The 55701-nt window shown below is 62.2% G+C and carries 55 protein-coding genes, 1 tRNA gene and 2 pseudogenes (1 of these 58 only partly in view); 39 read left to right on the top strand and 19 right to left on the bottom strand.

Annotated elements, in window-relative coordinates:
• Positions 1–41: 41 nt before the first annotated feature.
• A complete protein-coding gene (locus tag ACZXDY_RS20635) occupies positions 42–866 on the bottom strand; it encodes a TrmH family RNA methyltransferase (protein ID WP_464346752.1) in 825 nt (274 codons plus the stop codon).
• Positions 867–1072: 206 nt separating this feature from the next.
• Here ACZXDY_RS20635 and ACZXDY_RS20640 point away from each other — a divergent pair.
• The 5 genes from ACZXDY_RS20640 to ACZXDY_RS20660 all read left to right on the top strand — a co-directional run bounded on the left by ACZXDY_RS20640 (position 1073) and on the right by ACZXDY_RS20660 (position 5255).
• Positions 1073–1158: transfer RNA gene (locus ACZXDY_RS20640), tRNA-Tyr, on the top strand.
• 326 nt (positions 1159–1484) lie between these two features.
• Positions 1485–2396 (top strand): glycosyltransferase family 9 protein, encoded by a 912-nt coding sequence (locus ACZXDY_RS20645; protein WP_464346753.1) that lies wholly within the window; start codon positions 1485–1487, stop codon positions 2394–2396.
• Positions 2397–2552: 156 nt separating this feature from the next.
• A complete protein-coding gene (locus ACZXDY_RS20650; protein ID WP_464346754.1) occupies positions 2553–3350 on the top strand; it encodes an enoyl-CoA hydratase/isomerase family protein in 798 nt (265 codons plus the stop codon).
• A 1-nt stretch (position 3351) separates the two neighbouring features.
• The gene (locus ACZXDY_RS20655) at positions 3352–4617 is read left to right on the top strand and encodes a CaiB/BaiF CoA transferase family protein (protein ID WP_464346755.1); all 1266 of its coding nucleotides are present in this window, start codon (positions 3352–3354) and stop codon (positions 4615–4617) included.
• A 134-nt stretch (positions 4618–4751) separates the two neighbouring features.
• A complete protein-coding gene (locus tag ACZXDY_RS20660; protein WP_464346756.1) occupies positions 4752–5255 on the top strand; it encodes a winged helix-turn-helix transcriptional regulator in 504 nt (167 codons plus the stop codon).
• Here ACZXDY_RS20660 and ACZXDY_RS20665 read toward each other — a convergent pair.
• Genes ACZXDY_RS20665 through ACZXDY_RS20680 form a run of 4 tightly spaced genes read right to left on the bottom strand, consistent with a single transcriptional unit; the run spans position 5235 to position 9697 of the window.
• Entirely contained in the window at positions 5235–6089 is an 855-nt protein-coding gene (locus ACZXDY_RS20665; protein ID WP_464346757.1) for an FAD binding domain-containing protein, read from the bottom strand. The two genes, ACZXDY_RS20660 and ACZXDY_RS20665, sit on opposite strands and share 21 nt — an antisense overlap.
• Positions 6086–8455, bottom strand: coding sequence for a xanthine dehydrogenase family protein molybdopterin-binding subunit (locus ACZXDY_RS20670; RefSeq protein ID WP_464346758.1), 2370 nt, complete (start codon positions 8453–8455; stop codon positions 6086–6088). Before ACZXDY_RS20670 ends, ACZXDY_RS20665 begins: the two co-directional genes overlap by 4 nt.
• A 5-nt stretch (positions 8456–8460) precedes the next feature.
• On the bottom strand, positions 8461–8943 hold the full coding sequence (locus ACZXDY_RS20675; RefSeq protein WP_464346759.1) for a (2Fe-2S)-binding protein: 483 nt from the start codon (positions 8941–8943) through the stop codon (positions 8461–8463).
• A gap of 37 nt (positions 8944–8980) precedes the next feature.
• Positions 8981–9697, bottom strand: coding sequence for a hypothetical protein (locus ACZXDY_RS20680; protein ID WP_464346760.1), 717 nt, complete (start codon positions 9695–9697; stop codon positions 8981–8983).
• A 142-nt stretch (positions 9698–9839) separates the two neighbouring features.
• Between ACZXDY_RS20680 and ACZXDY_RS20685 the strand changes: the two genes are divergently transcribed.
• Positions 9840–10352, top strand: a complete 513-nt coding sequence (locus ACZXDY_RS20685; protein ID WP_028163295.1) for a winged helix-turn-helix transcriptional regulator — start codon at positions 9840–9842, stop codon at positions 10350–10352.
• A gap of 3 nt (positions 10353–10355) precedes the next feature.
• On the opposite strand, the gene ACZXDY_RS20690 is transcribed toward ACZXDY_RS20685, so the two are convergent.
• Positions 10356–11099, bottom strand: a complete 744-nt coding sequence (locus ACZXDY_RS20690) for an IclR family transcriptional regulator (protein WP_464346761.1) — start codon at positions 11097–11099, stop codon at positions 10356–10358.
• Between the two features lie 285 nt (positions 11100–11384).
• On the opposite strand from ACZXDY_RS20690, the gene ACZXDY_RS20695 reads away from it, so the two are divergent.
• From ACZXDY_RS20695 to ACZXDY_RS20715, 5 genes are all read left to right on the top strand, one after another.
• Positions 11385–12605, top strand: a complete 1221-nt coding sequence (locus ACZXDY_RS20695) for an ABC transporter substrate-binding protein (protein ID WP_464346762.1) — start codon at positions 11385–11387, stop codon at positions 12603–12605.
• A 121-nt stretch (positions 12606–12726) separates the two neighbouring features.
• Positions 12727–14220, top strand: coding sequence for an aldehyde dehydrogenase (locus ACZXDY_RS20700; RefSeq protein ID WP_464346763.1), 1494 nt, complete (start codon positions 12727–12729; stop codon positions 14218–14220).
• Between the two features lie 49 nt (positions 14221–14269).
• A complete protein-coding gene (locus tag ACZXDY_RS20705; RefSeq protein WP_464346764.1) occupies positions 14270–15040 on the top strand; it encodes an SDR family NAD(P)-dependent oxidoreductase in 771 nt (256 codons plus the stop codon).
• 164 nt (positions 15041–15204) lie between these two features.
• Complete coding sequence (locus ACZXDY_RS20710) at positions 15205–16482, top strand: cystathionine gamma-synthase family protein (RefSeq protein ID WP_464346765.1); 1278 nt, start codon at positions 15205–15207, stop codon at positions 16480–16482.
• Positions 16483–16642: 160 nt separating this feature from the next.
• A complete protein-coding gene (locus ACZXDY_RS20715) occupies positions 16643–17593 on the top strand; it encodes a c-type cytochrome (protein WP_464346766.1) in 951 nt (316 codons plus the stop codon).
• Positions 17594–17630: 37 nt separating this feature from the next.
• Here ACZXDY_RS20715 and ACZXDY_RS20720 read toward each other — a convergent pair whose 3' ends face one another.
• Complete coding sequence (locus ACZXDY_RS20720) at positions 17631–18080, bottom strand: hypothetical protein (protein ID WP_464346767.1); 450 nt, start codon at positions 18078–18080, stop codon at positions 17631–17633.
• Between ACZXDY_RS20720 and ACZXDY_RS20725 the strand changes: the two genes are divergently transcribed.
• The 4 genes from ACZXDY_RS20725 to ACZXDY_RS20740 all read left to right on the top strand — a co-directional run bounded on the left by ACZXDY_RS20725 (position 18057) and on the right by ACZXDY_RS20740 (position 19449).
• Positions 18057–18503 (top strand): baeRF12 domain-containing protein, encoded by a 447-nt coding sequence (locus ACZXDY_RS20725; RefSeq protein WP_130225652.1) that lies wholly within the window; start codon positions 18057–18059, stop codon positions 18501–18503. The two genes, ACZXDY_RS20720 and ACZXDY_RS20725, sit on opposite strands and share 24 nt — an antisense overlap.
• A 66-nt stretch (positions 18504–18569) precedes the next feature.
• Positions 18570–18743 (top strand): hypothetical protein, encoded by a 174-nt coding sequence (locus ACZXDY_RS20730; protein ID WP_155255129.1) that lies wholly within the window; start codon positions 18570–18572, stop codon positions 18741–18743.
• A 119-nt stretch (positions 18744–18862) separates the two neighbouring features.
• The gene (locus tag ACZXDY_RS20735; RefSeq protein ID WP_464346768.1) at positions 18863–19030 is read left to right on the top strand and encodes a hypothetical protein; all 168 of its coding nucleotides are present in this window, start codon (positions 18863–18865) and stop codon (positions 19028–19030) included.
• Between the two features lie 206 nt (positions 19031–19236).
• Positions 19237–19449, top strand: coding sequence for a hypothetical protein (locus ACZXDY_RS20740; RefSeq protein WP_028163304.1), 213 nt, complete (start codon positions 19237–19239; stop codon positions 19447–19449).
• Positions 19450–19517: 68 nt separating this feature from the next.
• On the opposite strand, the gene ACZXDY_RS20745 is transcribed toward ACZXDY_RS20740, so the two are convergent.
• Positions 19518–19877 carry a BA14K family protein gene (locus tag ACZXDY_RS20745; RefSeq protein ID WP_028163305.1) on the bottom strand — a complete coding sequence of 120 codons (360 nt, stop codon included), beginning with the start codon at positions 19875–19877 and terminating at the stop codon, positions 19518–19520.
• 333 nt (positions 19878–20210) lie between these two features.
• Here ACZXDY_RS20745 and ACZXDY_RS20750 point away from each other — a divergent pair, with 333 nt between their 5' ends.
• The 5 genes from ACZXDY_RS20750 (at position 20211) to cutA (ending at position 25932) form a co-directional block, all read left to right on the top strand.
• Positions 20211–21218, top strand: coding sequence for an isopenicillin N synthase family dioxygenase (locus ACZXDY_RS20750; RefSeq protein WP_080663669.1), 1008 nt, complete (start codon positions 20211–20213; stop codon positions 21216–21218).
• Positions 21219–21230: 12 nt separating this feature from the next.
• On the top strand, positions 21231–21995 hold the full coding sequence (locus ACZXDY_RS20755) for an alpha/beta fold hydrolase (RefSeq protein WP_464346769.1): 765 nt from the start codon (positions 21231–21233) through the stop codon (positions 21993–21995).
• A gap of 138 nt (positions 21996–22133) precedes the next feature.
• A complete protein-coding gene (locus tag ACZXDY_RS20760) occupies positions 22134–23012 on the top strand; it encodes an FAD binding domain-containing protein (RefSeq protein WP_028163307.1) in 879 nt (292 codons plus the stop codon).
• Positions 23012–23539 (top strand): (2Fe-2S)-binding protein, encoded by a 528-nt coding sequence (locus ACZXDY_RS20765; protein WP_464346770.1) that lies wholly within the window; start codon positions 23012–23014, stop codon positions 23537–23539. The genes ACZXDY_RS20760 and ACZXDY_RS20765 overlap by 1 nt, the downstream gene beginning before the upstream one ends.
• Positions 23539–25932, top strand: a complete 2394-nt coding sequence (cutA, locus tag ACZXDY_RS20770; RefSeq protein ID WP_464346771.1) for an aerobic carbon-monoxide dehydrogenase large subunit — start codon at positions 23539–23541, stop codon at positions 25930–25932. Before ACZXDY_RS20765 ends, cutA begins: the two co-directional genes overlap by 1 nt.
• Positions 25933–26039: 107 nt before the next feature.
• Here cutA and ACZXDY_RS20775 read toward each other — a convergent pair whose 3' ends face one another.
• The 4 genes from ACZXDY_RS20775 to ACZXDY_RS20790 are packed head-to-tail and all read right to left on the bottom strand — an operon-like array spanning position 26040 to position 30683.
• Positions 26040–26975 carry an ABC transporter permease gene (locus ACZXDY_RS20775; RefSeq protein ID WP_464346772.1) on the bottom strand — a complete coding sequence of 312 codons (936 nt, stop codon included), beginning with the start codon at positions 26973–26975 and terminating at the stop codon, positions 26040–26042.
• A 10-nt stretch (positions 26976–26985) separates the two neighbouring features.
• A complete protein-coding gene (locus ACZXDY_RS20780; protein ID WP_464346773.1) occupies positions 26986–28062 on the bottom strand; it encodes an ABC transporter permease in 1077 nt (358 codons plus the stop codon).
• A gap of 22 nt (positions 28063–28084) precedes the next feature.
• The gene (locus ACZXDY_RS20785) at positions 28085–29587 is read right to left on the bottom strand and encodes an ABC transporter ATP-binding protein (protein WP_464346774.1); all 1503 of its coding nucleotides are present in this window, start codon (positions 29585–29587) and stop codon (positions 28085–28087) included.
• Positions 29588–29603: 16 nt separating this feature from the next.
• On the bottom strand, positions 29604–30683 hold the full coding sequence (locus tag ACZXDY_RS20790; RefSeq protein WP_464346775.1) for a BMP family ABC transporter substrate-binding protein: 1080 nt from the start codon (positions 30681–30683) through the stop codon (positions 29604–29606).
• Between the two features lie 399 nt (positions 30684–31082).
• On the opposite strand from ACZXDY_RS20790, the gene ACZXDY_RS20795 reads away from it, so the two are divergent.
• The 5 genes from ACZXDY_RS20795 to ACZXDY_RS20815 all read left to right on the top strand — a co-directional run bounded on the left by ACZXDY_RS20795 (position 31083) and on the right by ACZXDY_RS20815 (position 37845).
• A complete protein-coding gene (locus ACZXDY_RS20795; RefSeq protein WP_464346776.1) occupies positions 31083–31757 on the top strand; it encodes a cysteine hydrolase family protein in 675 nt (224 codons plus the stop codon).
• 167 nt (positions 31758–31924) lie between these two features.
• Positions 31925–32779 (top strand): FAD binding domain-containing protein, encoded by an 855-nt coding sequence (locus ACZXDY_RS20800; protein ID WP_464346777.1) that lies wholly within the window; start codon positions 31925–31927, stop codon positions 32777–32779.
• Entirely contained in the window at positions 32776–35091 is a 2316-nt protein-coding gene (locus ACZXDY_RS20805; RefSeq protein ID WP_464346778.1) for a xanthine dehydrogenase family protein molybdopterin-binding subunit, read from the top strand. The genes ACZXDY_RS20800 and ACZXDY_RS20805 overlap by 4 nt, the downstream gene beginning before the upstream one ends.
• Entirely contained in the window at positions 35084–35572 is a 489-nt protein-coding gene (locus ACZXDY_RS20810; RefSeq protein WP_464346779.1) for a (2Fe-2S)-binding protein, read from the top strand. The genes ACZXDY_RS20805 and ACZXDY_RS20810 overlap by 8 nt, the downstream gene beginning before the upstream one ends.
• Complete coding sequence (locus ACZXDY_RS20815) at positions 35569–37845, top strand: xanthine dehydrogenase family protein molybdopterin-binding subunit (protein ID WP_464346780.1); 2277 nt, start codon at positions 35569–35571, stop codon at positions 37843–37845. Before ACZXDY_RS20810 ends, ACZXDY_RS20815 begins: the two co-directional genes overlap by 4 nt.
• A gap of 9 nt (positions 37846–37854) precedes the next feature.
• On the opposite strand, the gene ACZXDY_RS20820 is transcribed toward ACZXDY_RS20815, so the two are convergent.
• Positions 37855–38475, bottom strand: a complete 621-nt coding sequence (locus ACZXDY_RS20820) for a helix-turn-helix domain-containing protein (RefSeq protein WP_028163319.1) — start codon at positions 38473–38475, stop codon at positions 37855–37857.
• A gap of 112 nt (positions 38476–38587) precedes the next feature.
• On the opposite strand from ACZXDY_RS20820, the gene ACZXDY_RS20825 reads away from it, so the two are divergent.
• Together ACZXDY_RS20825 and ACZXDY_RS20830 are read left to right on the top strand one after the other, a co-directional pair.
• A complete protein-coding gene (locus tag ACZXDY_RS20825) occupies positions 38588–38980 on the top strand; it encodes a cupin domain-containing protein (RefSeq protein WP_028163320.1) in 393 nt (130 codons plus the stop codon).
• A gap of 3 nt (positions 38981–38983) precedes the next feature.
• On the top strand, positions 38984–39388 hold the full coding sequence (locus ACZXDY_RS20830; RefSeq protein WP_208827284.1) for a cupin domain-containing protein: 405 nt from the start codon (positions 38984–38986) through the stop codon (positions 39386–39388).
• 415 nt (positions 39389–39803) lie between these two features.
• Here ACZXDY_RS20830 and ACZXDY_RS20835 read toward each other — a convergent pair whose 3' ends face one another.
• Complete coding sequence (locus ACZXDY_RS20835; RefSeq protein WP_028163322.1) at positions 39804–40172, bottom strand: BA14K family protein; 369 nt, start codon at positions 40170–40172, stop codon at positions 39804–39806.
• A gap of 157 nt (positions 40173–40329) precedes the next feature.
• Entirely contained in the window at positions 40330–40719 is a 390-nt protein-coding gene (locus ACZXDY_RS20840; protein ID WP_245287255.1) for a hypothetical protein, read from the bottom strand.
• 507 nt (positions 40720–41226) lie between these two features.
• Between ACZXDY_RS20840 and ACZXDY_RS20845 the strand changes: the two genes are divergently transcribed.
• Entirely contained in the window at positions 41227–42225 is a 999-nt protein-coding gene (locus ACZXDY_RS20845; protein ID WP_464346781.1) for a helix-turn-helix transcriptional regulator, read from the top strand.
• On the opposite strand, the gene ACZXDY_RS20850 is transcribed toward ACZXDY_RS20845, so the two are convergent.
• Positions 42222–42623: a YciI family protein gene (locus ACZXDY_RS20850; RefSeq protein ID WP_464346782.1), complete on the bottom strand. Its 402-nt coding sequence runs from the start codon at positions 42621–42623 to the stop codon at positions 42222–42224. The genes ACZXDY_RS20845 and ACZXDY_RS20850 overlap by 4 nt on opposite strands.
• A 259-nt stretch (positions 42624–42882) precedes the next feature.
• On the opposite strand from ACZXDY_RS20850, the gene ACZXDY_RS20855 reads away from it, so the two are divergent.
• The 8 genes from ACZXDY_RS20855 (at position 42883) to ACZXDY_RS20890 (ending at position 49797) form a co-directional block, all read left to right on the top strand.
• Positions 42883–43572 (top strand): hypothetical protein, encoded by a 690-nt coding sequence (locus ACZXDY_RS20855; protein WP_464346783.1) that lies wholly within the window; start codon positions 42883–42885, stop codon positions 43570–43572.
• Between the two features lie 695 nt (positions 43573–44267).
• Positions 44268–44852, top strand: coding sequence for a hypothetical protein (locus ACZXDY_RS20860; protein ID WP_463331229.1), 585 nt, complete (start codon positions 44268–44270; stop codon positions 44850–44852).
• Between the two features lie 228 nt (positions 44853–45080).
• Positions 45081–46274, top strand: coding sequence for a hypothetical protein (locus tag ACZXDY_RS20865; RefSeq protein WP_464346784.1), 1194 nt, complete (start codon positions 45081–45083; stop codon positions 46272–46274).
• 305 nt (positions 46275–46579) lie between these two features.
• Positions 46580–46846: a hypothetical protein gene (locus ACZXDY_RS20870; protein ID WP_464346785.1), complete on the top strand. Its 267-nt coding sequence runs from the start codon at positions 46580–46582 to the stop codon at positions 46844–46846.
• Between the two features lie 318 nt (positions 46847–47164).
• Positions 47165–47956 carry a DUF7946 domain-containing protein gene (locus tag ACZXDY_RS20875; protein WP_464346786.1) on the top strand — a complete coding sequence of 264 codons (792 nt, stop codon included), beginning with the start codon at positions 47165–47167 and terminating at the stop codon, positions 47954–47956.
• Positions 47953–48156, top strand: coding sequence for a DUF7947 five-stranded beta-barrel domain-containing protein (locus ACZXDY_RS20880; protein ID WP_464346787.1), 204 nt, complete (start codon positions 47953–47955; stop codon positions 48154–48156). The genes ACZXDY_RS20875 and ACZXDY_RS20880 overlap by 4 nt, the downstream gene beginning before the upstream one ends.
• A 212-nt stretch (positions 48157–48368) precedes the next feature.
• A complete protein-coding gene (locus ACZXDY_RS20885) occupies positions 48369–48923 on the top strand; it encodes a terminase small subunit (RefSeq protein WP_464346788.1) in 555 nt (184 codons plus the stop codon).
• A gap of 358 nt (positions 48924–49281) precedes the next feature.
• Positions 49282–49797, top strand: a complete 516-nt coding sequence (locus ACZXDY_RS20890; protein WP_463331222.1) for a DUF2231 domain-containing protein — start codon at positions 49282–49284, stop codon at positions 49795–49797.
• A gap of 329 nt (positions 49798–50126) precedes the next feature.
• On the opposite strand, the gene ACZXDY_RS20895 is transcribed toward ACZXDY_RS20890, so the two are convergent.
• A complete protein-coding gene (locus ACZXDY_RS20895; RefSeq protein WP_463331221.1) occupies positions 50127–50414 on the bottom strand; it encodes a hypothetical protein in 288 nt (95 codons plus the stop codon).
• An 876-nt stretch (positions 50415–51290) separates the two neighbouring features.
• Entirely contained in the window at positions 51291–52028 is a 738-nt protein-coding gene (locus ACZXDY_RS20900; RefSeq protein WP_464346789.1) for a recombinase family protein, read from the bottom strand.
• A gap of 398 nt (positions 52029–52426) precedes the next feature.
• Here ACZXDY_RS20900 and ACZXDY_RS20905 point away from each other — a divergent pair.
• The 3 genes and pseudogenes from ACZXDY_RS20905 to ACZXDY_RS20915 all read left to right on the top strand — a co-directional run.
• Positions 52427–53587, top strand: a pseudogene (locus ACZXDY_RS20905) (serine hydrolase domain-containing protein); the annotation flags it as partial.
• A 195-nt stretch (positions 53588–53782) separates the two neighbouring features.
• A pseudogene (locus tag ACZXDY_RS20910) lies at positions 53783–54028 on the top strand (serine hydrolase); the annotation flags it as partial.
• 416 nt (positions 54029–54444) lie between these two features.
• Positions 54445–55347: an NAD-dependent epimerase/dehydratase family protein gene (locus ACZXDY_RS20915; protein WP_456645155.1), complete on the top strand. Its 903-nt coding sequence runs from the start codon at positions 54445–54447 to the stop codon at positions 55345–55347.
• Positions 55348–55623: 276 nt separating this feature from the next.
• On the opposite strand, the gene ACZXDY_RS20920 is transcribed toward ACZXDY_RS20915, so the two are convergent.
• Positions 55624–55701: the 3' end of a carbohydrate ABC transporter permease gene (locus ACZXDY_RS20920; protein WP_456645154.1), read on the bottom strand. It continues 768 nt past the right edge of the window; only the last 78 of its 846 coding nucleotides appear in the window; its start codon lies beyond the right edge, outside the window; its stop codon occupies positions 55624–55626.

The following is a 55701-nucleotide window of genomic DNA, read 5'->3' on the forward strand; positions in this document are numbered from 1 at the left end:
GGCGCTTTCATTTGCCTCGAGCTACTTCGCTCGAAGACGCTCTACATCAGGCCAAGCCGGCTTGCGCCGATATAGAGCGCGAGCACCGCGGCGTTCGAGACGTTGAGGCTCTTGATCTCGCCGGGCATGTCGAGCCGCGCCACCACGCTGCAGGTCTCCCGCGTCAGCTGTCTCAATCCCTTGCCCTCGGCGCCGAGCACCAGCGCGAGCGGCTGCCGTAGCGCGACCTGGCTGAGATCCTCGCTGCCCTGGCTGTCGAGACCGACGGTCAGGAAGCTGCGCTCGTTCAATGCGGTCAGCGCGCGGGCGAGGTTCTGCACGGTAACCAGCGGCACCAGCTCCAGCGCGCCGGAGGCCGATTTCGCGAGCACGCCGGTCGCCTCGGGGCTGTGGCGGGCGGTGGTGACGATCGCCTTCACCGCGAAGGCCGCGGCCGAGCGCAGGATGGCGCCGACATTGTGCGGGTCGGTGATCTGGTCGAGCACCAGCACGATGCCCTCGGGCTCGAGCGTATCGATATCGGGCGAGGGCAGGGGATCGGCTTCCACCAGCAGCCCCTGATGGACCGCATCCGGTCCCAGCCGCTGGTCGATGGTGCTGGGGCGGACGATCTCCGGGGGCACGCGGGTGTCGATCCGTTCGTCCGCCAGCCGCTTCGCCGCATTCTCGGTTACGAACAGCTTGCGGATCCGGCGCTCCGGATTGGCCAGCGCCAGCGAAACCGTATGCCAGCCATAGAGAATCACCGGCCCGTCGGCGTCCGAATCGCGGCTGCGCCAAACCGGCCGGCCGGCCGATTTTCGCCCTTTTTCGAATGGTTTAGCCCCGCCGCGGCGGAATGGGGGCTTGCGGTCACGATCGCTCATCAGGGGCGTTGTGTCACGGGTTCCGGACAATGGCAATTTTGCCGGCAAAAGGATGCCGATTAACGGCTTGCCTTGGTTGACTTTGCTACCTCCCTTCGCACATAAACGCGCCGGCCGCGCACCCCGACGGGTCCCGCGGTCACCAGCGTCACCGATTGACCTGTCCGCCGCCACCTTGGGCGGGTGGCGTCCGACGCTGTTGGGACGGGGGAGTGTCCCGAGTGGCAAAGGGAGCTGACTGTAAATCAGCCGCCTCATGGCTTCGCAGGTTCGAGTCCTGCCTCCCCCACCAGCCTTCGCTCGCGGAGCGAGTGAAGGCTGCCGCGCCGAAGCCCACCGGGCGCAGGCGGGCCTGTATCCGCGAGCTACGGCTAGGCAACCCAGACAAACCAGGCAAACTGAGACGGTCTTCCAAGTCATCAACTGATGTCGCTCAGCCGGCGCTCTGTCTACCGGTTACAGTCGCAACCCGATTGGCTGATTCACGACACGATGGCGTAACAGCTTCGAACCACGGTCCGGAGGACGCCTGCTGGAGCGAGGCTGACGATTAGCGAGGGCCCGTAACTGGCGGAGAGTATCGGCGACAGCGCGATTCTGGGTGTTTGGGTTTGAATGATGGCATCGGCCACCGTCGGGATTCTGAACGGATTCGGACGCGCGCTTGGCGACGCGATCGTCGGCCTGCAGGCACTCCAGTTGGCGATCCGGGTCGGCGTCGTACCACCGCGGCCGCTACTGTTTCGGCTTCCTGGTCTCTCCAAGATGGTCGAAGCTGTCCACGCCGCCGCTGACTTCGCCGATATTCGAACGCTTTCCCCCGAGTTTGCGACACTCGCTCGGCCGATCGATCTTGGCGAGGCAGTTACTCGCGTCATCGACATCCGCGACTTTGCTTTCGATCCGGAGTTCCAGTGCAGGGCGATGATCGATTTCTTCCTGCAACGCCTCGGCGTGGCGGCGGAGCAGGTGCCGGCAGGCTGGCGGCGAAATAGCTGGCTGGCATCACGGGTCAGACCGGCGCGGCCTGCCTTGCCAAACGGCTATGTTTTGGTCTGCCCGAAGGCGTCAATGCGACTGCGCGAAATGCCGGACGAGGTCCACGCGCATATTCTCCGACGCGCGCTTGCGGTCGGGCCCGTCGTGACGCAAGGGACCGTCCCCGATGCACTCAGCCGCAAAGTCGTTCATTTGGAGCCCTGTGCCACGCTCGACGAACTGTGCGGCATTGTGCGTCACGCGCGATGGATTATCTCGACTGACACCGGGATGGTGCATCTGGCCGACGCCTTCGGCGTAGCGTGCCTGGCGTTCTTTCCGACCCATCGTCCCGAATGGCGCGTGCGTGACTATCCTCGCACCCTGTCGTTCGAGTTGTCGTCTCGGTTGCCGCGTGGCATCGAATTCGCCCGCGGACCGGACGACTATGCGCTGGCGAGGTCGAGCTGGTTTCCCAACGGAGATGATCTTGGATGGCTCGACCGCGCGTTAGACGAGGCGCAACGCTCATTCGGAGGCGGTGGATCATAGAACTCTATCTATGAGTTGCCTCCTGCTGGAGCGCCCGCGCGCCAAGGCCGTCATCGGACAACGACTCGTGACTTGCAAAATGCAAGTCATGATGTAGTGTTGTCCGAAACGAGAATACGGCCATTGCGAAGCAGCGCCGACACACAGGAGGCAATTTTGTCCGAGGACGTGCTCGTGACGCGCGAAGAGCGCGGCAACATCTCCGTTTTGACCATGGTTTATCGGCCGTACAACCTGCTCGGCCCAAAGCTCATCAATGCGCTTGTCGAGCAGGTGGAGGCGGCCCAGAAGGTCGGCAGCCGCGCTATCGTGATCCGCAGCGGACTGCGCCATTTCTCTGCCGGCGCGGATCTGGATATCTTCGACAAGCGAGTCGCCGAGGGTGCCGCTGATCAGGCCAGCGAAAACAGGCGGCTCAACGGCGTCGAATTCCTGCGTTTCATGGAGTTGTTGCCAATTCCGCTGATCGCCAGCGTTCACGGCGTCTGCCTTGGCGGCGGACTCGAGCTTGCGCTCTCCTGCGACTACATCATCGCCGCCTCTTCGGCAAAGATCGGATCGGTCGAGGCCACGCTTGGGCTTCATCCTCTGCTCGGCGGAATCCAGCGGCAGGTGCAGCGTATCGGAGCTCAGCGCGCCAAGGAGATGTCGATGCTAGCGCGGCGCTACGACGCGCCGACGCTGGAGAAGTGGGGGCTGATCAATCTGACGGTTCCGGAGGAGTCGCTGGAGCAGACCACGATGACGCTTGCGGAAGAATTCGCGCAAGGTCCGACCGTGGCGCATGCGGCCACCAAGCAACTCGCGTACATCGCGGTCAATGAAGGTGTCGCTGCTGCCGATGAGGCGATGGCGAGGGTGCAGGCGCCGATCTGGACCTCGGAAGACCTGAAGACCGGTCTCGCGTCATTCCGCAAGAATGGCCCGGGCCTCGCAAAATTCGCTGGGCGCTGACATGAGCGGCCCTTTAAGCGGAATCCGTATTGTCGACTTCTCCCGTGTGCTCGCCGGCCCGTTATGCGCACGGACGCTGCAGGATCTTGGTGCCGAGGTCATCAAGATCGAGCCGCCAAGTCCTGATGTCTCGCGCTTCGCGTTTCCGTCGACCGACGGCATGTCAGGCTACTACGCACAGCAGAATGCCGGCAAGCGCAATGTCAGCATCAATCTCAATGTGCCCGGTGCCTATGAGCTGGCGCTGAAGCTCTGCGACACGGCCGATGTCGTCGTCGAGAATTTCCGTGCGGGCACGCTGGGTTTCTTCGGTCTCGACTATGAGACCCTCTCAAAACGAAATCCGCGATTGATCTATGCCTCGATCACCGGCTATGGCCAGGGAGGACCGTGGCGGAGTCGGATGGCATACGCGCCGACGGTGCAGGCCGAGGCAGGTTTCACCGAGAACAGCGTTCGTCATTATGGGAGTGCGCTGAGTGAGCCACGTACCGACAGCCTGTCGCACGCGGATGTCTATGCCGGACTGCAGGCCGTGATCGCTATCCTGGCAGCGCTCAACAGCCGCCAGAAGTCCGGACGCGGCCAATACATCGATGTCGCGATGGCCGCGACGCTGCTCGCGGTCAACGAACGGGCGCATGTCGATCTTTCCGACGATGATATCGGCGCCGAACCCGCCGTGCTTGGTGCCACCGACTGCTCGTTCTTTACCGGGCCGCAAGGCGAGCACTTCACGGTGGCGACCAGCATTGTCGGCAGCCGGACCTTTCCGTCGTGGTTGCGCGCGATGCGCCGTGCGGACCTGATGGACGATCCACGATTCTCGAGTGCGGCCGCGCGCCGGCTGAACTTCGGTGCGCTCCACCAGATCATCCAGTCGTGGATACTGACCTTCCCGGATATGGCGACCCTGGACGCCCAGTTCGATGAAGCCAAGATCGCGATGGGCGAGATCCGCTCGATCAAGGAACTGACGGCATCGGAATGGAGCGACTATTGGGGAGCCGTGCAATACGTCTCCGACCGCAGCGGTGGTCAGTATCGCCTGCCAGGACGTCCCTGGCGCTTCTCGGAAGAAGAGTTGACGCCGATCGGGACGCCGGCCTTTCAGGGTGAGCATAACGTGGCGGTGTTCAGCGAACTCGGCGTCAGCGAAGCTGAATTGAAGCGCTTGAGCGAAGCCGGCGTACTGGTGACACATCGGCGCGCACTTGAGCCCGAGACCGCCGTCAAGCCGCAGACCGAGCCGGGTCAGGCGGCCTGATCCACCGAAAACAGGCAAGCTACGCTGAGGCTGGACATCCGCGAACTCGCCCCAATATGCTACGGGTCGAGCTCGGAGCTGAAGAGAGTATGTCCGGCGTCAAGCAAAGCCGTCTCGCAAACAAGGAATGTTCCATGGCGCGAGCCATGGAAATCGTCGGCGATCGCTGGACGATCCTGATCCTGCGAGAGGCCTATTATGGCGTGAAGCGGTTCGACGAATTCGAGTACTATGTCGGAGTGGCGCCCAATATCCTGAGCAGTCGGCTGAAGAAACTTGTCGAGGCAGGCGTGATGGCCCGTGTGCCGTTGCCCGAGCACGCCGGCCGATACGAATATGTTTTGACTGACAAAGGGCGCGACTTTTTCCCCGCCTATCTTGCACTCAAGAAATGGGGGGACAGCTGGCTCGCAGAGCCGGAGGGGCCGCAGGTGGTTTTTCGTGAGCGCCGCGCCGGACATCCGATCGAGTATCCGGAACTGCGGACAGCCGGCGGCAAGCCGCTGCGTCTCGAAGACATCGAGGTGGTCCCGGGAGCCGGCGCCGTGCCCTTCAACCGCAAACGGTTTGGCGGCGCGGCCTCGATGACGAAGCCGACCGAAGCGCCGAGGAGCGCCTCACGCCGCAACAGCAAGTAGCGCGCGCGTTATTTCCGTTCTGACCAGGCTGGCGCGATACTCGGCCGACGCGTAGCGGTCCGACAGGCACTCGGTCGCTGCGCTCTGGAGCCTCGCGGCCTCTTCGATATTTCCTTGGGACAATGCCTTGCCAGCCAGGAATTTTGCCGCGACATCACCCGGAAATGCGTGGCCCGCCGCGCCGGTGACGCCGATCGAGACGTCCGCGGCGACGCCGACGTTGACGCGCACGCCGGCAGCCACACCGACGACGGCATAGCCGCTCGCAGGATGCCGGATTTTCCGATAGCTGAAGCGCGTATCCGGCGCCGGGCGCGGAATATGGATGGCGACCAGCACCTCGTCGGGCTCCAGCGCCGTGGAGAAGATATCGACGAAAAAGTCATTCGCCGCTACGCGTCTTGATCCGCTGGCGCTTGCGACCTCCAGTTCCGCCTTCAGCGCGATCACGATGGCCGGCCAATCGGCTGCGGGATCGGCATTGGCGAGTGATCCACCAATAGTGCCGCGGTTGCGCACCTGCGGATCGGCAATCAAATTGGCCGCCTGACGGAAGATCGGAAGCACCTGGTGTAGCGCGTTGGATGCAAGCAGTTCGGCATGCGTCGTCAGCGCGCCAATACTGATGCTGTCCTCGCCGACCAGGATTCCTTTCATTTCCGCGACGCCGCGGATATCAACGAGCAGCGCTGGCGAGGCCAGCCGAAGCTTCAGCGTCGGGATCAGCGTGTGGCCTCCGGCGACCAGCTTCGTTCCGTCTGGGTCACGGCGCAGGAGATCGATCGCCTCGGCGAGCGAGCCCGCGCGAACATAGTCGAAGGGCGCAGGGATCATTGGCCTGCTCCGTTGCGCGCGCTCTGGACCGCCGCCCAGATGCGCGGCGGCGTCAGCGGCATATCGAGGTGGCTGATGCCGAAGGGCGACAACGCGTCGAGCACGGCGTGAACCATGCAGGGCGGCGCCGCAATCGAGCCGCTTTCGCCGATGCCCTTGACGCCGATCGGATTGGTCGGGGAGGGGGTCTCCTGGAACAGCGAGGTGATGCTGGGCACATGCTCGGCACGCGGCACGGCGTAGTCGAGCAGCGAGCCGGTCAGGAGCTGTCCGCTGTCAGGATCGTAGCTGACCTCTTCATAGAGCGCTTGCGCGATGCCCTGCACGACACCACCGTGGATCTGCCCCGCCGCGAGCAGCGGATTGATCAGCGTGCCGACGTCGTCGACCGCGACATAGTCGATGATGTCGACGATCCCGGTTTCGGGATCGACCTCGACATAGGCCAGATGTACGCCGGATGGCGCGCTCATGCCGGTCGGATCGTAGAAGACGGTTTCGTCGAGGCCAGGCGTGACCCCATCGGGGAGCTTGTGTCCGACATAGGCCATGCGCGCGACCTTGCCGAAGGCCAGAGGTGCGATGTCGGTGCCGGGCACGCTGAACTGGCCCGCGGCATAGGCGATGTCCTTCTCGTCGACCTCCAGCATGCCCGCGGCGATCTTCTTTGCTTTTGCGACGATGCGCTGCGAGCAGACATGCAGGCTCGATCCGCCGACCGCCATCGAACGGGAGTTGAAGGTGCCGTGGCCGGCCTGCACCTGGCGCGTATCGCCCTGGATCACGTCGATGCTCTCGATCGGAATTTGCAGCACGTCGGCGGCGATCTGCGACAGCGAGGTGACATGGCCATGGCCCTGGCTCATCGAACCCGAATACACCGTGGCGCGGCCGCTGGAATCGATCGCAACCCGCGCGCTCTCCCAGCCGCCGCGATCGAATCCGATCAGCGCAAGACGCCGCGACGGCGCCATGCCACACATATGCGTGTACGCGGCAACGCCGATGCCGCGGTAGATGCCGTCGCGGCGCAAGGTGTCGCGTTCGTTCCGGCGAGCGTCGTAGTTGAAAGCGGCGAGCGCCTTGTCGAGAAGACCCTGATAATTGCCGCTATCGTAGATCACGGCCATGCCGCCATAGGGCCGGTACGGAAAATCAGCGGGCTGAATGAAATTCTTCCGCCTGATCTCGACCTGATCCAGATTCAGATGACGCGCCACGGCGTCGATGGCACGCTCGGCGATATAGGCGCCTTCCGGCCGGCCATAGCCACGATAGGCATCGACGGGCACGGTGTTGGTGACGATGACGCGCGACGTCGCCTCGTAGTTCGCGATTCTATAATTGCCGGTGCCGAAATTGACGGTGTTAACGGTCGGCCCACCGCTCGCCATGTTGGAGAGATAGGCTCCGACATTCCCGAGCGTTTCGACTTTCAGTCCGAGAATGATGCCGTCATTCTTGATCGCCACCTCGATATTTTCAGTGTGGGCGCGGCCATGGTTGGTCGATTGATGGCTCTCAGAACGGCTTTCCCACCATTTCACTGGCGCGCCGAGTTCGCGCGCGAGATGCGGACAGAGCAGCTCCTCCGGATAAAGATGCATCTTGGCACCAAAGCCGCCGCCGATATCGGGCGCGACCACGCGCAACAGGTGTTCCGGAATGCCGACCGTCTCGGCGATCCAGCGCCGATGCATGTGCGGGACCTGGCTTGGCATGTACACCGTCAATGTGCCGTCGGGCTCGGGCGCGGCCACCACGCTGCGCGTTTCCATGCAGGTCGGAATCAGGCGGTTGTTGACGAGGCGCAGCTTGAGAACCTGATCGGCTTCGCGGGCTGCCATGGCATAGTCGCCGCCCCGCACCTTGTAGACGGTGGTGATGTTGCCGGGCACGTTGTCATGAAGCTGCGGCGCGTCGGGCCCGATCGCGGCCTCTTCGTCGATCACGGCAGGCAACATCTCGTAATCGACGTCGATCAGGCCGACGGCGTCATAGGCTTGCGCTTGCGTCTCCGCGACCACCAGCGCGACGCATTCACCGACGAAACGCACGCGATCGATGGCGACAACCGGGCGAAACGGCACCTTGGTGCCGGGCATGACCCAGTTCGGAACAATCGGACCGATCTTGCCCTGAAGATCCTGACCGGAGAGGGCAAGGCGAACGCCCGGCGCTGCCTTGGCCGCGCCAAGGTCGACGTTCTTGATGATGGCATGCGCATGCGGCGATCGCGCGATCGCCATATGGAGCATGCCGGGCAGCCTGATATCGTCGACATAGCGGCCCTTGCCGGTGAGGAATTTGAAATCCTCGCGGCGCTTCAGCGGCTGGCCGATGTAGGGGAGCACGGTTGCGTTCATGGCGATCAGCCTTTTGCAACGAGGGACTCAACGGCGCGGACGATGTTGTGATAGCCGGTGCAGCGGCAGATGTTGCCGGCTATGCCGTGGCGGATGTCGTCTTCACTTGGATCGGGATGAGCGCGCAGCAACTGGCGCACGCTCATGATCATTCCCGGCGTGCAGAAGCCGCACTGCAGCGCGTGATGCTCATGGAAGGCGGTCTGCACCGGATCCAGGGGCGATCCCGCCGGCGACACGCCCTCGATCGTCGTGATCGAGGCGCCGTCAGCCATGACGGCGAGCACGGTGCATGATTTTGTCGCCTGTTTATCGATCTCGACGGTGCAGGCGCCGCATTGCGAGGTGTCGCAGCCGATATGCGTGCCAGTCAGGCCGAGATCGTCCCTGATCAAGTGGACCAGCAGCTTACGGCTTTCGACCTCGAGCGTACGGCGGATGCCGTTGATCTCGATCGTCACCGTGTGACGTTTTTCCGCTTCGACCATATATCCTCCCGTCGCGGTCCGGCGACCGCGTATCTCGTTAGAAGAACCTGACGGCGGCGATGTCGATGGCGACGCCGATCCCGTTTGTCATGGGAGTGCCGTCTGCATTGCGGCGATAGGCTCGACGCTTGGCCGGGATCTTGATGCCCTCGAAGTCGCGATAGTCGGACACGTAGTGGGCGGTCGGAACGCCGCCGATCACATCAGCGAAATAATCGAGCCTCGAAATGAGCCCATCGGCGCGGACATAGAAGACTTGTTCGGGAGAGTGTGTCGCAACTGAGCTGGGGAAGGTCACTTTGAGCCGGCGCCAAGTCTCTCCGCTCTCGTTCCAAGGCTCGATCTCCTCGGTCGAAAAGCCCGGCAATGCGAACATGAAGGGCGTGTTGAGATAGTTCCACATCGCATAGCCGCTGAAATAGGCGAGGTGCAGATCGTCCCATGGGGTGGCTGGGGTGTGGTCGGCAAAAGAAGCGCGCGGACTGCTCCGCTCTCTCAGGCGTTTGCCGTCGACGGTATCGATTGCAACCAGATCGGGCCGATAGAAGCTGCGCAGGCCGTCGGCGGTGAATGGCTCGTAGCTGAGCTGCTGGCCGGGGATATCGACCGTGACGTGAACGTCTTTCAGTACTTCAGGCCAGCCTTTTCCGGCCCAGAGCGAACCAACGATCGACATGTCGCCCTCAATGCCGCGAAACCGTTTCCATTGCGCCGCGCCATGGGCATCGAGGACGAGATCGCGGAGATCTGCCATAGCTGTTTCCTTCCGATCCAAGAGTTCTAATGAGACCTTTAACTCTAATGATAAGAGTGAGCAGAAAGCAAGAGATTTGCAAGGGTTGTGCGCACGTCGAAATTACTCTAATTATTAGAGCGATTTGCGAGGGGTATGACGAATGCGCTCGAAGAGTTTCGAGGGAATGGTGTGCTCGATTGCCGGCGTTCTGGACGCCGTCGGCGACCGCTGGGCAATGCTGATCCTGCGGGACCTCGGTCTTGGGCTGCGCCGCTACGATGACCTGCGCAAGTCGACCGGCGTCACCCACGCCACGCTGTCCGATCGTCTCAAGCATCTCGAGGAGAATGAGCTGATTGAGCGGCGGCTGTATCAGACCGGGCCCGACCGCTATGAATACGTTCTGACGCGAAAGGGAGCGGACATTATTCTCGTGATCCAGGCACTTGCGCAGGTCGGCGACAAATGGCAGATCGCTGGCGACAAAGGTCCGCCGCTGAAATTCATCAATCAGAGCAGCGGGCGGGCGGTCAAGCTTGCTCTTGTCGACGAAAAATCAGGTGAAGTTGTCCGCCTGCGGGATGTACGGCCGCAGGCCGGTCCGGGCGCCGACGATCTCGTGCGCTGGCGGCTGACGAAGTTTGATAGATCATCATCCAGCGATCGGCGCTAACTCTCAATTGCTTTCCAGCTCGGACGCGAAGCGGTGCAATGCTTGCTGCATCGTTGCCGCCGTCAGTGCTCTTCGTTCCAGGCACCGCGACGTCGGTCCGGCAACGACGATCGAGAGCTGTCGTGAACTGAGCGGAAGGGAAAGCGCGACGCCTGCCAGATCGGGAATGTACTCCGACGAACTCTGGTGGTACCCGCGCTTGGCCGCGATCTCGAGTTCAGCCTCCACTGCGTCGGCGCTCATGGGCGTGGTTTCGGAAAACGGCTCGAACTTGATCTTGCGATAGATGGCCCGCCGTTCTTCGGGAGAATGCTGCGCCAGGATGGCCCTTCCCACCGAACTTGCATACACCGGCACCCGGTCGCCCACTTGAGCGAAGTAGCGCACCGAATGCCCGGATTCCTCGACATGCAGGAAGATCGCAGAGGTGCCCGCTAGGGCCGCGATCGCCGTGGTCTCTCCGGTCTCCTTGGCAATTTCTGCCACGAGTGCATAGGCGACTTCTGGAAGCGGGGCCGCGTCCGCGACGGCGCGCGCTAGCGTCAGCCAGCGCGGGCTTGGGTAGTAGCCGCTTCGCGCTCGCGTCTCGTAGAGCCATCCCTTGTCGACAATCGTGCCAACAAGATTGAAGGTGCTGGAGCGCGGCCAGCCCAGATCATCAGAGATCTCGGCCAGCGTCGCCGGTCGTTTGCGGCGCGCAAAGTACTCCAGCAGCTCGAGAACGTTAGCAGCCTGCCTGACCAACATACGAAACCCGCATCTTCTCCGCGAAGGTTGGTTGCTCCGTGACGTCGAACAACAACTCCCGCTTACTCAGCCGCTGATTGGCGACTCCACGGTCATAGCATCATCCGCTCAGCCGGAAGCTCGTCCCGGAATTTGAGCCAGCGCGTCCTGTGGACTTCGGTTCAGAGGTCGGACCGAACGCCTTGACTTAAAATTCATATACGTGTCTTATAAATTCACAAATAAGAATTTTGCTGAAGGCTGAGGCTGCCACCATCAGCGAAAGCCCACGGGGGAGGACCTTTCATGGCTGCATTCAGGAATTTGGTTTCATCGGCGGTGGCGTCGGTTTGCATGGTGACCGCCTCGGCCGCCTTGGCTCAGACCAGCGTCAAGCTCGGCGTGCTCGCCGACATGTCCGGCATCTTCTCGGACATCGGGGGCATGGGCGCTCCCGAAGCGACGAAGATGGCGGTCGAGGATTTCAACAAGCTGCCGGGTTCGGAGAAGTTCAAGATCGAGGTTGTCAGCGGCGACGCGCTGAACAAGCCGGACGTGGCGCGCGGCATCGCCCGCAAATGGTTCGACACGGAGAATGTCGATGCGGTCGTTGATCTGCCGACGAGCGCGATCTCGCTGGCCATCGCACCCCTCGTTCAGGAGTTGAACAAAGTCGCGCTGTTCACCGCATCGGGCACGTCGGACCTGACGGGCAAGTCCTGCACGCCGAATTCGGTGCACTGGACCTACGATACCTGGGCGCTGTCGCACGGTACCGCTGATGCCATCACCAAGGCCGGCGGCAAGACCTGGTTCTTCGTCACGGCCGACTTTGCCCTCGGGCATTCGCTGGAGCGCGATGCGAGCGCCGTCGTCAACGCGAACGGTGGCAAGGTCGTCGGCAGTGTCAAGCACCCGACTGATTCGAACGACTTCGCGTCCTTCCTGCTTCAGGCGCAGGCGTCGCGCGCCGAGATCATCGCGCTCGCCAATGCCGGTGGCGATACGATCAAGGCGATCAAGCAGGCCTCCGAATTCGGCATCATTGAGGGCGGGCAGAAGCTCGCAGGGATGCTGCTGTTCATCTCGGACATTCACTCGCTTGGCCTGAAGACGGCGCAAGGCCTCCAACTGACCACCGCGTTCTATTGGGACCTGAACGACAAGACGAGGAGCTTTGGCGAGCGCTTCGCGGCTCGGAACAACGGGCGCTATCCGTCGATGAACCAGGCTGGAGCATATTCCGCGACGCTGGCCTATCTGACCGCCGTCGCAAAGGTGGGATCGCCGCGTGATGGCGCCGCCGTCGTCAAGGCGATGCGCGAGCTGGGCACGTTTGACGATCCTCTGTTCGGAAAGACGTCGTTGCGCGAGGACGGTCGCGTTCTTCACGACATGATGCTGATCCAGGTCAAGACGCCCGGCGAATCGAAGAAGCCCTACGACTACTACAAGATCGTTTCGACCATTCCCGCCGAAGCGGCATTCCGTCCGCTCAAGGACGGCGGTTGCCCCCTTGTGAAGTGAGTGTCCGGCTCGGTCGAACGCGAGCGAGCCGGAAATTCAAGAGAGAGCCGCGCCTGCCTTGCGGCGAGCCGCATGGCGGGGCTGCTCCGAGATTTTGCGTTGACCTGTGGAGGATCAATCCGTGCTGAAATCCGATCGTCTCACCCGCTACGATCATCTCTATATTGGCGGCTCGTGGGTCGCGCCTGAAGACGGCGGTTTTCTCGAAAGCATCGATCCTTCCACAGCGCGCCCCTGGGCTCGCGTCGCCTTCGGCGGCCCCGGTGATATCGACCGTGCCGTCGCGGCGGCGCGACAAGCACTGAACGGTCCGTGGGGGCGCATGCCCGGGCACGAGCGCGCTGCACTGCTGCGCAAGTTCGCTGACCTCTATGCGAAGCGCGCCGCTGATCTTGCGGTTCTGGAAACAACAGATTCCGGCCGCGCGCTGCGGGAGTCACGTGCCGATATTGGCGGCCACACCTATGGCTATCACTGGTGGGCATCATTGGCGGACAAGCATTCCGGCCGCACCATTCCATTCGACGACGGCGTGCACGCATTTACGACCCGCGTGCCGGTCGGGGTGGTCGGCGCGATTACGCCATGGAACGTGCCGCTCATGGCCGCGGCATGGAAGCTCGGTCCAGCACTCGCGGCAGGTTGCACCGTCGTGTTGAAGCCGGCAGAGCAGACGCCGGTCACCTCGCTTGAACTCGGAAAATTGTTCGACGAAGCCGGCTTTCCGCCCGGGGTAGTCAACATCGTTCCCGGATACGGGAAGGATGGCGCTGGTGAGCGGCTCGTCACCCACCCGGGCGTCGACAAGATCGCATTCACCGGCGAGGGCGCGACGGCGAAGGTCATCCTGCGTGCAGGCGCGGACACGATGAAGCGCTTCACCTTCGAGCTTGGCGGCAAGTCGCCCCATATCATTTTCGCCGACGCCGATCTCGAACAGGCGCTGAACGCGGCCACCAATTCCGTATGGACGCTGTGCGGACAGAGCTGTGCGCTCGGCTCACGGGTCCTGGTTCAGAGGCCGATCTACGATCAGGTCGTCGCAGAATTTGCGCGCCGCGCAGCTCAGGTGCGGGTCGGTCCTCCGCTGGATGAAGCCACGCATATGGGCCCCCAGGCGCACGAGGAGCAACTCGTCAAGACACTGTCCTATATCGATATCGGACGGGCCGACGGCTCTGAACTGGTGACCGGCGGAGGTCGGCTGAGCGGCGGCGTGCATGGCGACGGCTACTTCGTCCAGCCAACCGTCTTTGCCAACGTCTCCAACGAGATGCGGATCGCCCGCGAGGAGATTTTTGGCCCCGTGGCCGCGCTGATTCCGTTCGACGACGAGGAGCAGGCGATCGCAATCGCGAATGACACCCCGTACGGACTGACGGCCGGCCTTTGGACGCAGGATATCGGACGCGGCCATCGCGTTTCCAGCCGGATTCGTGCAGGCATGGTGTGGGTGAACACCTATCGTTTCATTCGCTGGTCTACGCCCTATGGCGGTTTCAAGGGCAGCGGTTGGGGCCGGGAGAACGGTATCGAAGCGCTCGATTCCTATCTCGAGACCCGTACCACGGTGGTCAGCACGACCGGGCGTTTTCCGAACGCCTATGCCAACTAAAATCAGGCACAGCACCTCTCGTTAAATCCAACAAGAAGAGAAGACGATCATGCGTTTGGCAAACAAGCTCGCGGTGGTAACGGCCGCCGCATCCGGGATGGGACGTGCCGGTGTCGAGGTTTTCCTGAGGGAAGGGGCCAAGGTCGTCGCCGTCGATATCAACCGCGATGCGCTGGCACAGCTCTCCGCGGACATGCGTGCCAAGGGCTACACCGTCGAAACGCTTCAGGCGGATCTGTCACGGCCGGAAGAAACGCGACGGTCGGTGAACGATGCGGCGGCGCTATTGGGCGGCATCGACGTGATGTGGGCTCATGCCGGAATTCCCGGCCCGGCCGGCGTGGAGAATCTCGATCTGGCGGCCTATGAAGCCGCGATGGCGCTCAACGTCACGTCCGCCACCTTGGCGGCGGGCGAAGTGATTGGGCATATGCGCAAGCGGGGCGGTGGATCGCTGATCTTCACGGCATCCGTCTCGGGACTGGTCGGCTCGATGTTCAGCCCGGTCTATTCAGCGGCGAAATTCGCGGTGGTAGGGCTGACCAAGTCGTTGGCGCAACGCTTTGCCGCGGACAACGTGCGCGTCAACGTCGTTTGCCCCGGTCTTGCGGATACACCGATGAAGACCGGCTTCACGGGGCGTTCGGGTGATCCTGCCGAGGCCGCCGCCAATCAGGCGCGCCTGCTCGCGTCCGTTCCGATGGGACGGCTCTGCAAGGCGGAGGAAGTCGCGCATGCGGCGCTTTGGCTGGCATCGGATGAAGCGTCGTTCGTGACCGGCGTTGCGCTTCCGATCGATGGCGGATTCACGGCTCGCTGAGTTCTGACGATCAGAACGAGGGCGGATGGCTTTCGATTGTGCCATCCGCCGAATTATGCCCGCATCGACGGGCTCGATCTGGCCATTCTGGCGTTATAGCCATAGGAGACTTCATACCGCCGTAGACAGGCGCCGGGTAAGGTGTTCCCTCAAAGGAGCGAGCCATGGTGAAACCGACGAAGACGCGCATTGGCAACCACACCCTGCACCCGGAAACGCTGATGCTGAACTACGGCTACGATCCCCAATTGTCGGAGGGAGCCGTCAAACCCCCGGTCTTCCTGACCTCGACCTTCGTCTTCAAGACGGCGGAAGACGGCAAGGACTTCTTCGATTTCGTCGCGGGCCGGCGCGAACCGCCGGAGGGGATGGGCGCGGGCCTGGTCTACTCGCGGTTCAATCATCCCAACAGCGAGATCGTGGAGGACAGGCTCGCCGTCTATGAGCGCACAGAGAATTGTGCGCTGTTCTCGTCCGGCATGGCCGCGATTTCGACGACGATCCTGGCCTTCGCACGCCCTGGCGATGTGATCCTCCATTCCCAACCGCTGTATGGCGGGACGGAAACGCTGTTTGCGAACACGCTTGCGAAGCTCTCCATCGGTGCCGTGGGCTTCGCCGATGGCCTCGATGAGGCCGCGATCAGGCACGCGGCGGAGGACGCCATGCGCAGGGGCCGAGTGACGATGATCTTCATCGAAACCCCGGCAAATCCCACCAATGGCCTGGTCGATATCGCGATGATCCGCCGTATCGCCGAGCTGATCGGCGTGGTCCAGGGCCACACGCCGATCGTCGCATGCGACAATACGCTGCTCGGGCCGTTGTTTCAGCGGCCGATCGAGCATGGTGCTGATCTCTCCCTGTACTCGCTGACCAAATATGTCGGAGGCCATTCCGACCTGATCGCCGGTGCTGCGCTCGGTTCAAAAGCTTTGATGAAGGACATCAGGGCGTTGCGAGGCGCCATCGGCACCCAACTGGATCCCCATTCCTGCTGGATGATCAGCCGGTCGCTCGAAACCCTGAGCCTGCGGATGGAAAAGGCTGACAGAAATGCGCACCTTGTGGCGGATTATCTGCGCGATCATCCCAAAGTGGAGCGCGTCCATTATCTTGCCCACCACGCCGACGATTCCGCGGCAGGCCATCTGTTCGCGAGGCAATGCAGCGGAGCAGGCTCCACGTTCTCATTCGATATTGTCGGCGGCCAGACGGCTGCATTCAAATTCCTGAATGCGCTGCAAATCCTGAAACTGGCAGTGAGCCTGGGCGGCACCGAGTCGCTTGCCAGCCATCCCGCTACCATGACCCACTCGGGCGTCCCGTCCGACATCCGTCAAAGGATAGGCGTGCTCGACTCCACGATCCGGTTGTCTGTTGGCATCGAGCACCCTTCCGATCTGATCGCGGATATCGCGCAAGCTTTGATCGCGGCATAGGTGCGACGCAACGGGAGGCGCTGGCTCAGCCGCGATGCCGTGCACGTTACGCCTGTAACACGATAGGCCGGTCTCGAAATTATTTCGTATCGCGCGCCCCATAGCGTCTGCAGCGGTCGACATTTCATCGTCGAACGCATTGATTTGGGGGCAATACAGAATGTTCGAATGGCTCGAGCCCGCGGCGTTGATCGTCATAGCGGGATTGCTGGCATGCTCAGGTATTCGTAACTGGCGATCGAAGAAACCAATTGTCAAATGGGGCGGAGCAGGTTTGGCGGCTTTGGCTTCCGTCATTGCTTTCTCGATCAGCGTGCTGCTGACCATCGGGCTATTCAAGCTGCACGCGCGCAGCGCGCCAAGCGTGGACGTGAAGGTTGCAGGGACCGCGGAGCAAATCCGGCGCGGCCAGACGATCGCGGACAGCTTTTGCAGCGGCTGCCATACCAGGACCGACACGCTCACCGGCGGCGCGGATCTCGGTAAGGATATCTCGTTGCCGATCGGTTCGTTTATAGCCGCCAACCTCACGCCGGTCGGGCAATTAAGCCGGTGGTCGGACGGCGATATTTTCCGCGCCATTCGCAACGGGGTCGATCCCGAAGGGTATTGGCTGGTCATCATGTCCTACACCAACGCCGGAAAGCTGAGCGACGAGGACACCAAAGCGGTGATTGCCTATCTCCGCAGTCTGCCTGCTGCAGGAGAAAAGACGAGAAATCCGGCCGATCGTCTCACGATGCTGGGCATCGCGATGTTGGGCGCTGGCATGCTGCCAGCAGGTAAGCCCGTCTCAACAGACCATGTGACCGCGCCACCAAAAGGCCCCACGTCACGATACGGCGAATATCTCATTTCGTATCAGGACTGCCGCGAATGCCATGGCAAAGATCTGACCGGCGGCAAACCCGGCCAGCTCGCCCCGCTAGGGCCCGATCTCAATGTCGTCAAGGGGTGGAAATTCCAGGAATTCGTCGCCACCATGCGCACTGGTGTCGATCCGAACGGTCACACCCTCGGCAATCGGATGCCGTGGCAGCCGATCGGCAGGATGGAAGATGAAGACCTTCGCGCTGTCTATGAGTATCTAACGCATCTGCCCGCAACCTGAACAATTCCGTGCGGCGCTCTCATCCTTAGAATGACGGCTAGCTTTTCGGGGTTGAATCCGCGCCCAGCAGTTGGCCGGTCTTGCGGCTGAGAAAATGCAGTCGCGTGCAGGCAGGGCAGCTTACCGCCGTGAATTCGTTTTGATCGGTATTATCATCCTCGTCCAGGCTGTGCTGAACGTTGAGATGGGTATTGGGGCAGACGAAGATGAAATGTCTCATCCGCTCTTTGTCGAAGATCTGGAATCGGACGATTTGATCTAGCGCAAGGTTTTGGCCCCGCGGAGGCGAAACGCCTCCACGGCCGGTACCGTCATATGGCGCGCGATCTATCCGGATGGTTTGATCCAGAACAAACGGCGGAGAAAAGCTCCGAGATAGCCTGTCGTCGTTGTTGAATTGTGCGCGGCTACGGCCTCGTTCCGCGCCGTTCGGCAGATTGCAGACAGGTACCGAAGGTTCATCATGGCTAAACTCAAGATTCCGCATGACGCCATCGTATTCGTGGGCGACGGGCGGAAAGCGCTTTTCCTCCGCAACGAAGGCGATGAGAAATTCCCCAATCTGAAGACCGAGCAGGTCTTTGAGCAGCAAAATTCCTCGACCCATGATCAGGGCAGCGAGCGGCCCGGACGCACGAGGAAGCCCGGTTCGGGGCAGCGAAGTACGGTCGAGCCGGTAGACTGGCATGATCTCGAAGAGCATCGGTTCGCGCGACAGGTGGCGGCCGCCGCCGAGCAGGTCATCCGCAGCGGCAAGGCAAAGGCCCTCGTCGTCGTGGCCCCGCCGCGAACCCTGGCAGAGCTTCGAGTTGCCTTTCATGCTGACGTGAAACGGCATATCCTGGCCGAGTTCGACAAGGATCTCACCAAGCATCCTGTCGGTGAAATCGAAAGGCATCTGGTTGGATGATCCGCGGGCGATGCCCGCCGATCTTGATGCATAACGTGTTCTCACGCGTCTCTGCGGGAGACAATGATGTCCGCTGTTCCTCGGAAGCGGGGCGCCGAACCGGCTGATCAGGCCGATGAAGCGCCCGGCTTGATCGATCAGGATCAGGTTGATGTCGAGCGCGATGAGCCGCTCGGCGAGAATGAGCCGGTCGAACGCGATTCCCCTGATGCGCCGGCCTCGCCAGCATTCGAGGAGTGATGTGCATGTGATGCAGTGTGGCTAAGCGTCGCTCGAGATCGTCTGGTCTCTCAGACCTCCATGCGGTAAGACGCAACAATTGTTGTGATGCTCGAATCCCGCGGATGGAGGTTGGTCCCGTGGAGAAATTCATTCACAATGAGAACCTCGCGCTGTTCAAGAAGAAGCTGAACGATCCTCATATCAGCGAGGCGGAGCGCGACGTCATTCTCAAGCTGTTGGCGGACGAGGAAGCGAAGGAGGGTCCGCTGCTGCGTTCCACCCGAGCGGATCGCAAACCGTTCTGATCCAACACAATTTTCCGAAAATCACATCGCGCTTTGGCGCTGCTGCGGAAAGTTTGGGCATGGAAGACCGCGTCCGATGGTTCCGCTCTTGGGTGGAGATCTGCGTTGCAATATCAAATCAGCTCATCGCCTATTCGACTTGCGCGAGATCAACGCGGGGCCTCGCGGGCTGGCTCAGCTAGCAGAGGAAAAGAGGAGCTACGCGGATGGCGCGCTTCATTGCCCGATTCTACAAAAATGTGCTCGGTGAGAACGGCCAGGTCGGCGATGTCTGCCAGTGCACGGTGGATCTCGACGTGCCCGACGACGCGCAAGCAGTAGACGCCGCCAAGCAGAAATTCTGCGAGATACACGGGGTTCGTGATTGGACCCTGCATGCCGATCGGCTGGAGGTGAAGCCGGCCGACTTTCCGTCATAGGCAGGGAGATACCGGGCTGCGTGCTGCGCACGCATCCCGGAATGACGCTTGCGCTCGGCTAGGACTCGTTACGGGCAGGGATGACGGTAGCCGTCGGTGCCGAGATAGGTGCCTGAGGCGGGATCATAGGAGCGGAAGCGCTGCGCGCAGTAAGCTTGTGCATTTGCCGCTTGTGCCTGGCTGGATGCAATGGCACCGCCGATGATGGCGCCGGCGGCGAGTCCGCCAAGCACTGCGGCGCCGGTTCCGTATCCACGTCCATGTCCATACCCGCGCCGATAACCGTAGTGGCGGTAGCCGGGACCACCATGGTAGCGACGGTATTGCACCTGCTGTACCGAAGACTCCTGTGCCACGGGAGACGGCGTCATGGGCGCGGCTCGAACAGGTAGGGATGCCGATATCGTCAGCGCTGTGGCGGCGGCCATCAAGAAAATCCTACGCATGTTCACGGCTTGCTCCTTTTCTTGTTAAGTTGGGAACAGAACGGCCGTGCTGCCGAACGGTTCCCGGGACTTCCGCTCGCGACCTCAGAGAGCCGGCGAAGCGTCAAGCCCCAGTACAAGATTCCGCCCTTGCGGTCATCACAAGATCAGTCGGCCCTCATGCGCGAATATGAAGAGCTCCGTTACATCTCTGCCGTGTGATCCGATTCGGATTCGGATGCTTTTTTGGGCCGAAACCGCCAGTTTTTGCCGAAACTTTCAGCGCGCGTGATCGCGCTCGCCGCGCTACCTAAAAGCGGGCGAGGGAAGCGCTTCATGGTCGAGGCGGACGCGCGAAGGAGGGTAACCAACATGCTCGAAGCGGCACGGGTTTCGCAGTCCAGTCTGCCGGTGATCGATATCTCCGGCTTGTCGTCGTCAAGCCTGTCGGATCGCAAGGCGGTTGCTGCCAAGCTGCGCGCCGCCTGTCTGTACAACGGCTTTTTCTACATCTCGAACCATGGCGTCGACGAAAAGCTCGTCGCCGATGTCTTCGCCGAGGCTGCTGCGTTCTTCGATCTATCGCCGGAGATAAAGGCCGAGGTCGACAAGTCGCGCTCGAAAGCCAATCGCGGCTATGAGCCGCTGCAGGGCCAGACGCTGGAGCCCGGCGCGCCGCCCGATCTCAAGGAAGGCTACTATGTCGGGCCCGAACATGCGCCTGACGATCCGCGCGTGCTCGCCGGCATGTTCAATCACGGCGCCAACCAGTGGCCGTCGTCGCGGCCGAACTTCAAGCCGGTGATGGAATCCTATCTCAACGTGATGCTGGAGCTGTCGGCCCGGATGATGGGTGGCATCGCGCTGTCGCTCGATCTGCCGGAAGATTATTTTAGGGGTTATTGCACCGACGCGATGGCGACCGTGCGGCTGCTGCACTATCCGCCGCAGCCTGCTGGCGGCAATCCGGACCAGAAGGGCGCCGGCGCGCACACCGATTTCGGCGGGCTGACGCTGTTGCGCCAGGGCGATGTCGGCGGCCTGCAGGTCTGGGACCAGGCCTCCGGCGGCTGGATCCACGCCGACCCGGTGCCCGGCACCTATGTCGTCAATCTCGGCGACATGATCGCGCGCTGGACCAACGACAAATACCGCTCGACGCTGCATCGTGTCGTCAACGTGTCTGGCCGCGAGCGCTATTCGGTGCCGTTCTTCTACACCGGCAACTACGCCCACAAGGTCGAATGCATCCCGACCTGCCTTGCACCGGGTGAACAACCGAAATATCCGCCGATCACGGTCGAGGAGCATATGCGCGCCATGTACAAGCGGACCTACAAGTAGTCCGTCGCCGCCATGACTGCTCCATCCCCGCGCTACACCTTTATCCTGATCCACGGCGCCTGGCAGGGCGCCTGGGCCTGGGAGACCATCGTCCCGCGGCTGAAGGCGCTCGGCCACGAGGCTATCGCCGTCGACCTGCCGGGCAACGGCCACAATCCGCTGCCACCCGAAGAGGTCAATCTCGAGCGCTACGCCGCGCATGTTGTCGACATCATCGACAGGACCGAAGGTCCGATCATCATGGTCGGGCACAGCATGGGCGGCACGGCGGCTGCGCAGGCCAGCGAAATGCGCCCCGAACGGATCGCGCTCGCGATCTTCCTCTGCGCATTCATGCTGCCTGACGGGATGTCCGTGCTGCAGTTCTACGAACGCTATCTGGAGCCAGGGATGCGCGGCGCGCATGCGCGTGTCACCTATGATGAGGCGGGCTTATTGTCGCGAATCGATCCGGCTTCCGCGGTCGAGGTGTTCTACCAGAAGGCGGATCGCGCGTTGGCCGAGGCTGCGGCGCGTCGCCTGACGCCGCAGCCTGAAGGCGGCCGCCGCTCGCAACTGAAGTTGTCGGCCGATCGCTTCGGCACTGTGCCGCGCGTCTATATCGAGGCGCGCGAGGATCGCTCAGTGCACCTGCCGCTGCAGCGGAAGATGCAGGAATTGTCGCCGTGCCTCGAAGTCTACGGCCTCGACAGCGACCACGCGCCGCAGCTCTCGCAGCCGGATGAGCTGGTTGCACTCTTCATGAAGGCGGTCGCCGCGCACGCCCGGACGCTGTGACGGAGCGTGCGACCGCGCTTCAATCGCGGCGGCTAGATCGATGCTTCATTTGTGGGCAAACGGTGCTCATTTCACTTCGTTGACAGGGTTTTCGCGCAACCTATCCTGACCGCAGTTTTGGCGAGCTGAACAGATCAGATGAAGCCCTCCCTCTTTGGCTACCAGGCGCCAGCATCAATCGAAGAGGCAATCAGCATTCTGGCCGGCGACCCCGATGCGGTCGTGCTCGCCGGCGGGCAGACATTGTTGCCCGCGATGAACTTTCGCGCTGCCAATCCGTCCACGCTGGTGGACATCCAGCATGTGGCTGATCTCCGCGGCATCGAGGTCGGCACCGAAATCATCATCGTGAAGGCGATGACCCGCCACCGCGAATTCGAACTCGATGCGGCGGTTGCGCGCGTCAATCCGCTGGTCGCTGAGGTCATGCAGCATGTTGCCCATGTGCCGATCCGCAACCGCGGCACGGTGGTTGGCAGCCTTTGCCACGCCGATCCCTCCGCCGAAATGCCGATGCTGCTGGTGCTGCTCGGCGGCTCCGTGATCGCGCAGGGGCCGTCGGGGCGGCGCGAGATTGCGGCCGAGGATTTCTTTCAGTCGTTCCTCACCACGGCCCGAGAGCGGGACGAGATCATCACCGAGGCGCGCTTTCCGGTGCTGCCGAAAGGCGCCGGGTGGGCCTTCGACGAGGTGACGCGGCGTCATGGCGATTACGCGATCGCGGGCGTCGGCTGCGTGCTGTCGCTTGACGATCGCGGCCGTGCGTCGCGCGTGCAGCTTGCGGCCTGCGGCATCGCGGATACGCCAGTGCGCTTGAAGGAGGCGGAGAATATCCTCACAGGCACCACGCTCGGTGCGTCCGATCTCGACGCCGCGGTGGCGGCCTCCGGTGCGGCCGTGACGCAGCCCGACGAGATACATGTGTCCCATACCTATCGCCGCAGGGCGCTTGGCACGCTGATCCGCAGGATCGTGACGATGGCCGCGCAACGTGCCACGCAGATGGAGACCGCCTGATGGCGCGAACGATGAAGGCCGCGATTCCGGACCGCTCCGCCGATGCCGAGGTCGACGTGTCGATGACGGTCAACGGCGAGGCCGTCAGCCGCAGCGTCAGCGTCCGGATGCTGCTGAGCGACTTCGTGCGGCACGAGCTGAGGCTGACCGGCACCCATGTCGGCTGTGAGCACGGCGTCTGCGGCTGCTGCACGGTCCTCCTTAACGGCAGGGCCGGCCGCTCCTGCCTGACGTTGGCGGTGCAGGCGAATGGTTACGATATCCGCACCATCGAGTCGGTCGCATCAGCTGACGGCACGCTGCATCCGGTGCAGCAGGCGTTCAAGGAGTGCCATGGCCTGCAATGCGGCTATTGCACGCCCGGCATGGTGATGAACATCGTCGCCCGCTTCGAGGAGCCGGGAAAGCTTGATCTCACCGACGAAGGCATCAGGGATTTGCTCTCGGGCAATCTCTGCCGTTGCACTGGCTATCTCAACATCATCGCCGCGGTGCGCCGTGCCGCTGAGCTGCTCGGACGGGCCTGATGTCGACACGCCAGTTCGGAGCGCGCGTCGAGCGCAACATCGATCCCAAGCTGCTGCGGGGCGAGGGGGCCTTCGTCGACGACATTCCGCTGCCGGACGCGCTGCACGTCGCTTTCCTGCGCAGCCCGCATGCGCGGGCGCGGATCGTCTCCATCGACGCATCGGCAGCGAAGCGCCATCCGGGCGTCGCGGCTATCTATACCAGCGACGATATCGGCACTCTCGATGTCGAGATGCCGCTATTGATTCCGCATCCCTCGATGAAGAATCCGAAGACCCAGCGTCCGCTAGCGCGCGGCGATGTCCACTATGTCGGGCAGACCGTGGCGATGGTGGTCGCCGTCGATCGCTATACCGCCGAAGATGCTGCAGCGCTGATCGAGGTCGAGTACGAACCACTGCCGCTCGAGATGGACCTGGCAAAAGCGCTGACGGACGATGCGCCACTTGTGCATGCTGACGTGCCGAACAATCTGGCGGCGCATTTCATCCAGACCAGCGGCGATCCGGACGACGCTTTTGCGCGCGCCGAGCACGTCACCAAGATCACCGTGCAGGTCGATCGCTCGACGGCGGCCCCGATGGAGTGCCGCGCGGTCGCGGCGCGTTGGGACGCGGTATCCGGTGAACTCACGGTGTGGGATGGCACGCAGGCGCCGATCTCGGTGCGCGGCGGGCTTGCATCCGTGTTCGAGCTCGATGAGGACAAGGTCCGCGTCATCGCCCCTGACGTCGGCGGCGGCTTCGGGCAGAAGGTGCTGCTGTTCTATCCGGACGAACTCCTGGTGCCGATGGCGGCGATGCGGCTCGGGCGCCCCGTGAAATATATCGAGGACCGCCGCGAGAACTTCCTGGGTTCTTCGCAGGAGCGGACGCAGATCCACACGATCGAGCTCGCCGCGCTCAGGACCGGCGAGGTGATCGGCCTGCGCGATTTCTTCCTGCACGACACCGGCGCTTTCATTCCCTATGGCATCGCCGTGGCGCAGGTCGCCTCCACCTCGATCGCGGGCCCGTATCGCATCCCCAACATCTTCGTGGAGTTCAAGGCGGTCTATACGCCGACGGTACAGGTGACGCCATATCGCGGCTGCGGCCGGCCGCAGGCCTGCTTTGCGATCGAGCGCGCGATGGATCAGCTCGCCGAGGAACTCGGGCTCGACCGTTTCGAAATTCGCCGCCGTAACCTGATCGCCGAGAAGGAGTTTCCCTATGAGCGCGAGGGGTTGCTGTTCGCCGACGGGCTCAAGGTGACGCTCGACAGCGGCCAGTATGGCAAGGCGCTGGCGATGGCCGCAGCCGAGCTTGGCGCGGAGAGTTTCGCCGCCGAGCAGGCGAAGGCGCGCGCCGAGGGACGTTATCTCGGGCTCGGGCTCGCTTGCTACGTCGAGGGCACGGGCCTCGGTCCTTACGAGGGAGGCCACGTCAAGATCCACCCGATCACCGGCAAGGTCTACGTCAACACCGGCCTCAGCACGCAGGGGCAGGGGCACGACACGGTGTTCGCGCAGATCGTCGCCGATCAGCTCGGCGTCAGTCCGCAGGACGTTATCGTGGTCGAGGGCGACACCAAGGCGTTCGACTGGGGCGTGGCGACCTTTGCCAGCCGCGCCGCCGTCGTCAGCGGCAACGCGATCCACAAGACCGCGCTCACCGTGCGCAAGAAGGTGATCGAAGCCGCCGCCAACATGCTCGACGTCGACCCCGACCAGATCGAGCTGCGCGATTCTGCGGCCTGGGTGAAAGGTTCGAACCGCTTTGCGCCGCTGGCGGCGATCGCGACCGCGAGCAATCCGCTGCGTTACGCCTTCAACAAGGCGGCGCAGGCGGCAACGCAGTTCGCGCGGGCGAGCAAGCATGACGGGCCGCCGCTCGCGGACGGCCAGGCGCCGGGACTGGAGGCCACCGACTATTACAGTCCATCCCAATCCACCTGGGCCTATGGCGTGCACGGCGCGATCATCGAGGTCGACCCGGGCCTGTGCACCGTGAAGATCAGGAAGTACGTCTGCATCCACGATTGCGGCAACATGATCAATCCGATGATCGTGGAGGGGCAGGTGCTCGGCGGCATCGCGCAGGGGATCGGCGGTGCGCTCTATGAACATCTCGACTACCAGGCCGACGGCAATCTCGCCAATGCCAGCCTGATGGATTTCCTGGTGCCTTACGCGACCGAGATTCCCAATGTCTCGATCCTGCACCTGGAGACGCCGACGCCGCTGAATCCGCTCGGCGTCAAGGGTGTCGGCGAGGCCGGCTGCATCGCGGTCGGCGCTGTCGTCGCATCAGGCGTCGAAGATGCGCTGCGGCCGTTCGGCGCGCTGAAATTCCACCAGGTGCCGCTGTCGCCGAACATGATCTCACACGCGCTGGAAACTGCTGGATATTGACGCCCGCCGTCATTGCGAGCGCAGCGAAGCAATCCATCTCACCGCTTGTGGAGACATGGATTGCTTCGCTACGCTCGCAATGACGTGGAAAGACAGGCGCGAGACGGCTACCGCCGCTCCTCGCGCACGTGTGGCTGGCCCAGCGCGCCGGGCTCCTGCGTGATGCCGGAATCCTTGGTGCCGACCCAGATCATGACGGCGATGGTCGCCAGATACGGCGTCATCAGCATCAGATATTGCGGAACGCGGATGCCGGCCGCTGCGATCTGCGGGATCAGTGCCTCGATGCAGCCGAACAGGAGCGCGCCGGCGAGTGCGGGCCACGGCGCCCAGCGCGCGAACACGACCAGCGCCACCGCGATCCAGCCGCGGCCGCCGGTCATCCCTGTCACCCACAGTTTGACGCTGACAACCGAGATGTAGCCGCCGGCAAGGCCAATCAGTGAGGAGCCGGCGACGATCGCAAAGATGCGATGCAGCGTGACGCTGACGCCGGCGGCGTCTGCAGCGCCCGGATTCTCGCCGACCGAGCGGATGCGCAGGCCGAGCATGGTTCGGAACAGCAGGAAGTTGACGCCAAAGAAGATCAGAATGGTGAGATAGACGATCGGGTCCTGCTGGAAGAAGATCCGCCCGATGCCGGGGATTTCCGACAGCGGCCAGATCTTCAGCGGCGCGAGCCCCGTCAGTTGCTTGTTCTGCCATTTCGCCAGCGTGCCGACGAGGCCGGTAAAGCCTTGACAGAAGAACACGACCGACAGGCCCGCGATCACCTGGTTGATGCGCAGCACCACCACGAGCACCGCGAACAAGAGCGAGACCGCGCTCGCCGCCACCATCGCGGCAACCAGCGCCACCGCCGGATAGCCGCCGAGCGTGAGGCAGGCGCCGGCGCCCGCGAGCGCGCCGACCAGCATCAAGCCTTCCGCGGTGAGGTTCAATACGCCGGAACGCTCGGCGATGATCAGGCCGAGCGCCGCTAGCGCGTAGGGCACCGCGGTGACGGGAGCGTTGGCCAGCCAGTTGATGAGGAAATCGATCACGACAGTTTCCTCAACGTATCCAGCGGATGCGGTGGCGGATCAGGAATTCCGACGACGCGACCGCCATGACGATGATCGCCTCGATCATCTGCACCATGGTGAAGGGGATCTGGTAGAACACCTGCAGCGTCTGGCCGGTGATGAAGAGCACCGCGATCAGGAAGCCGACGATCGCGACCACGATCGGATCGTTGCGCGACAGGAACGCGATCAAGACGCCGGAGAACACGTAGCCGTTGGCGAAGGATTGCGTCAGCCGGCCCTCCTGGCTGGCGACATTGACGAAGCCGGCGAGCCCTGAGCAGGCCCCGGAGATCGCGATGATCCAGATCGTCGCCGTCTGCACGGGAACGCCAACCACTTTCGCCATTCTCGGATTGGCGGCGATGAACCGGGTGTAGAAGCCGATGCGGCTGAGATGAATCATCCAGCCGGCCGCGAGCACGCCGGCGATTGCGATCAACAGGCCGCTGTTGACGCCATAGCCGATATCGGTCAGCCGCTCGAAGGGACGGAACGGGGTCGATTGCGGAAACGCGGTCTTGGAGTCCTGCCAGGCGCCGTAGAGCAGGTGGAACAGGAAATACATCGCGACGTAATTCAGGAGCAATGTCGCGATGATCTCGTTGACCCGGAAGCGCAGCTTCAGGAACACGACGAGTAGCACCCAGAGCCCACCGCCGAGCGCGGCGGCCATTCCCATCAGCAGCAGTCGCGTGGCGGGCGGGCCGATGTCATAGATCGAGATCGCGGCGGCAAAGATGCCGCCGAAGATCATCTGTCCCTCGATGCCGAGATTCCAGAAGCCGATGCGGAAGGCGAGGCTTGCGCCCAGGCCGACCAGGATCAACGGCGCGGCCTGGATCAGGACGCCGCGCAGATTCTCCGCCGTCAGCACGCCGGCGAGCTCGCTGGCGAGCGTCAGGGGCGGGATGCCGGCCACCGCGAGGATCGCGACCGAAATCGCAAGGCCGAGGATCAGCGATGATCCCACGAACACCGCCTGTTTCCATGCCGGCAGGTTCTGGCGCACGTCGAGCGTCAAGCGGCCAAAGCCGCGCGATGCAGCGGGAGCGGGCGAGGTCAATGGTTCGGCTCGGCGCAGGATGTCATGCATGGTCGACCATGGCCCGGCCAATCGCCTGACGGTCCGCAGGGCGTTCGAATTCAGCGACGATCGCGCCGCGGGTCATCACTCCGATGCGGTCGGAGAGGCTTAATATCTCGTCGAGGTCCTCACTGATCAGCACGATGGCGGCGCCGCGTTCGCGCGCCGCGATCAGGCGCTGGTGCACAGCGGCACAGGCGCGCGCATCGAGGCCGCGGCTCGGGCTGTGCGCGACCACGACATCAGGCTCGCGGCTGAATTCGCGGGCGATGACGAGCTTCTGCGCATTTCCGCCGGACAGGAGCGAGGCCTTCTGCTTGACGCTGCGCACGCCCTGCACATCGTAGTCCTTCACCGCCGCGATGGCGTCGCGGCGCATCGCGGCGCGATCGAGCCTGATAACGCTGCCGTAGCGCCCGGAGCGGATCTGCGCCACGGCGAGATTGTCTTGTATCGGCAGGCTGCCGGCGAGTGCGTAGGCGTAGCGGTCGGCGGGGATCGCGGCGATCGCAGCTTCCCGCCGCTTGGACGGGCCGGCATGGCTGATGTCGCCGGCGCCATCCACCCAGATCTCGCCCAAGGAGGGCTCGATTGCGCCGATCAGCGCTTCCGCAAGCTCGGCCTGGCCATTGCCGCTGACGCCGGCAATGCCGTAGATCTCGCCGGCGCGGACAAAGAAGCTCGTGTTGTTCAGCATGGTGCGGCCGTCGGCGCGCGTATAGGTGAGGGCTCCGACATTGAGCCGGGTCTCACCGCCCTGATGCGGCGTTCGCTCCGGGAGCGCCGAGGTCTGGCCCACCGTGAGCTCGGTCAATTCTTCTGCGGTCGATTGCCTGGGATCGAGGGTGGCCACCGTCTTGCCGCCGCGCATGATGGTCACGACATCGGCGTAGCGCTTCACGTCCTGCAGCTTGTGCGTCACCAGCACCACCACGGTGCCGGATCGCGCCAGCCGCTGCACGATCTCGAGCAGGCCGATAGCTTCGGCGTCGGTCAGCACCGCGGTCGGCTCGTCGAGGATCAGGATCCTGGCGCCGCCGACCAGCACCTTGACGATCTCGGCCTGCTGCTGCTCGGCCACCGTCATGGTGTCGATGCGGCGATCCGGATCGATGGAGAATTTCAGCGCATCGACCTGCTTCTTGATGGCGTCGCGGATGTCGCGCAGGCCGGAAGCAAAATGGGCCTTCGGATTGGCGAGCAGCACGTTCTCGGCCACGGTGAAAGGTCTGACCAGCTTGAAGTGTTGGTGCACCATGCCGATCCCGTGAGAACGGGCCGAGGCCGGCCCGCTCAGCGCGATTGGTGCACCATTGATGGAGATCGATCCGGCATCCGGCGCGTAGAGGCCGGCGGCGACATTCATCAGCGACGATTTGCCGGCGCCGTTTTCGCCGAGCAGGGCATGGACCTCGCCGGAGCGGCTCTCGAAGGACGCGCCATCGAGAGCCAGAGCCCCGTCAAAGGATTTCCTGATCCCGGCAAGTTGCAGGGCCGCATTCATCAGAAGCTATGCTCGCCTATTTCTGAGTGATGACACCAGGGACGAACCAGTCCATCTTCCAGAAGCCGGCATCGTCGAGCGACTTGCCCTCGGCGACGCGGACGGTGCCGGCGGTGTCCTTGATCGGACCGGCGAAGATCTGCTTGCCGGCGATGATGGCGTCGCGCTCGGCCATCACCTTGTCGACGACGTCCTTCGGCACAACGCTGTTGCAGCAGGCGATGTCGGTGCCGCCATCCTTGATGCCGGGGAAGGCGCCGTAGGGATTGGGCTCCCAATTGCCCGCCGCGATCTTCTTCAGTTCGGGCCCGAGGAATTTTTCCCAGGTCCAGGCCGAGGAGCACAGCGTTGCCTTCGGCGCGAACTCGCGGAGATCGCGGTGATGGCCGGTGCCGTAGATGCCACGCTCTTGCGCGACGATCTGCGGCGTCGGGGTGTCGACGTGCTGGCCGATCACGTCGATGCCCTGGTCGGCCATCGCCTGCGCCGCGGCGCGTTCCTTGACCGGATCGTTCCAGGCGCCGGTGAAGACCACGGTCACGGTGGCCTTCGGATTCATCTTCTGCGCGCCCAATTCATAGGCATTGATGGTCCAGTTCACCGGGCCGATCGGATGCGCGGCGACGAATCCGAGCTTGCCGGACTTCGACATCGCGCCCGCGATCATCCCGCAAAGATACTGGCTCTCATAGGTGCGGCCGTAGAAGGATTCGAGGTTCGGGCCGTTGGTGGTGCCGGAGCCGTTGAGGAACGCGACTTTCGGATATTTCTGCGACAGCTCCTTGAAGGTATCGGAATAGCCGAACGCGGTGCCGATGATCACATTGTAGCCGCGCTGGATGAAACGCTCCGCAGCCGGCGTGATCTGTCCTGCAACTTCAGGCACATTTTCGACGAAGGGAATCTGCATGCCGACTTCCTTCTCGATCTTCGGGCGGGCTTCGTCATAGGCCTGCGTCCAGCCGCCATCGTTCTTCTCGGCGAAATAGAGGAACGCAATCTTGGCCGGCGCCGGGAGTGTGAATCCGGCGGCATAGGCGGCTGCCGCGCCACCTGTCAGGGCAGCGGCAAGAACAGGGATTGTAGTCCAGCGCATCACGCAAAATCCTCTCGATGTGCGAAAATTTGTCGACCGTTCAGGACGGGTTCCGAAAAAATCTTCGCATTGTTGGAAAAAATAGCACGCCAATTGTTTAGTCACCGTCGAGCCAATCGATGGGCAGTCCCCCTTGCATTCTCTTCGTCGCGCGACCGCGTGCGGTCGCGCGCAGGAATGAGCGAAGCGAGCTTGCTTTCGGCCCGCACATTCCGGTGTGTTGCCCGGCGGCATCCGGTTACGCGCAAGGCGCAACCGAAAATTGGTGTGTGATTGATGTTGGCGCGTTTGCGCGAGCGCCTCGTCGCGGCTTGAATATTGCTTGGCGAGCGCCGATGCGCTGTGATCGATGCGCGCGTTGGCGCGGAACGGAAAACTGCTTCGGCGATAGGAGAAATGATGAAGGCTTATGTGTACGGTGGGAAGCGCGAGCTGCCGCAGGGGTTCGAGGATTTCACGCAGGCCTCGCGGACCGCGATCATCTCCGTCGACATGCACCAGGGACATCTCGCCGATACGCCGGATTGTCCTTGTCCCGCGCCGCGCGCGCGAGAGATCGTGGCGCCGATCGATCAGTTCCATGCCGCCGCGCGCGCGATCGGCGTGCCGGTGATCCACGTCAAGTCGGTGCTGCGCAAGGGCGGGGTCGACGACATCGCCGGCATTCCGTCGGCATGGCGGCGCACCTTTCCGCTCTATGTCGGCGCGATCCCGAACTCCGATGCGCATGCGATCGAAGGCTCGCGCTGGACCGAATTCGTCACCCATGTCGAGCCACAGGATCTGGTCGTCGCCGGCAAGAAGCGGCTGTCGCCGTTCTTCGCCACCGATCTTGATTTCCTGCTGCGGCAGATGAACGTCCGCACCGTGGTGCTCGACGGCGGCATGACAGATTGTTGCATCCTCAACGCAGCGTTCGACGCCAGCAATCTCAGCTATCGCGTTGTCGTGCTGCGCGATCTCGTGCGCGGTACCAACGAGGAGATGGAAGACGCCGCGCTGAAGATGGTGTCGTTGCATCTTGGCGTCGTCACTGACGCCGCCGACCTGCTTGCGGAATGGCGCGCCCGTTGAGCGGAAACGGCATGGCGCGTCGGGAGAAAGGAGAGAACGGCCGCTGGCCGCTCCGCGCTTTTGCCCTTCGGCCCTGGTCCAATCCATGCAGACTCACCGCCCCGAACAGTAGACACCGCAATGGGGGCATGTTAATCAGACTAAATAAAATTGAGCAAGGTTGAAATGTGAAGGCTGCAGCGTTTGACTATCTCAGGCCGGCAAGTCTCGGCGAAGCGCTCGCGCTGCTCGCGACACATAAGGACGATTGCAAGATCCTGGCCGGCGGCCAGAGCCTGGTTCCGGCGATGAATTTCCGCCTCGCGCGGCCCGCTATCCTCATCGATATCAACGACCTCGACGAATTGGATCACCTGCGCGCGGACGCCGGTCAGTTGAAGATCGGTGCGCTGACGCGGCACGCCGCGTTCCATCGGCCGGTGGTCGAGGGGCCGCTCGGCACGCTCTTGGCAAAGGTCGTGCGCCACATCGCGCATTATCCGATCCGCCAGCGCGGCACCTTTGCGGGAAGCCTGTCGCACGCCGATCCCGCCTCGGAATGGTGCCTGGTCGCCACCACCCTTCGTGCCGAGATGGTCGCAAAGAGCGCGCGCGGCGAGCGGGTGATTGCAGCAAGCGATTTCTTCCACGGCACGTTCACGACCGCGCTCGAACCCGACGAAATCCTGACCGAAATCCGCCTTCCGATGATGACGCCGGATTGGCGCGTGGGCTTTTACGAGTTCTCGCGGCGGGCCGGCGACTTTGCGCTGGGCATGGCGGTGGCGGCGGCAAAGGTTGAAGATGGCACGATCCGCGAAGCCCGGCTTGGTGTCGGCGGTGTCGGCGATCGCGCGATCCGCCTTGGGGCGCTGGAAGATCAGCTTGTCGGGAAGTCTGCGTCCTCTGATGTCATCGACAGTATCGCCCGCGAGGCGCGCGGCATGATCGAGCCGAGCGGAGACATCCATGCGTCTCCCGAATATCGGCGCGATCTGATCGCCGCTTCTGTCAAGCGCGCATTGACCGAGGCGCTGGCATGAACTGGATCGGCCGACGGCTGCCACGGCTGGAAGATCCGGCGCTATTGAAAGGCGGCGGTAGCTATGTGGCCGATCGTGCGAGCAAGGCGGCTGCCGTCTGCTTCGTGCGCAGTCCGGTGGCGCGCGGGACGATCGTCGATATTGAGATTCCATCGGATGGAATCATCTTCACCGGGCGGGCCCTTGCCGACGTGAAACCGATCCGCCCCATTCTGCATCGGCCCGATTACGTCGCGATTGGACAGCCCGTGCTGCCGGTCGATCGCGTCAGCTTCTGCGGGCAGGCGATCGCGGTCGTCGTCGCCGACGATCCGGCGCTAGCGGAAGATCTCGCCGAGCAGGTGTTCGTCGACATCGACGTCGCGGATGCGATCATCGATTTCGAGGCCGCGCTGGCCCCCGATGCAACGCCGGTGCATCCCGACGCTGCATCCAATGTGCTGGTCGAAGGGCGCATGAGGACGCAAGGACTCGATAAGGCCTTTGCGGATGCCGCCGAGATCGTCACGCTGGACGTGCGCTCGCACCGGCAATCGGCGGCGCCAATGGAGAACCGTGGCGGGCTCGCCGAATATGATGCCGTATCGGGGCGCGTCACGCTCACAGCCTCGGTACAGATGCCTCACATGCTCAGGACCGGCATCGCCGACACCCTCGGCATGCCAGAGTCGGATTTGCGCGTGATCGCGCCAGATGTCGGCGGCGGCTTCGGGCAGAAGATGTCGCTATTCCCCGAATATGTCGTGCTGGTGTGGCTGGCGCGAAAGCTCAAGCGGAGCGTCGCCTGGATCGAAGATCGCCGCGAAAACCTGCTCGCCTCTGCCCATGGCCGCGATCAGGCCTTCAGCCTGCGCGGGGCCTTTGCCGGGGACGGCAGGCTGCTTGGGCTGGATGCGGATTTGCGTTCCAACATCGGCGCGTTCTCCTGCTATCCCGTGACCTGCGGCGTCGAGCCATTGATGGCTTTTGCCGAACTGCCGGGCCCATATGATTTCGCCGAATACGGCGTCCGCTCGCGCGGCGTGACCACCAACACCTGCATGATGGCGCCGTATCGCGGCGTGTCGCGGCCGACGCTGACCTTCTCCATGGAGCGGATGATGGATGTCGCAGCGAAACGGCTCGGCATCGATGCCGCCGAGATCCGCCGCCGCAACCTGATCAAGACGTTCCCGCATCGCTCGCCGACCGGCCTTGTCTATGATGAAGGAAGCTATCTGCAGGCGATGGAGGTGGCGCTCGATGCCGCCGACCTGCCGGCGTTCCGCGAACGGCAGGCCGCGATGCGCGAGCGCGGACGCTATCTCGGCGTCGGCCTTTCCGTGTTCAGCGAACGCACCGGCTACGGCACGCCGGCTTATGCCGCGCGGGGCATGGAGATCGTGCCGGGCTACGAGATCGTCGATTGCACGATGGACCCATCGGGTGACGTCGTGTTGCGCATCGGCTCGTCGCCGCATGGTCAGGGCCTGAAGACCAGCCTCGCGCAACTGGTGTCCGACGAGCTAGGCATCGAGCCACAGCGGATCAGGACCATCTCCGGCGATACCGATGCGACGCCCTATGGTTGGGGCACCTTCGCCAGCCGTTCGATGGTGATCGCCGGCGGCGCATCGAAGCTCGCGGCGGGGAAGGTTGCGGTGAAGCTCAAGACGATCGCGGCAACGCTGTTGGAAACGTCACCGGACAACATCGAGTTGAAAGACGGTTGGGCACGGGTCAGCCATTCCAACCAGGCCATGGAGATCGGTGCGCTGGCGCGGGCTGCCTATCACCAGAGCCACCGCTTCAAGGGGCTATTGCCCGGACTGCATGAGAGCGCGGTCTACGATCCCGGCGGCACATTCTCCAATGCCTGTCACGTCGCGATGGTCGAGGTCGACATCGAGACCGGCGGCGTCAGCATCGAGCGCTTTCTTGTCGCCGAGGACGCCGGCGTCCTGATCAATCCGATGATCGTCGACGGCCAGATCACCGGAGGCGTTGCGCAGGGCATCGCGAACGCGCTGTTCGAGGAGATCGTCTACGACGACACCGGCAATCTCCTGACCGCGTCCTTTGCCGACTATCTGCCGCCGACCGCGGCGGAGATCCCGGAGATCGAGATCATGCACATGGAAACCGTCTCGCCCGAGAGCGTGACCAAGGCGAAGGGCGTCGGCGAGGGCGGGGCGATCGGCGCACCGGCGGCGATCGTCAACGCGATCTGCGATGCGCTGTCTCCCTTCGGCATCGAACTGTTCGAACTGCCTGCAACCCCGCAGCGCATCCGCGAGGCGCTGCGCCGGGCCGGAGTGGCGACCTATGCCTGACAAGCGCGACGTCACCCTTGCCGTGAACGGCAAGACCTACGCGGTATCGATCGAGCCACGACGGAGCCTCGCCGACGTCCTGCGTGACGATTGCGGCCTCACAGGCACGCATCTCGGCTGCGAGCACGGCGTCTGCGGTGCCTGCACCGTGCTGGTGAACGACAAGCCGGTGCGCTCCTGCCTGATGTTCGGCGTGCAGGCCGAGGGCAAGGTGGTGCGCACCGTCGAGGGATTGGCCGACGGCGACACGCTGCATCCGCTGCAGCAGGCGTTCTGGGAAAATCACGGCCTGCAATGCGGCTTCTGCACGCCGGGCTTTCTGATGCTCGCCGCCGGCGCGCTGCAGGAAAATCCTGACATGTCCGACGACGACATCAAGGACGTGCTGTCGTCGAATCTCTGCCGCTGCACCGGCTATCAGAACATCGTCAAAGCGGTGCGGCTGGCCGCGCGCGAAATGCGGGCGAGAGCGCGGGCATGAGCTTTGTCGGCCGCTCGCTCCGGCGGATCGAGGACCGTCCGCTGCTGATGGGCCAGGGCGCGTTCGCCGCCGACTGCAACTGGCCCGGCCAGCTTCACATGCGCGTGGTGCGCTCGCCGGTCGCTTTCGGCCGCATTCTCGGCGTCGAGACCGAAGAGGCCGCTGCGCTCGAGGGCGTCGTCGCGATCTGGACCATCGCCGAACTCGACGACCTGCCGCCGATCGATTTCCGCCAGATGGGGCTGGAGCGGCTCGCGCCATACCGGCAATTCGTGCTGGCGCGCGGCTATGTGCGTTATGTCGGCGAGCCCGTGGCCGTGGTCGTTGCTGTCGATCCTTATGTCGCCGAGGATGCGGCCGATCTGGTGTTTTGCGATATCGAGGAACTGGAGCCGCAGCTCGATGCCACTGCCGAGCCGGTGGCGTTCATGCCCGATGTTCACCCCGGATTGATGTCCGAGCCGGCGGTGATCCGCCGCGGCTATGGCGATCTCGACGCGGCTTTTGCCTGTGCGCGCAGGGTTGTCGAGCTGGAGGTGAAGATCGGACGTCACACCGGTGTGCCGATGGAGACCCGCGGCGGGTTGTGTGTCTACGACACAGAGAAGGATACGTTGCGGCTCTACGGCGCCGCCAAGGTGCCGCACTACAATCGCGACGCTATCAGCAGGATGCTGGGACTTGCGGCGGGGCGGCTCGAACTCAGCGAAGGCCATGTCGGCGGCGGCTTTGGCATCCGCGGCGAGCTCTATCCCGAGGACGTGCTGGTCTGCGCCGCGGCGCTGCGGCTGAAGCGGCCGGTGAAATGGATCGAGGATCGCAGGGAGCATCTGCTCGCGGCCAACCATTCGCGCGACCAGGTCTATCGGCTCAAGGCCGCCGTCGACTCGAGCGGATTCATCCTTGGCCTGAAGGCGGATTTCTTCACCGACCAAGGCGCCTATGTGCGCACCCACGGCACCACCGTCACCGATCTCTCGGCCGGTCTGCTGCCAGGTCCCTACGTCATTCCCGCCTATGATGTCGCCGGCCATATCCGGCTCACCAACAAGACGCCGGCCGGCACCTATCGCGCGCCCGGCCGCTACGAATCGACCTTCGCGCGCGAGCGGCTGATCGACGCGATCGCCGTCGAGTTGGGGCTTTCGCCGGTCGAAGTGCGCCGCGTGAACCTGATCGGCGAGGCCGCGATGCCCTTCGATCGCGGCTTCGAGACGCTCGGAACCAGGGTCGTCTACGACTCCGGCAAGTACGCCGATCTGCTCGAGCGCGTGCTGGCGCATCTCGACTATGACCGGCTGCAGCAGCAGCTCACCGAGCGTCGGAGCCACGGCGAGCTGGTCGGCCTGGGCCTTGGCTATTTCGTCGAGAAGAGCGGTCTTGGTCCGCAGGACCTGGTGCGGATGAAACTCGATGCGCGAGGCGATATCGAGATCGTCACCGGCGTTGCCTCGGTCGGACAGGGTGTCGAGACTGCGCTGGCGCAGATCTGCGCTGAGACGCTGCAGGTGCCGATCGAGCGCATCCGCGTGATCCATGGCCAGACCGACCGGATCGAAATCGGCTTCGGCGCCTTTGCATCGCGCGTCACCGTCATGGCGGGCTCGGCCGTGAAGATCGCCGCCGAAGCACTGCGCGCTACCGCGCTGGAAGTAGCGGCAAGGCTGTTGCAGGCCACGCCGGAGGCACTGCGTCTGTCGAAGGGCATGATCGAAACCGTCAATGGCAGCGCCTCACTGTCGCTTGGCGGTGTTGCCGCACATCTCGAAGAGACGGGCGGCTTGACCGGAGAGGGGCGTTTCGCCTCCTCGCATATGACCTATCCATATGGCATCCACGCCGCACAGGTACGTGTCGATCCCGCAACTTGTGCCGTCACCATCGAGCGCTATGTCGTCGCCTACGACGTCGGGCGCGCCGTCAATCCGATGCTGATCGAGGGGCAGATCGTGGGCGGCGTGGCGCAGGGCGTCGGCGGCGCGTTCCTGGAAGAGTTCGTTTATGACGAGAACGGCCAGCCGCTGGCGGCGAGCTTCGCCGACTACCTGATGCCGACCTGTCACGAGGTGCCGGAGGTCGAAGTGCTCCTGCGCGAGGATGCGCCGTCGCCGCTCAACCCGCTCGGCGTCAAGGGTGCGGGCGAGGGCGGAATCAACGCGGCCGGCGCTGCACTCGCGGGGGCCATCGACGCTGCGATTCAAAAGCCCGGCGCAGTCGCGCAGCTTCCGATCACGCCCGGCCGCCTGCACGCCATCCTGCGCGGAGGCCGATGATAAGGGGCCTCAATCGCGATCGAGGTTGAACCAGAGCGTGCGGACCTTGGTCTTGCCGTGGTTCCAGAGCTTGTGCTTGCGGCGCGAGCTATAGGCGATGAGATCGCCTTGCCGCAGCACGTGCTTGATGCCGTCGACCTCGACCGTTAGTTCTCCCTGCAGCACGAAGCCATATTCGAATCCGTCATGGGTGATCGGATGCTCGGCGCTGCCGGTATGCGGGGCATATTCGTTGACGGCGACGGAGACCCCGCGGCTGCGGTCTTCCCGCATCAGCCGCCGCACGACATGCTGCGCGGTCTCGACCACGCGCGCCTCGGACGCGCGCACCACGATCTTCTCCTCGGCAAGGCTGCCGCTGACGAGCAGATCCGACATCGTGACGCCGAGCGCGCTCGCGATCACGATCAGCGATCCGATCGAGGGCGAGGCGCGTCCGCGCTCGACCAGGCTGAGCATGGAGGTGCTGAGGCCGGAGACGTCGGCGAGCTCCTGCAGCGTCAGTCCGCGCGCCTGCCGCAATTCGCGGATGCGCACGCCGATCGCCGCAAGCGTGTTCGCGGTGGTTTCGGCGATTTCCTCCGACAGATGGGCAAGATCGGCATTCGTGTCGGTCTCGGATTGGCTCATGTGCTGACGCTCCCGGCGCCGTTCGTCCTGGTCTTCGCAAAGAAGACGTTGCGTGTCCTGTGATTTTGAATATACTAAAAACTCTTTAGTTTGGATCAAAAAATAGGCGGCGATGGCCAATCTCAGGTTTTCCCAGGTTCGAGTCATCGACAGCGCCGCCGGATGTCCAGAAATACCGATCGTGGAGGGCGAGGGCAACGCGAAGGTTGTGCTGTCGCCGCACAATGGCGCCGCGTTCCGCAGTTTTCAGCTGGTGTCGCTGCAGCAGAATGCGCGCACCATCGACCTCCGCCATGCGTCCGACTGCGTGTACTACGTGATCGCGGGCGAGGGCGCGATCGTCGATACGGCCGGCGGCTCGCGGTATGAGGTGGCCGAAGGGCACATGGTCCATATCGACGCCGGCGATCGCTATCGTATCGAGGCGGGCGCAGCCGGCATCAAGGTGATCGGCGGGCCGTGCCCGGCGGATGCCAATCCCAACTCAACGATCGCAGCGAGCTAGACCATGGCCATTCGCCTGTTTCATCGCGACCATCCGACGCTGCGTCTGCCGCTGATCTCCAAGGACGCGCGCTTCGTGATCTGGCCCGGCGTCGGCGCCTGGCAGGCGAATCTCAACTATGTCTGCCTCGAACCCGGCGAGGCCAACGTCCCCCACATCCACACCCAGTCGGAGGACACGATCTTCATCCTCGAAGGCGAGGGGACGATTCACGACTACACCAATAACATCTCGCTGCCCTTCCATGCCGGCTGCGTCGTCCACGTGCCCGTGGGCGTCAAGCATGCGGTCGCAGCCGATCGTGGCAGCCATATCGTCAGTGTCGGCGGTCCCTGTCCGGCTGACGTTCCGCTGCTGAAAAAGGTTGGTGCGCTGCCGGCGGATGCGGCTCCGCCGCTATCGGCGTAATGGGCGATGTCGCCAACGCCGGCTTTGCACGACACTAGCCGTCTCGTGTTCCAGCGAGAATACTACATTGTGACCATCAGCGACGAATGTCGCTCCGCGTGGCGCTGGGAAATCAAGCGCAGAGGCGCGCCGATGGGCGTCAGAGTGACCGGAGATGGATATTCGTCCCAGCGCGCGGCGGAAGAGGCTGGAAAGCAGGCACTCGCGGAGTTTCTCCTTGCCGTCGCCTCCGAGCAGAAGCGCGGATGAGATGATCGCGTCGACGTGTGCTCGGAACGAAGCGATCGGCCAGACCTCTCCGCCTGCTCGGCGAACCGCCAATCTCTTATCGCAGGCCCCAGCAAACAAAAAGGGGCGGCGGTGTCACACCGCAGCCCCGAAACCGGATGCAGTCGCGACTGCATCTCAAAGAAACTTACTGGCAGGGATACCGCCGGCCCTTTGCCACGTACGTATTCGTCGCTGGATCGTAGGAGCGGTAGCGCTGCGCGCAAGAGGCCGCGTGCTGCTGGGCGGCGGCGGCAGCGGCGGCTTCCTGCTGCGCGGCGGCAGTGGCCGCACCGGCCGCGATGGCGCCGCCGATGAGGCCGCCGACCAGTCCGCCAACACCGGCGCCGTTGTCATAGCACTGTCCGTAACGGCACCAGACCTTCTGGGTGAATGCCGGGACCGCGGCCGCAAGACCCGTGCCGGTCGGTAACGGAGCCGAAATCGCGGAGGCTGAAAGCGCCACGGCACCAGTGGTGGCCATCAAAACGACTTTCAAAATGTGATCGATGCGCATCGAATCTCCTGCTTCATTCCTGTGGGTGCAGGCCGGCGCCTGCCTCCCGATTCCTGAACATGGATTACGGGCTCGCCTGGCCTCGGCCCGGGCGAGACCGTACACGCACGGCCGGTTACAATTCGCGCGTCAGCTTAAGTTCACAGATGGGCGGTGTTTATTGGCCGGCTGCGTCCACGACGCGGCACAGGTTATTGCTGACACCCGGAGCCAATTGTCCGGGCGGCAAGACGAAGACCGCATCGACGCGGCTACCTCTGCCTTCCTTGCGGACGACGACTTGCAACGTTTGTGGTCGGCCGGATCCGGTTGTTTCTTGCTGAGTGGTCAGCGTGCCAAGCTTTTTGTCCACGTTCACACCGACAAAGCCCTCTGCCAGAACGGCCCGGGAAACCTTGTCAAGGGCGACACTGGGATTGACTGATGGGAAAATCATCCAAGTCTTGTGGGTCATGCCCGTCACCATCGGAACGCCGGTGCTCTGGAAGTGCTCTGCGCAGCCATCGGCCAGTGCGGGCATAGACGACAGAGCCATGAGCGTGAACACGCAAGTTATTCTTGTAAGCATGCTTTCATAACCTGTTGGAGTAAGTCGGGAGGATTGAGACCAAACGCGCCGTGAGTCCATGGATGCCTTCGCATTCTGGATGGAGGCATTCGGATTTTGGCTAGTGCACGGAGTGATCCTGCAAGCGATCGGCGATCTGGCCGACGTAGCAAACGCCGACGCTCGCCTTGCTACGTTCACCCGCAGGCGAAGCCCGCCGTCAACGAGCGCCGCGGGAATGGATCGGCGCTTTTTCGGAATAGAGGCCCCACGAATTGAATCAAATCTTATCTTTCGCGGCTCGGTTGCGCGATCTGGATGTTTCGTTCGACAATTGGATATTGAGAGAAAGAATTGATAGAAAGAGGACTCGACCTGAGTTTGCCAAAGCTGTGCCAGCGTGGTGACGCGGGTCTATGCCTCCGGCGGACGCCCCGAACGATGGATACTCGGTCTGACGGGTGAGATCGGTTCGCGTCCAGCAAAAGTCCAATGGTCAGGATTTGCATGAACGAAGATGTACTCGCCGCACCTCCCACGCGATCAGGATCTTCGTTTCAAGAGTTGCTTGAAATACTCCAACCTCACGGGATCAATGCCCGCTCCTCGCCGAGGCCTAGCAAATCATTTCGTTGGCATGCGGATGTTGCAGTTGGAGCAGGAATTGACGTCGTAAGGGCGGAACTTTCTGCTGGTTGGGATTGGCGCTATTCATACGAGAATTCATCTGGAGAGCTTGCGATAAGCTTACTGAATGCCGGCAAGGCCGAAATGCTCATTTCAGGAAGGAACGTGCAACGAACACCCTCTGAAATCGCCATCGTATCGCTTCCGACGTTGCAAGAGCAGAGGGTCGAAGCGGTGGATGGGAGATACTCAAGTGTAACGCTAACGTTGCATACGGGTATGGTTACAAAGGCGCTGTCTGCGACGTTCGGGAGCACGGCACTGGAAGATCTCAATTTGACACCAACAGTCGATTTGTCTACCGGCGCCGGGCAGATCCTTTTTCAGCTTGTTCGTGCCAGCACGACTGGCTTGTATGACGGCATCCTGGCACGCTCTCCGAAAGCCAGCGCTCTGCTCTCAGAAGCTGCGATACAGCTCATACTTGAAAATGTCCCCCATCGGCTGATCGACCGGTTGAGCCGCTACCCACTGGATGCACCTCCTCGTTACATCAGGCGGGCTATCGAGTATATGCGGGCCAATCTTCATCTGCCGCTTACGATGGCCGATATTGCTGGGACGGTTGGTGTTAGCAGTCGATCGCTACAATTGGGATTTCGTAGAATCCATGGCACGACGCCTGTCGCCTATTTGCGAAGAATTCGACTTGAAGCGATCCACGATGAGCTATCGCGACCAGAGAACCTGCTTCCGGTAAGCGAAGTTGCACTGAAGTGGGGTTTTACTCACATGGGCCGTTTTGCATCGTTGTACCACTCCGCATTTGGCCTGTATCCGTCCGATACAGTCCGGCGAGCGCGAGGGGTCTGCGACTAAGAGGGTTCGCTGTCGTCAGCGGCCTCCGTCAGTGGAAAGGCTGTGCCCGGAAGATAGAGCGTGATCGGCCGGATCTCGTACACGGCCGTTGGATTCACCCGACGCAGGTCGCGCGCGGCTTCGATTGCGGCGTCCTCGCTGGTGCAGTCGACGACGTAAAAACCAAGCAGTTGCTCCTTGGTCTCGGCAAAGGGGCCGTCGATCACGACGCCGGCGCCCGGACCGCGCAAGGTGCGGGCTTTCCCGGTCTCGCCGAGCCGCGCCGCCGGCCCGAGGCGGCCTTCCTTGGTCAAGCGGTCATGGACCTTGTGCAGATCGACCATCAGTGCGGCATCTTCCTCCGGCGTCCAGGACATGACCTCCGTTTCGACGTGATAGGCCAGGATGGCGTAGAGCATCGGTACCTCTCGTTGCTAGATGGCCGGGCAAAGGACGCTTGCGGCAGACTGAATCCGACAAATCGTCGTGGCCGGGCTACCCATTCTGAGCCGCCGCGTCCTTCATTTTTGTGCACGATGGCCGCTCGCGCCTTGTTTTGGCCGCAAGACGGGAATTCAACAAGCAAGTTAAAGTGTAAGCGTGTTCTGAGGTGTCCTTATGGTGGCACTTGCGGAGACAGCTCCTTCTGATCTGGTCGACGAGCTCACCGCGCATGCGGTGGCCAGCATCGAGACGGCGGATCATTTCTCTTTACCCTTCCCCCATATCGTCTTCCGCGATTTCTTTCCCGCAGATTTTTACCGGGATCTGGTGCGGAGCATTCCCACCGATGGATATGATCCGATCACTGGCACGGGCACCCGCATGGCGCTGCGGCTCTATGGCGAGAACGTAGAGAAGATCGATCCGTCACTACGACCCGCATGGGCTGCGGTATCGGTCATGTTGACCTCGATGGAGGTCGAGCATGCTGTACGGGACAGACTGCATGACGGGCTCGAAATTCGTGCTCGCGGCGACAAGGTGCCTCGCCCCGATGATTTGAAGCTGGTCGCGAAGCCGGTGCTCTACTGGGACCGGGACGGCTACCAGATCAAGCCGCATCCGGACACGCGCAAAAAAGTTGTAACGATGCAGCTCTATTGCCCGGGCGACAGCAGCCAGGAAGCGCTCGGCACCACGCTTTATCGGGCTTCCCTCAGGGGCCTGTTTCACGTCGGCTCCTATTGCCTTGAGCCTGTGAAAACCATCTCCTTCCTGCCCAATGTCGGCTATGCGTTCGTGGTCCTGAAGGCTTATCACTCGCTGACAAAGATGAGCTGGCACGGCCGGCCGCCCATTGAGACCGATCGGCCTCGGATATCCATCCTCAACACCTTCTACATGAACGAGGATGTCGGCTTCTGATCTGGGCCGTGTACAGCCACGACGGCGCTGCGGCGCTGCTTTCAGAACTGGGCCGGTTGAGCGGGTGGACTGGGCCAATCCGATCGCAGGTTGTTCGGGTTATTCCTGTCGAACAAGTCCTGCCTTAAAATGCCGCTCGGGTAGGCATTGATTGATGGTGGCATTCTGCGGAGGTCACGGGTTGGCGCGACGATGACACCGGGCCGAATGACACAATTGGCGGGATAGCCAACGGATTGGCAGTAAATTACGGCGCTCGCGCTTCCAGTGCTCGCAGCCGAGAAACCAACAATCAGCGATGCCGACAAGGCAATCGATCGCTTCATTTTTTGCCTCCGTAGCTTATCCACTCCCGTAGCTGATCCTCGGAAAAATGATCGCAAATGGAGTGCTGCGCTATGCCAAAGCGGCAAATGTCGAACCAAGGATTTCCGCTCCGGGTCCGTTTGCAGAAAGCCCAATAGCTACGCCGCCTGCGGATTTGACTGCATGCGAAAGTACATGCAACGCGTTGTTTTATCCTGATTTTTGGTGCTGAGCGATGGAGCGGGTGAAGGGAATCGAACCCTCGTATTCAGCTTGGAAGGCTTTCGGCGGCTGAATACTTTCAATTCCCGTTCGGACAAATCTCCTCAAAATCCTTCATTGCGTGCAAACGGTTTTTTCGCCTTGTCCGAACAGACGACAGGTGCGGCATGCCGGTAACCGAGGCCCGGACATACTGCCGCCGTTGCCGCGCCAAGCTCGCCGAGCCGACCGAGAACATGCGCTCGTCGTTCTGCTGTCGAGGCTGCTATCGGATGTTCTTCGCGGCCAAGTGTCTGGTCTGCGAAGGCACCATGAAGCGCAAGGCGGGGAACCAGCTCGTCTGCTCCCGCCCTGGATGCAGGACCGAGTTCCGGTTACTCAAGCGTCACGGCGTTCTCGGAAGCTTTGCAGGGCCAAAAACTTCGCAAGTGGGCAGGGGTAGCGCTCAACACCGTTCTGCTTTCGGAATCACTGAAAATACAGAGAGTGAACGTGTCGAAAGCCACCGACCCTGCCGTATCGCGGCGGGTTCAGCGCTGACCCCCGTCCAGCTCCGACTGGTCACCGTCGGAGCCGCCTTCGGAAACTGCCCCTTCGAACAAGACCGCAAGCTCAATAGGCGCCACTGGCTCGACGCCGAGCGTAACGAGATGGAGGCGGGCGGCTACTTCGAGGATACCGAGTGGCGCGCGGCGGCCAGCTCTGACGCAGTTGGATGTTTCGTCGCCAACCGCGAGATCGCAAATGGATGATGTGCCCGCTCATCCCGAGTTCCTCCTCGTCAAGAGGAGTTGGGGTGACGTCTTTTTCCCGAATACAGCGCCGCTCAAACTCGAGCGGCACAAGGAGCAACGCCTCCCGCGGCAAACGGAAGGCGTTGGAACTTGGGCGTCGAAATCTTTGGAAGGATTCGATCATGCCATTTGTGTGCAAACAAAGCAAGCGCACTGTGAGCCGCCCTCTCAATCTGAGGGCCAGCGATGGCGTATTATTGGGATAGCCAGACCGAGCGTGACCGGCCGCTAGGATTCCACTGGCGTTCGAGCGGATTATCCGAGGCGCTTGGGTTAGCCCCGGCTGATCGCGCGCTCGAGTCACTGCTCACCGAGGCATGCTTGGCTGCTGAGGACTGCTGCGCGGTCTCGTATTCTCGATCCAAAGACTTCTATGCCGGCATCGGCCGATATCACGGCACGGGTTGGAGCTATCGCCGCGTTTTGCGCAGCGTAGCTGAAGCGGAAAGGCTTGGGCTAATTCGAGACTACCCCGTTCCTCCCGGAAATCGCGGCTGGCAATCTTGGTTGGAGGCTACGGACGAGCTGATGGGCGTTTGGCGAAGTCGACCGCAAGCGCTGAACCATAGCCCCGGTGACCCGATAGTGCTACGCGACGCCAACGGCGACAGCATCGGCTACCAAGACACCGCCATGACCGCGCGTCTGCGCGGAGAACTGCGCGAGGTCAATGGCATGCTCTCGTCGATCAAAATCGAGGTCGACGGCGTGGCCTGGCGAGGCCGACACATGGTCTTCACCGGTGCCGACGGCGCGCAAAGCTTCGTCCGGCCGGTGCCAGGCAATCCGGTGCGGCGGATCTTCGCCCGCAGCTCGTTCAAGCTCGGCGGAAGGGCCTACGGCTGGTACCAAAATATTCCGAAGGAGTGGCGCAAGCGCATCATAATCAACGGGATGACGACGGCCGAACTCGACTTTCGCGCGATGCATTTGTCCATGCTCTACAACGAGGCCAACACGCCGATGCCGGCGGGCGATCCATATGCGATTCCAGGATGGCAACGCGTCGACGTCAAACTGGCCGTGAATATCGCGCTCAATGCCGCGACGACGCAGGGCGCAATCGGTGCGCTCAGCCAGGCCACGGGCTTCTCAGCGCCGAACGACAGGCCGAGGGCCGCCGAGGTCATTCTCGCTGTCCGCGCCAAGCACAACCCTATTGCCGGCGCGTTCGGCTCCGACGCAGGCATTCGCCTGATGCGCCGAGACTCCGACATCATGATGCGCGCGCTGAAGATTCTAAACACCGACGGAACACCAGGGCTACCGGTTCATGACAGCTTAGTAGTGCTGCAGCGCCACGCGGTGGCCGCAGCAGCAGCGATGAGCCGAGCGTGGGCAGAACTATCAACAGGGCCGAACGCAGCCCGGATAGGATAACCCCCGCGGGGGGAGAAGGGGGAAGGAACCTACTCCATTATGTAGGTACAAAGTCGAAGAACCTTAATCCGATCAATGGTTTCACCCGCAATGGAAGGATCGACGTGAAAATCTACTTCACTGAGATCGACAACATCATGATGAAGGACCGGACGACTTTGCCTTGCTCATGTTCTTGCGCCGGCATCACTGGGGCCGCCCGTTCTGCATCGCCAACGAGATACACGCCGTCGTGCGTGGAGGCTGATGGCGCCGTCAGCGATTCACCGCGCCACGGGCCCGGCTGATCAAATCGGGGGATATCCATGTGGTTAGCCGGCCTCGCTCAAGCCGAACAAGTCCGATGGGAATGGGCGAGACGTCATTGCGGCAATCGGGGCAATCTATTCACCGACAAACTCGCCTCAATTCGCCCGGAGGAGCTACTGACGGTCAATCCCGACCATAGGGAAATCATGAGCCATTGGAATCCCGAGCGAACAGGAATTGAATTGGTCGATGCGCAATTAGCAATTCGCTTTCTTAATGAAGGGCTCCCATTCTTAGCGCTTCACATTTCATGGTTTGCATGATCAAGGAAATGCGGGCCTTACCAATTGGAGCAATGCACCAAGCATTCCTTGAACAATTGACCAGCAGGCAATCTGCGGCCGTCGAATTTTTTGGCCCAAGTGAACCGCGAGAAGCGGAAAAGATGGCATTGATCACCGTCCCGGCGGCCACAATGAATTGCAAATGCCGTCGCCCGTATTGTCACGTTGGCCTCGTCAAAGAATTGACCGTTACAGATTCCGGATCAGGTATTGGCCGTCCGAATACCGACGCCGGTGTCGATAGTCCCTCAGATCACCAGAGCGAAACCACGTCGGAATCCGGGTGTTGAACCGCCCTTGCTTTCGAAAGTGGCGTTTTTGACATCAGTCGAACGAAAAATGGGTCAAATTCCCGCGACGGTTGCAATTTTCCTCGATTGTGTAATGCTCATTTCGCAGGGGAAAATTATGGACGACCAAGTGTTTGAACCTGTACCGATCAGGTACACGGGCCTTTTTGCTGACAGTCATCTTGTTGATGCCAACCACTTCGGTAGATCGGTAGCCAGCATCGCCCGTATCGGCAACGATATAGTTCACCTTCTTTTCTTCGCCGAAATTGCGTCTCCGAAGAGGCACAAGATCAATTTCTACGTCAGGCCAAGCAAAGAAAACGGGCTTTTGCAGGAAATCATTGCGGTGATGAACAACGGCGCAATGCCGATGTTTCATCCGATCTTGCTGAAGCTTGGCAGCGTCCTGGTCGAACGGATCTTCGACGTAGTGATCAAGACCGCGCTTGGTCGGAAAACGGATGCCGGGATGGCTATGGATAAACTTCACGACCTGGCTACGCAGCAGATGGAGTTTAGCCGAGAGGTTCACGCCGGCCAGATGCAGGACAAGGCGTGGATGCAAGGTATGATTGAACGGCTGGTTGCCGAATACCGGACGCCGTTGCGCGAGCTACCAGCTCCCGTTGGCCACAGTGTTCGCCAATTGCAGATAGGCTCGCCGCGGTTGGACCGATGGTTGACGAGCCAGCGGCGGAGGTATTGCGGGCAAGAGAGCCGCTTGAACTCGGCGACACCGCTGAACACCAAGTTTTCGTTGAGGGCGTCTTCAAGACCAATGGCGCTTGTCGTTTGAAATTGGTGCCGGATAATCGTATCGTTTCAGGGAAGATCACCGACCCTGCACTAGCGATGCCAAGCAACGTCTATACAACGTCACTGGATCGCAATCTGCCCTTGAAGGTCACGGCGAAGCCAATTCTCAAAAACGGGGTAATCCACACCCTGTATGTCAGTGATGCGAAGTTGGCAGACACCGACATCGTGGCCGGGTGAGCTATTCGATCCCAAACTGCCGAAGCGGACCGATCGGGCCTACAATGTAATCCGCGAGCTGTACCAAAAAAAGGGGGTGGGTGGTGGACGTGGGCAAGCAAATAGAGGCTGCGGACCACCTGATCAGTCTTTGAAAATTTGTAAGGCTGTTTTCGGTAATGTCTTCTCGCGGGGAAGGCTGCCACTGCGACGGCTACTACGGTGAACGATCCATGCCAACGCTTAAAAACCCCAAACATGAGCGCGTCGCCCAGGAGTTGGCGAAAGGATGCTCGGCTGCTCGGGCGTACGTAGAGGCGGGCTACAAAGCCAATAGGCACAACGCCTCCGCTCTAGCCCGCACGCAACCCATAAAAACCCGGTTATCCGAGTTGCTTGAGAAGCGCGAAAGGGCGGATGCGAAAGCCACCGAGAAGGCCGTAGAGAAGCTGGCGGTGACGAAAGAGTGGGTCATAGGCAAGTTGATCGAGAACGTTGAGCGTGCGCTGCAAGCCCGGCCCGTGCGGGGCGAAGAGGGAGGAGAGCAGGGCGAGTACCAGTACCAGGGAAGTGTTGCGAACCGCGCGCTGGAGCTACTTGGTAAAGAGTTGGGCATGTTCATTGGCCGCAAGGAGGTTGGCAGGCCGAGCGAGTTCGAGAATATGACAGATGAACAACTTGATGCCTGCATTGAAGAGCTTCTCTCGCCCGGAAGAGCTGAAGCTGGCGAGGGTGCTCGCGGAAATCGAGCTGCGCCCGCCAAAAAGGGTATGCAGAAGCACCACTGAGTTCGTCTGACGCGATAAAAATGACTGCGAGCGCTTGCTCATTGGGGCCTTGATGAAGCATTGCGAGTTGGATGGCAAATTGTCCCGATGGTGAGACCAAAGCGCAGTACGACAAACGCTGCATGCGCTATTGGGCCTCGCCCAATGGATCGCCTATAGCTGCCACCGCTTCCGTGTCGACAAGCTGCTCATTGAGGCCAAGGTGACCGGCATCACCTGCGCAAGAGCTGCGCCGGCTGTACCAAGGTCGAGGATGTTTGCGAAAGAGCCAAATTAGTGCACCGCACCGACGTCTGTCAGGAACCAGCAGGATTGGCGGATATTGTTCCGGCAGATCGCTTCGAGATGGAGGTCCCCTATGAGCATCAATCCTGTCAGCACAGCAAAGCTCGGCACTCACCCGCTACATCCAATGCTGATCCCATTTCCTGTCGCCTTCCTGGTCGGAGCGTTGGTCACGGACCTCGCGTTTATGGGGACGGGCGACGGTTTTTGGGCGAGAGCCTCGATGTGGCTGATCGGCGCGGGCGTCGTGATGGCGCTTCTCGCCGCAGTTGCTGGCTTTACCGATTTCTTTGGCGAGCCGCGAATCCGGGCACTGAAGGATGCCTGGTATCATATGTTCGGTAATCTCACGGCGGTCATCATCGCGCTCATCAACTTTCTGCTCCGATATGGTCAGGGCGCTGAAGCTGCAATAAGACCGTGGGGCTGGATTCTCTCGCTCGTGGTCGTCGGCATCCTGCTATTCACGGGCTGGAAAGGCTGGCAGATGGTCTATAGCCATCACGTGGCTGTTCTGGACGCACCGGGCCAGACCAGTTCGGAGCCGGTGATGACGCACCGCGGCGGCTCGGGACGGCGCGCGGCTTAGCCTCGGGATACCCGCAAGACTCCTGCCGGCTTCGAATTTCCGAATGCGCGGCGGAGGGTTCTGGCTCTCGGTCTACCCCGGATGTTCGTCCGAGTCAGAGCAGCGCGATCTGGCCTATCAGTCAACGCTCAACTCGGGCAACGAGCGGCGGGGTCGCGTGCCTAGTTGGCCAAGCTACGAGAAACAAGCCTATCCAACAGGCAAAGTTTAAGAGCACAAGAAGACGCAGAAGAAAGAGGCGGCTCATTCTCGATCCCACATTTCAAGTGGCCCTGATTTCCGATGCACACCGCAGCGATCAGGAGCGTCACCGCTGCGCAGGCATTCAGCTATCTGTTCGAGCGAATAGATGTGAGGCGCGTTTCCGATGCCAGCATGGTGCTCTCGACGACGCGCGAAGCGAGAAGCTCGGCGGCCCGGCTGAGGTGCCCGAGGTCATCACCGTTCCACCTGCCGGTGCGCTCGACCTCGAGCCGCGAGGTTGTTTGGTGTCGCGCCAGCAAGCTGACGGCTTTCTGAAGAGCCTCCCCCATGTCGGCCGCGTTGACGATGCCTATGAGTTCGCGCTCGCCCTCGGCGGTGTCGAAGAGCTTGAAGGTGAACAGTTCGGGAACCATCTCGCCCTCCTAGTCAAGTAACTATCCAACGGCAGAGCGGCCCACGCGCCAGCGACAGCGCAAAGTAGTTAGCGTGTGTTGCAGATGACCTCTGGCCCGAGACGCTGACAGCGCGTGGTCGGGGACGGCGGTGAGGCCGCTGACGCTGCAATCGCAAGGCCGGCCGCAGCAGTTCCAAGCCTATGTGCGTGCCGTGCTTCGCGGGTTTGCTGCTGGATCAGCCGGCAATTCGAATATGCAGGTGTTCCGAATCGGGCGCCGATAGACTGGCAATAGGCGTCGTCTTGCTGGGCAAGCTTCTCAGGGCCGGCAATGGCATCGCCGACGATTGATCCGACGCACGCGCCAAGAGTCGGGGCGAGCCCGACGAGAACGGAGAATACCAAGGTCCGCAAATTCAGCCCTCTGCGCCGAACCGGCTGGTGCCGGGTGGTTGAAATTCAGCAGCAGAGGTGCTGACCCCCAATATTCCCACCGCACCAGGAGCGACCCGGTGTTGCTACTAGCGGTTATTTTTGGAGCCACCCGGCGTAAGCCGTTCTACCTCTGCTGCCTTCACTGCGCACTAGCGGATTTCAAGCCACCAGTACGCAGGCGGAACTTATTTGGGTAATTTGCCGACGTAAAGCGGCCCACAGCAACTTGATCCGTGAGCTATACCCACACCTAGTGGCTAACCGCGCTCGCAAATGAGGTCGTGTCCGACCCAAATTGTCGCCATTCTGCCGCGCACCAAAGGTAGGTCATAGGCAAGCTACGTCCCGGCCCGTGCGGGGTGAAGACGGGAAGAGCAGGGCAGTTAGGGCCGGACCATTCGCTTTGGTGCTTGCACCGGCGAGAGGCTTATAGCTATTTCTGGCACCGGCCAGATCTCGGTCAAGACCTTCGCCTCCCTGGACGTCCACGCTTCGACCCTGCGCGCTTAGGCGCGCCGTCTGCGAGGCCATCCAGCATCGACGAGATAGCGGAGGCGGAATAGGCTTTTCCGAGTGGCGTGGTGAATCCCTGAGATGCAAGCTCGGCGGCGATCTGGCGCAATGATAGCCGCGGGCGTTGGTCGCTCAGCTCGCGGGCGCTGCTCACCAGCTTGGGGTTCTTCTCGGCGTAGCTCTTGCGGCCTTCGACCTTGCCGACTTCATTCCTCTTGCGGTCACGCGCAGCCCGCAATTTCGCGACGGTTGTGGCCTTGTCGAATTGCGCTATGGCGCCCAGAACTTGCCGGACGAGCACGGCTGTCGGCGTATCCTCGACGAAGAAGTCCGGGGCGCTGGCGGGCACCAGCATTACACCGAGCCGTCTCAAGTAGTCATGGCCGGCGAGCTGTACGGCCAAGTCTCGGGCGAAGCGATCCGGGCTCTCAACGATGATTGTGCGGACGCCGTTGCTGGCGATCCGATCGAGCATGGCCGAAAAACCAGGCCGAGCCGTGACCGGATCGGCGCCTCTAACAGCAGCGTCGTAAAACCAATCAACGATCTCGTAACCCGCCGCTCTAGCATAGCCTGCGATGGCTAGCCTTTGGCGGCGCTCGCTGTCCTTGCCCTCGCCAACGTTTGCGGCGCTGCTGGTACGCATATAGGCGACAGCTTCAACGGGTTTTGCCTTGCGTACCATGGCTCTAAGTCCGGTTTGTACTTAATTCTTCAGAAAGCAGTACAGCACGCAATGGATTTCCGCAAGATGGGACGGCCAAAGTGCTACGGGCGAGCGGTGTCCCTCCAGCAGCCGAAGCGAATGCCGACCAAGTCAAATCAGCAGCTTTGGGCCCAGGAAGAGACATTCTGACTGGGGTTGATCTCGGCTTCGATCACCTCGTCGGCGTATCAGCCAGGGTCACGAGAGATTTCCGCTTGGCGGTCAGAACCGACCTCGCACAAGCCATTTGGCACATCGAATGCGGTCAGCAATTATGGGTTGTCTTGCCGGAGAGGTTGACTAGGCTGGAGCGGTATCATGGCCACAACGGCCGCTGTTCATTTCAATGGGGCGTTGCAACAGGGGAGTGCCGCATCATGTCCTTGCCAGAGTCGATTGCGGTATTTTGCCCGGGCAGGAGCGTAATTGCCGCCAAGTTAGTTGCCTTATGTCTTATTTGGGCTGCCGCGCCGATACCAAGCCTTGCCGACACATCACCGCCTCAGATCGCCGGCGTGCCCATATCCGAGGACCAGATCGACAAGGCTATCGCTGGCCTCGACGCGCTCGCGAGCGACGTCATGAAGAGGAGCGGTGTGCCGGGCATGGCGGTGGCGGTGGTGCGAGATGGCAAAACGGTCTACGCGAAGGGTTTTGGCGTCAGAAAAATCACCGAGAGCCAGCCGATCGACGCAGATACCGTGTTTCAGATCGCTTCCCTTTCGAAATCCCTTGCGGCCAGCGTGGTGGCTCATCAAGTCGGCGCGGGCATCATCAACTGGGAAACGCCTCTCGTCGCGCGCTTGCCCTGGTTTAAGCTCGGTGATCCCTGGGTTACGCAGCATGTCACGATTGCCGATATGTTCAGCCACCGCTCGGGCTTGCCGGAGCACGCCGGCGATGATCTGGAAGATCTCGGCTATGACCGACGAACCGTGCTGGAACGCCTACGTCTGCTGCCGCTCCACGGCTTCCGCGATACTTACGCCTATACAAATTTCGGCCTGACGGCGGCGGCGGAGGCTGTGGCTGCCGCATCGGGCAAGGGCTGGGAAAACCTTTCCGAAGATGTCCTTTACAAGCCGCTCGGCATGACCGCGACTAGCTCACGCTTCGCTGATTTCGAAAGGCGATCGAATCGCGCTTTTGGGCATGTGAAGGTCGGCGCCGGCTTTCAGCCGAAGTATCAACGTCTGCCCGACCCGCAGTCGCCGGCCGGCGGCGTCAGTTCGTCGGCAAATGATCTCGCCCGCTGGGTGGCGATGGTGCTGCAAAACGGCAAATTCGAAGGTCGGCAGATCATTCCAGCAGATGCGCTGCTTCCGGCCGTGACGGCCGAGGTCATTTCGAGCCACTCCTCCGCGGTCGACGCAAGGCCTAGCTTCTACGGGTACGGATTCGGCGTTGGAATCACACCGGCAGGCCGCACGATGATCAGTCATTCCGGTGCCTTCGCGATGGGGGCCGGGACCCATTACGCAATAATCCCGTCGGCCGGGGTTGGCATCGTCGTGCTGACGAACGCGGGACCGGGCGGTGCAGCGGAGGCACTCGGCGCCTCCTTCACGGATCTTGTCCAGTTCGGCATGATCACGCGGGATTGGTTTGCTGTCTATAGCGTGGCGATGGCGGGGCTCATGGCGCCGATAGGCGATCTCGTCGGCAAATCGCCCTCCACCACTCCAGCGCCGACGGCAAAGCTTTCATCCTATGTCGGTACCTATGCCAGCTCCTATTTCGGCAATGCCGAGATCTTTCAGGTGAATGGCCATCTGGAGCTGAAGATCGGACTTTCGGGCACGCCATACGTGCTGACACACTGGAACGGTGACGTGTTTTCGGTGAGCCCCTCCAGCGAGAACGAACCGGATGGTTCACTGTCGTCGATCACATTCGAACGGAGTGGTAACGAGCCGGCACACGAACTGACGATCCAATATCTCAACAGCAACGGGCTCGGCCTGTTTCTGAGACGTTGAAAGGCGCTCGTGCAAGCGCGGCTGACAGACGTCCTTCGGAAGGCAACATGACTCAATTCGTCACGGGCCGGCGCCAAACCCGGGATGAAGTCAGTTCGCCGACTAAAATTGCTTTGACGCCTAATGCGGGGAGGGGCGCGGTCCTTCGATCCCGCGTGCGTCTAGTCACGTGAATCTAAAGTTCGCCACATATCGAGCACGCTGTTCTTTGCGGCGTTACTGCGCGCATGGCGGTGTGGTGGTGGCGCTGTCGCGGAGCACCAAGATCGATCGCATCGGGAACAACGCCGCGATCTTCGACTTTGAGCTTTCATCGGAAGAGATGGCAACAATCGGCGCGCTCACGCGACCGGGAAGCCGAATTATCAGCCCTTCCGGTCTTGCACCGGACTGGGGGCATGTAGGGAGCAACAGGCATGAACATCTTCCTGACCGGCGCCAGCGGCTTTATCGGCGGCACCGTCGCCCTCCGGTTGAAGGCATCGGGCCATCGGATCCGCGGCCTGGTGCGGTCGCCGGAGAAGGCGGCGCGGCTGCAGGCGCTCGGCATCGAGCCGGTGCTCGGCGATCTCTCGGACACTGCGCTGCTGGCGCAGGAGGCGAAGTCGGCGGATGCGGTGATCAATGCCGCCAGCTCCGACGATCGGTCCGCGGTCGACGCCTTCCTTGAAGCCCTCGCCGGCAGCGGCAAGCCGTTCCTGCACACGAGCGGCACCAGCGTGGTGGCCGACGACGCCCGCGGCGACTGGGCCTCGGACCGGATCTATGACGAGGACACGCCGATTGTGCCGGTGCCGGGCAAGGCGGCGCGGGTCGCCATCGACCGGCTGATCATCGGCGCCGCCGGCGGCGGTTTACGGTCCGTCGTCCTGTGCAACAGCCTGATCTACGGCACCGGTCGGGGGCTGCACCCCGACAGCGTGCAGATCCCGACCCTGGTCGCGCAGGCGCAGCAGACCGGCATCGTCCGCCATGTCGGGCGCGGCCGGAACATCTGGTCGAACGCGCATGTCGAGGACATGGCCGAGCTCTACGCGCTGGCGCTGGCCCGCGCCCCGGCCGGTGCCTTCTACTATGTCGAGAACGGCGAGGCCTCCTTCGCCGAGGCCGCAGCGGCGATCGCCCGGCGCCTCGGTCTCGGCGCGCCGCAGCCCTGGCCGATCGACGACGCCATCGCCGCGCTGGGCTTCGGCCACGCCGTCTATTCGCTGGGCTCGAACAGCCGGGTGCGTGGCAGGCGCGCGCGGGCGGAGCTGGATTGGTCGCCCAAGCACGCTTCGTTGACCGCCTGGATCGAGAACGAAATGCCGGTGCGCTGATGCGCCCTGCGTCGCACCGCTGTCTTCGTCGATAAGATTTTCAAGGGTGCGAAGCCTGCCGACCTGCCGGTCGAGCGGCCGACCAAGTTCGAGTTGATCATCAACTTGAAGACCGCAAAGGTGCTTGGTCTCACCGTGTCACGATGCTGCCCTCCCGCGCGGACGAGCCGATCGAATAGAGCTGCTTGCTGCGGTGCATGGGCTGGAAATGGCACTTTTGCGAAGTGCCAACCGGCTCTGACCGTGCATGCTAAGGCGCAGCACGAAAATGGCCGATTATTTGACCGCGCCGCCTGTGATGCCGCTGATGAAGCGGTCCAAAAAGAGATTATAAGCGATCGCCACCGGGATGCT

The sequence above is a fragment of the Bradyrhizobium sp. LeoB3 genome (genome assembly GCF_055456055.1).

Bases quoted from the DNA above. Each gene is read 5' to 3' on its own strand.
- ACZXDY_RS20755 (WP_464346769.1), top strand. From the start codon at position 21,231: ATGACTGCTCCATCCCCGCGCTACACCTTTATCCTGATCCACGGCGCC.
- ACZXDY_RS20845 (WP_464346781.1), top strand. From the start codon at position 41,227: ATGAACGAAGATGTACTCGCCGCACCTCCCACGCGATCAGGATCTTCG.
- ACZXDY_RS20765 (WP_464346770.1), top strand. From the start codon at position 23,012: ATGGCGCGAACGATGAAGGCCGCGATTCCGGACCGCTCCGCCGATGCC.
- ACZXDY_RS20795 (WP_464346776.1), top strand. From the start codon at position 31,083: ATGAAGGCTTATGTGTACGGTGGGAAGCGCGAGCTGCCGCAGGGGTTC.
- ACZXDY_RS20885 (WP_464346788.1), top strand. From the start codon at position 48,369: ATGCCAACGCTTAAAAACCCCAAACATGAGCGCGTCGCCCAGGAGTTG.
- ACZXDY_RS20745 (WP_028163305.1), bottom strand. From the start codon at position 19,877: ATGGCCGCCGCCACAGCGCTGACGATATCGGCATCCCTACCTGTTCGA.
- ACZXDY_RS20815 (WP_464346780.1), top strand. From the start codon at position 35,569: ATGAGCTTTGTCGGCCGCTCGCTCCGGCGGATCGAGGACCGTCCGCTG.
- ACZXDY_RS20870 (WP_464346785.1), top strand. From the start codon at position 46,580: ATGTGGTTAGCCGGCCTCGCTCAAGCCGAACAAGTCCGATGGGAATGG.
- ACZXDY_RS20685 (WP_028163295.1), top strand. From the start codon at position 9,840: ATGCGCTCGAAGAGTTTCGAGGGAATGGTGTGCTCGATTGCCGGCGTT.
- ACZXDY_RS20820 (WP_028163319.1), bottom strand. From the start codon at position 38,475: ATGAGCCAATCCGAGACCGACACGAATGCCGATCTTGCCCATCTGTCG.
- ACZXDY_RS20675 (WP_464346759.1), bottom strand. From the start codon at position 8,943: ATGGTCGAAGCGGAAAAACGTCACACGGTGACGATCGAGATCAACGGC.
- cutA (WP_464346771.1), top strand. From the start codon at position 23,539: ATGTCGACACGCCAGTTCGGAGCGCGCGTCGAGCGCAACATCGATCCC.
- ACZXDY_RS20680 (WP_464346760.1), bottom strand. From the start codon at position 9,697: ATGGCAGATCTCCGCGATCTCGTCCTCGATGCCCATGGCGCGGCGCAA.
- ACZXDY_RS20790 (WP_464346775.1), bottom strand. From the start codon at position 30,683: ATGCGCTGGACTACAATCCCTGTTCTTGCCGCTGCCCTGACAGGTGGC.
- ACZXDY_RS20900 (WP_464346789.1), bottom strand. From the start codon at position 52,028: ATGGTACGCAAGGCAAAACCCGTTGAAGCTGTCGCCTATATGCGTACC.
- ACZXDY_RS20670 (WP_464346758.1), bottom strand. From the start codon at position 8,455: ATGAACGCAACCGTGCTCCCCTACATCGGCCAGCCGCTGAAGCGCCGC.
- ACZXDY_RS20720 (WP_464346767.1), bottom strand. From the start codon at position 18,080: ATGCGGAATCTTGAGTTTAGCCATGATGAACCTTCGGTACCTGTCTGC.
- ACZXDY_RS20705 (WP_464346764.1), top strand. From the start codon at position 14,270: ATGCGTTTGGCAAACAAGCTCGCGGTGGTAACGGCCGCCGCATCCGGG.
- ACZXDY_RS20725 (WP_130225652.1), top strand. From the start codon at position 18,057: ATGGCTAAACTCAAGATTCCGCATGACGCCATCGTATTCGTGGGCGAC.
- ACZXDY_RS20785 (WP_464346774.1), bottom strand. From the start codon at position 29,587: ATGAATGCGGCCCTGCAACTTGCCGGGATCAGGAAATCCTTTGACGGG.
- ACZXDY_RS20695 (WP_464346762.1), top strand. From the start codon at position 11,385: ATGGCTGCATTCAGGAATTTGGTTTCATCGGCGGTGGCGTCGGTTTGC.
- ACZXDY_RS20665 (WP_464346757.1), bottom strand. From the start codon at position 6,089: ATGATCCCTGCGCCCTTCGACTATGTTCGCGCGGGCTCGCTCGCCGAG.
- ACZXDY_RS20690 (WP_464346761.1), bottom strand. From the start codon at position 11,099: ATGTTGGTCAGGCAGGCTGCTAACGTTCTCGAGCTGCTGGAGTACTTT.
- ACZXDY_RS20730 (WP_155255129.1), top strand. From the start codon at position 18,570: ATGTCCGCTGTTCCTCGGAAGCGGGGCGCCGAACCGGCTGATCAGGCC.
- ACZXDY_RS20825 (WP_028163320.1), top strand. From the start codon at position 38,588: ATGGCCAATCTCAGGTTTTCCCAGGTTCGAGTCATCGACAGCGCCGCC.
- ACZXDY_RS20890 (WP_463331222.1), top strand. From the start codon at position 49,282: ATGAGCATCAATCCTGTCAGCACAGCAAAGCTCGGCACTCACCCGCTA.
- ACZXDY_RS20850 (WP_464346782.1), bottom strand. From the start codon at position 42,623: ATGCTCTACGCCATCCTGGCCTATCACGTCGAAACGGAGGTCATGTCC.
- ACZXDY_RS20830 (WP_208827284.1), top strand. From the start codon at position 38,984: ATGGCCATTCGCCTGTTTCATCGCGACCATCCGACGCTGCGTCTGCCG.
- ACZXDY_RS20865 (WP_464346784.1), top strand. From the start codon at position 45,081: ATGGCGTATTATTGGGATAGCCAGACCGAGCGTGACCGGCCGCTAGGA.
- ACZXDY_RS20860 (WP_463331229.1), top strand. From the start codon at position 44,268: ATGCCGGTAACCGAGGCCCGGACATACTGCCGCCGTTGCCGCGCCAAG.
- ACZXDY_RS20835 (WP_028163322.1), bottom strand. From the start codon at position 40,172: ATGCGCATCGATCACATTTTGAAAGTCGTTTTGATGGCCACCACTGGT.
- ACZXDY_RS20895 (WP_463331221.1), bottom strand. From the start codon at position 50,414: ATGGTTCCCGAACTGTTCACCTTCAAGCTCTTCGACACCGCCGAGGGC.
- ACZXDY_RS20915 (WP_456645155.1), top strand. From the start codon at position 54,445: ATGAACATCTTCCTGACCGGCGCCAGCGGCTTTATCGGCGGCACCGTC.
- ACZXDY_RS20715 (WP_464346766.1), top strand. From the start codon at position 16,643: ATGTTCGAATGGCTCGAGCCCGCGGCGTTGATCGTCATAGCGGGATTG.
- ACZXDY_RS20760 (WP_028163307.1), top strand. From the start codon at position 22,134: ATGAAGCCCTCCCTCTTTGGCTACCAGGCGCCAGCATCAATCGAAGAG.
- ACZXDY_RS20710 (WP_464346765.1), top strand. From the start codon at position 15,205: ATGGTGAAACCGACGAAGACGCGCATTGGCAACCACACCCTGCACCCG.
- ACZXDY_RS20740 (WP_028163304.1), top strand. From the start codon at position 19,237: ATGGCGCGCTTCATTGCCCGATTCTACAAAAATGTGCTCGGTGAGAAC.
- ACZXDY_RS20750 (WP_080663669.1), top strand. From the start codon at position 20,211: ATGGTCGAGGCGGACGCGCGAAGGAGGGTAACCAACATGCTCGAAGCG.
- ACZXDY_RS20810 (WP_464346779.1), top strand. From the start codon at position 35,084: ATGCCTGACAAGCGCGACGTCACCCTTGCCGTGAACGGCAAGACCTAC.
- ACZXDY_RS20635 (WP_464346752.1), bottom strand. From the start codon at position 866: ATGAGCGATCGTGACCGCAAGCCCCCATTCCGCCGCGGCGGGGCTAAA.
- ACZXDY_RS20805 (WP_464346778.1), top strand. From the start codon at position 32,776: ATGAACTGGATCGGCCGACGGCTGCCACGGCTGGAAGATCCGGCGCTA.
- ACZXDY_RS20655 (WP_464346755.1), top strand. From the start codon at position 3,352: ATGAGCGGCCCTTTAAGCGGAATCCGTATTGTCGACTTCTCCCGTGTG.
- ACZXDY_RS20660 (WP_464346756.1), top strand. From the start codon at position 4,752: ATGGCGCGAGCCATGGAAATCGTCGGCGATCGCTGGACGATCCTGATC.
- ACZXDY_RS20645 (WP_464346753.1), top strand. From the start codon at position 1,485: ATGGCATCGGCCACCGTCGGGATTCTGAACGGATTCGGACGCGCGCTT.